Raw genomic sequence first — 57,671 nt, 5'->3', positions numbered from 1 at the left:
AGCGCACCGGTAATTTCAAAATTGCCGTAATCCCGATTATCGTCACGAAGCGTGGCCACAACACGGCAATTCTCATATTCCTTAGCCGTATCATTCAGCAGCCAAGCTTCTATCTCCATCGTTTCCCCAACATATACCTTCCACCTGTCACCTCTTAAATGAATGCGAACCGGCTCCAAACAATGCTTATAGGTGAAGTAAGCTGGCTTCGGTATTCGGTCGGCTCCTACGAGAGCCTTCATCCAGCCGGAGGGCCATGCATCAATCAGGAGATGAATAGCTGTGGAAACTACGCGATCCGCCCTTCTGCGCCAAGCATCGGTCATCAGCTTGGTCGCCAAGCATTGATGCTTCTGACTGGCTTCAATCCAGCTGTGAATCGTTTGCTGCTCGGTGTACCAATCCCCATGGTGAGCATAGGTTTGCGCTCCGTTAATGCGGTTTGGCATCCATGCAGCCGATTCATTGTCCGGAAGCCACTCTTCAGGATAGCGGCTTATCATCAGCTCGTAGTTGTCCAAGCCTTCCGTTCCGTATTCACCGCAGCCGGCCTTCCACTCCTCTCTGATCGGAGGAAGAAAGCCTTTGTACATTTTTCCAACAGATATGCCATTGTTCGTATACCACATGTTATAGCAATGAAAATCAGGCAGCCCTTCACGTGTCGGCGGATTGTAATCCCCATCTGCATTTTTGACTACCCGATCTGGATTTTCGACAAAAATCGCCTGTCTCGCTGCGACAAAAAAAGCTTCCAGCTCGTTACGGTGTAAATGTCTGTGTCCCTTGCGCCGTTTCTCCGTTCGCGACGGTTCATTAATCAGAGAAACAATTACCGAGGATGGATGACTGCGAATCAGTCGCTCCATGTCCCCAGCCTGCTTGATTCCTTCAACGAATTGATTGCGACGGATGAATCCGAATGTGGGCAGATCACATTGATGCATCATGCCCAGCATATCGAAATAATCATATATTTCCTCTTGAACAGGTCGTTGAGTAATCCGGTAAAAATTCATGTGAGCCAGCTTCGCTATCAAAATATCATCGATCAGTTGGTCAAAGTCATTCCTCATCACACATTGCTGCAGATGCCCCATCTCATTGGCGCCCCGTAAAATAATCGGTTCATTATTGAGATAAAGCGTACCTTTTGGCGTATTCTCCTCATCCATATGAAACTTTCTCATACCGAAATTGCGATCCAGAATATCCAGGCATTCTGACAAATTATTTACGCCAACACGTGCCACATATAAGAAAGGTTCTTCCGGCTTCCACAGCTTGAACTTCGGAAAATCAACCTTATAGCGATAATAATTGACTCCCGGTCCGGCATAGGACACATGAAACGACATGGGCCCAATTCCTGGCCCGCGGAAATTCCTCGGTATGACTTCGAGATTGAGCTCGAAATTCTCCAGCAGCCGGTTTGTTGTATTGACCACATCGACCCATACTTCTACAAAGTCTTCATCAATGTTCGGCCGAACGAACACATCCTGAATAAATAAGGGCTGCCGCTCTTCCAAATAGACACTGTTGTAGATCCCGGCTCCCGGTGGGCAATGATTCCAGCCGCTGTAGGGATCATCCCATCCAGGACCTGTAGCCGCATACATTTTATCCCCATCCAGCTTGGTGCCGCCTACCCCCATCATTGAGTAATCATTGCTGACTTCAATAACAAGCGTGTTATTCTCCTGTAAAAAATCAGTAACATCGAATTCAAACGGAGCAAAGAACCCTTCATGACTGCCGATACACTTGCGGTTTAAATATACGCTAGCTTTGTAATCGACCCCTTTAAATACGAGGTATACTCTCTTTCCATCTGGAATGGAGGCATAAGTGAATTCGTTCCTGTAAAATCCGGTCCATTTCCCATTCTCACCTGTTGGTCCCCGAAAATCAGGTACGGTTACCGATTCCCAATCCCCTTCCCCTTCCAATACACGTGTAAAATTGGCATCCTCTTGGGAATGATAGCGGAATTGAAATTGCTTGCAATGCTGCCGCTTGCGGCTCAAAGCAGGAGCAGGTGTTAAATTGGCCATGAACGGGCGGTATGTCTCACGCAGCAGCGCCAGATCTTCGTGAAAAAGGGCCATTTGTGCCTCGTATGGAAGCAGTGCGGCATTACCTGCCTTTTCCGATCCCGGAGTAAAATATTGTTTATCGTAAGCTGCAGGAGGAATCTCTCGCAGTTCGTCTTTATTTCCCGGATGCTCACGAAACGCGATTTCCGCGAACGGATCTTGATGCCTAGTTTGCTCCAATTAAATGCCCTCCTGTACCATAAAGTTCAAACTCAAGGGTGAAGCCTCGACTGTCCTTGGGTGACATTCTTACTTCTGTTGTGCCGAAACGCTGCATCCAGCAGCTGTCTTTTCCCAAGAATGGCTCCACAGCCTCCCTGACCCGACCCTCCAAAAAGTCATGAGTCACGATCCACAGGCCACGGCCCCTTTTTCCACTCGATAGCCATTCCTTCGGAAGGCTTGCAGGCAGCAGCCAATCAGCGATTACAACTACACTTCCATCATTTGCTCTTTGGATGACCGCCGCTAATGTATCTGATGAAAGAGAAGAGCCCCCCGCCACTATTAATTTGGGCTGGCCCAATCGTTCCGCGCTGACTTGCTCGTCATATACGAGAACATTATTAACGGGATAAAACAAAGGATGTATTCGATTCTCATCCTTACAAGGATAGCCGTTTGCCAGAGGAAATTGTTCAAGCGGTACTTCCCGCTTCAATTCATGTCTTGGGAAGCTATAACCCGGTATATGCATGCAACTGCCGTGGGCAGGTATCGTTCCTCGACTGAGAAGATGCCAAATTTGAAAAACGCTTTGTGAAGCCGCTGAACCGACCAGCTCCGAGCTGCCGAATAGTCTTTCATTCTGCCCGTAGTTGCTATCGTCCGAATGAATGATCACAATGTCTGGATCAGCCTGTGAATGATCCCAAGTTAATGGATGTTCGGGTACAAATTGGCCCGTAAACTGTTTCCATACCTCTCCAAATTCCGTCTTTTCGAATCCGCTGCCCGTATGCTTCAGAAGAACATCGATATTTTCGGTAAACAAATGGGTCGGCCCCATCAAATAACCGAGCTTCAAGGCTGATTCAAATTCTTGCGGAGAGTGACCTGGAAACCCGTGGAACCTTGTAAACCATTCTCCGGTATCGGGTCCCCACAAATCAGCGCATACCCACATCGCTCTTCCATACTGCTTAGCTGCGCCCAATGCGGTAGATAGCTGCAGCGACTGGAATGATTCCTTCATAATTTTGGGACACAGGTCCATACCTGCTTTGGCCAAAGTATGGAACTGGGTCGGAAACACTTGCTCCGAAATCAACGGTATGGACACATTGTTTAATTCAGCATTCATTAAGACGCTTCGAACATGTTCAACGCGTGAATGAACCGCATGCTCCACCTTATTGCGCGCTGCTTCCAATCGAAGCCCTTCTGTGCTCCCCCAATGGGGAAACCATCCGTCTTTGCGATATTGCCCGGCATTAATTTGCAAATGCTCGGGCTCGTCATACAGCAAACCGATACAGCGTCCAATGTGTCCAGCCTCCACGATCATTTCATCAGGCACGTCATAACGGTTCGTTCCTTCCACCCAAGGCCCGTTTATATTGCCATATTCATTGCCCAGACAAATATCCAATCCTGCACGCGCAACGTCTTCCAATACCGATGAATCCCCTTCGAACCCCGGAATCACATGGTGCACGTAAAAGTCTGCGTGTAGCTCCTTCAATATGTTTAGGAAAGCAGCCGGTTCAGGCTTCGGGTCCTGGGAAGGACAAACACTTCCTGTTCCCGTCCGCATCACGAGGTCTGAAGCATCCCCTGCCCATGAATCCTGCCAGGCAACGACTGGCCCTTGAATGCCTAATCTAGGTTTATGCGCCATAACTGTCCTTCACTTCCCTGCCTGTCTTTGCGTTCTCAAACGCTTGCTGAATCAGCGCTACACAATCCGTTATTTCCTCCGGCTTGGCATGCTCCAGAATTAACGGCACCTCCGGCATACAGCTGTCCAGATAGGCTGCGTATACATCCCAATTGGCTTGGCCTGCTCCCACCCGAGGGGTTGTAAAGCCCTCCTCGTTGTATAGAGAATCCTTCGCATGGGCAATCGGACTATATGGACCTATATGCTTAAAAACATGAGCCATGGCTTCTTCCTGCTTACTTAGATCCTCCTGCGTGAAGTAATTGAATGGGTCCATAATGATTCCCAAGCCTTCGCTGCCAAGCTGCTCGATGAGACAAGCCGCTTGATCCACAGTTGCAAGTACATTGAGGGCGAAGCCTTCCACCAGAAGAACGGCTCCGTTCTTTACCGCACGGTTGCGCAAGCGATCAACGATGGAGAGCAGCTGCTCCCATGCTTCAGGAGAGCGGTTTCCTTCGTAATCACGCCAAGCATTAGTCGGGTGAAGGCTGCCAGTCTCCGTAGCGATATACCTTGTTCCGTAAGCCGAACATAGGTCTATCATCTTCTCAAGCTGCGCAAGCTTATCCTCCCGTTTAGCGAGATTGGGATTCAGCAGGTTCGTATACCCGGATAAACCTATTATAGAAATGCCCTTATTTTCGAAAATAGTACGAAGCTTCTCAATACGAATCGGTGAAAAGGGTTCATCATCCATGATCTGAAACTTTTGCTTCGGATCCAACTGCATGTACTTCAGACCGTGCTTGCAAGCGTTTTCGGCTATATCCTCAGCAGACCAGCCCATATATACGTAGCTCATAAATCCAAGCTTATTCATTACTTATCGCATCCTTTCAGCACATCTGCTCTCTCCACCACACAGCCTTCTTCACTTGATGAGACCATGGCTGCAGTCATTGCTATGGTTTGCAGGTTATCTTCAGGCGTAACCGGCGGGAGTAAGCCTTGGTCAATAGAAGTAATAAACGCCAGCATCGATCCCGCGAATGCATCGGGAAACCAGCTTCCCTTGAGCTGAATCTCATGTACGACATTTTTATGCTTGTTTAGCGCCATATACAGTGTATCCTGCGTGCACCACACGCTTCCTTCTGTGCCATCCACCCACCAGGTGTTGCTGTGAGAGCGGTTTGCTTTGGCAATATTATTGAAATGCAGGCTTGCCATCAATGGATTACGCCCGCCCTTAGGGCCAAACTCTACGTTCGCTGAGTAGATCAGCGGATCTATCGCATTTTGCTGAGGCAGCTGGGCAGTTGTGCAATGTACCCTGGACCATTCCTGCTGCGGATTAGGGTTAAAATAACGGCATAAGTCCACATAATGAATACCGTGATCCACGATGTTAAAGTTTTTCATATTCGTCCACCATCGGCCCGCTTGATCCTGAAATGAACGCATATCATGGTGAATGCTGTAGATGTCGCCGATCAGATCCTGCTCCAGCACCAGCTTTAGCGCTTTATGTGCAGGAGCCCAACGGGCCTGCTGGTTTACTCCAAGCGTAATGCCAAGCCGATTCGCCTCAGATCCGAGCAGCTTGGCGTGATCCAGGCTAAGCGCAAGCGGCTTCTGGCATAGAACCGGCCGTGGTGCTATGCCGATCAGTTTGAGCACTTCCAGCCTTGGCTCGGGATGGATAGCCAAATCGATAACCGCGACATCCTCTCTTTCGAGCAATTCATTAACATTCGTTGTCCAAAACGGAATATTGAATCTTTCCGCTGTAGCACGCGCCGCCTCCTCGCTAACATCGCAGCAAGCAGCAATTTTTAATCCGTATTTCGTATAAGCAGGTAGATGTGCAGTATTGGCTATGCTTCCGCAGCCAATCATACCGATTCCATATTTGTTCACATCACTGATGTGCTGTTTTCTCGGCAAATAATGTTCAGGTCTAATAAATTCCATATTCTCACCTCTCTGATTTCTAGATTACACCAGCACAAAAAATCATGTATAGGTTGTTCATGCTTTTTTAAGGGATTATTGAACCACATTGCAGAAGCAGCGAACAGGCCATCGTTTCCGATGGCCTGTTCGCTGCTTCCAGTGTATTATTTAGATCGTTTCAACCATTTTTGTATCTGCGCTTTGTGACACCTTGTTGGCCTGAAGCACGTAGGTATGGCCTTCGATAACCTCAAACTCGGTCAAATAACCGGCAGCTGAAGTTTCGACTTGTTTCCCGTCCGACTCCACATAGAGAGGTAGCTGAGGCTGCCTGCAGGACACACGGCATAGCTGGGTTTTGGTAGCTCGGATGACACAACGGAGCAGCTGTCCTTCCTCCCACTCCATATCAACCTCATACCCTCCACGGGCGCGAAACCCGCTGAATTTGCCGGTTTTCCATTCCCTTGGCAAAGCTGGAAGCAAGGTGAGCTCTCCACGGTGCGACTGGAGCAGCATCTCTGCAATACCTGCTGTTCCTCCGAAGTTTCCATCAATCTGAAACGGGGGATGATTGTCAAATAAATTGGGCAGTGTTGAGATCGTCAGCAGCAATCGAAGATGCTCGTAAGCATGCTCTCCTTCCTCCAGGCGCGCGAAGAAATTAATAATCCAGGCACGGCTCCAGCCCGTATGCCCGCCTCCATTCTCCAGCCTGCGCTCTAACGTCCGCTTGGCCGCCTCTGCCCATTCCGGAGTGTGGCGCACATGAATTATTTCCCCCGGATGGAGGGCGAACAAGTGGGAAATGTGGCGATGACCCGGATGAACCTCATCCCAATCCTCCACCCACTCCTGCAGCTGCCCGTGCTTCCCGATTTGTGGTTTAGGCAGCTTCTTCAGAACATGCTCCCATTTCTCACGCAAAGGCTCATCCTTATACAGAATCTCGGATGCATCCATGCAGGCCCGCATAAGCGTGTATACGATTTGTGTATCCATTGAAGCACCAATGCTCAGACAACCCACGCTGCCATCAGGGCCGATAAATTTATTTTCCGGAGAAGGGGATGGACCTGTAATAAGACGCCCCTGCTTATCCTCGAATAAGTAGTCCAAGAAAAATTCCGCCGCTTCCTTCATCACAGGATAAGCTTTATCTCGTAGAAATTTTTCATCCAATCCAAACCGGTAATGCTCCCATAAGTGCAAAGACAACCAGGCAGCCCCCATCGGCCATATCGATCCCGGCATAAAGTTTCCTTCAATCTGGGTCGCTCCCCACATGTCAGTATTATGATGGGCTACAAATCCTCCACACCCATACACCCTTTGTGCCGTTTTTCTGCCATTCGGCCTCATACGCTCTATCAAATCAAATAGCGGTTCGTGGCATTCGGGCAAGTTGCATACTTCTGCATGCCAATAATTCATCTCGGTATTAATGTTGATCGTATATTTGGATTCCCACGGAGGGGTGAAGCTCTCATTCCAGATCCCCTGCAAATTGGCGGGATTCGAACCTGGACGGGAGCTTGCCATTAGCAGGTAACGTCCATACTGGAAATATAAAGCGACCAGCTTTGGATCCGCCTCACCATCCTTGAAGCGCTGAAGCCGAACGTCTGTGGCCGGGTAAGCGGTTTCACCATCATCTTTAGCCAATTCCAGCTTCACTCGTTGAAACTTGCTCCGATGATCCGACACATGATCCTGCTTAACCCGCTCATACCCTTTGCTTGCAGCATAATTCAACTGCCTGATACATTCCGCTTGCGGATCCGAATGCCGGAAGGTTGTCGCCGCAGAGAGATAGAGAGTGATCGCTTCCGCTTGACGAATGGTCAGAAAATCACCGATAACACTGACCGAACCGCCCTCTGAAACGGCCTTTACCGCCGTGCAGAACGTAACGCCATTTTTTCCGCATTCCCCGCTCATTGCCACTGTATCTGATGAAATCTTCTTCGTCCCTTCGTCAAATGGCCTCCGGCTCAAATTTAACCGAATATTTAATTTCGCCGGACGATCGCATGTAAGGCGAACTACAATAACCTGATCAACCGCACTGCTGAATACTTCCCTTTCATGCAAAATATCGTTAAGGCAGTAGCTGACATGGGCAATGCCATCTTGAATATCCAAATCTCTGTAATAGTTGGAAATCATCTTTTTCTCGCCATCATGGTATAAATGCATTTCACCGAGTGTCTGGTACGGATGCAAAGATTTAGGTATCGACATTAAACCCATTTGTGCCAGCTCTTCGGCTTCAATCTGCTTGCCCTTCATTAGCAAATGACGTACTTCCTGAAAATATTTGGCGCCATCCGGATTGTCCCCATCAACAGGTCCGCCATACCATACGGAATCTTCGTTCAGCTGTATTCTCTCCGTGTTTACTTTCCCGAAAACCATCGCGCCCAACCGTCCATTACCGATTGGCATAGCTTCCGTCCACGATCTCGCAGGCTTCTCGTACCATAACTTTGAGCTTCCAATTGATTTACGCACTTGCTCCATGAAAGATCTCTCCCTTGATTCAGCTATTTTTTATGAGCAGCCTGACACCTTTCGAATTCTTAACGCATGATAAAGCTTTCCTGGAAGATTGATTCGAAACCGTCCCTCCAACAATTGTGTTAAAGGGGCAATCGTCATGTTCCAGGTGTCAATCACATCTGCTTGATATTTTCCTTCCGGTAACGCAAATTCGCGGAATGCAAACCGATGGGGGCCAAAGTACTGCAAATAGTATTCCCCTCTAACTTCCAAGGTAGCGGCATCAAGCCTGTCGCTGCTGTAGGTCATATGATGCGGAGCATCTTCCAGAATACCCTGCATAAATTCAATCCGCTGGACGCTTTGTCCTCGAAGCTCGCCGCCATGCAATTGCCATAACAGCTCATCATCCCCCAAATAGGTTTCTCCATGGGTCACATGGCCGCCCCGCAGATGCCCCTCCCATATTCGGCACACAAGCTCCTCCGGAGTCAAGCTGCCTAAGCGGGTATCCAGGTTTCCTTCGCAGCCGCATTCTTCGATAATAACGGGCTTGGCATATTGCTTAGTATAATCCGAGGCAACTCTTACATCCGTATGTTTAATGCTTACATGAGTTATCCACGGGGCTCCGAAGTCATAACCCCTATGCGGGCTAAGAATAGTAAGTAAATGAGAGCCATAATCGTATTCTTTAATTATTCGGGCTAATCGGTTCCAGTCCTTTTTTGACCCATTATGCCGATTGTCGTCGGGCTCATTAACGAACGACCACCAAATATTGCGGTAAGCCCCAAGCCGTGCAATAACATAACGCAGGTATCGCTCCTCCTCTTCAGGAGAAAGCCTATTGATACCTCCCATTCCTCCATCCTCGGATTGAAACAGCATAAGTTCAGCTTGAATACCTAAGACTGCCAGCTCCTGTATTCTCTCTTCCAGATGTGAGAAGTAAGTCCTATTAAGTAAATCCGCAGTTGGACTAACGTTCATACGGACTTTATTGAACGGGGACTTGCCAAGTGAACGAAGCGTTAGCTCCTGTACCTGTTCGCTTTGCTGATGCCAGTTATAACAGTTCGTACCGATCGGAGTGTAAGGTGTCCCATCCGCATATTGAAAATGCGTATGATCTTTTACCTCAATAGGCCCATGATTATCAGAAGAAGCCTCTGTACATGTAAATTCTCCTATGAGTCCATCCAGTTTCGAATGATTGCTTGATGTTCTATATTTCCAAACGCCTTCCTGCCTTGGCATATACCTGATGCAGTACTGCCCATTACCATCGTAAAAGCCTTCCGCTTCAGCTGTGTGCAGCTGATGTTCAAATTGGGCGGAAAGCCGAATATCGGAAAAAAAATTTTCCGCACAGGATTCATCCGCATTCAGCATTAATTCATAGATGCCCCAACGTTCAACCTTGTTGGTTAAGTTCAGCTCCATCTCCTCCTTCTAGAGCAAATGTTGATGTTCATGCCTTCACAATACGTAATGCCATATAAGGTTTTCCCGGAAGCTGCACCTTGATTAATCCCCCAAATACATTTTCCATAGGTGTAATTGCCATGTTCCAGGTATCTATAAGCTCAATCCGATATGAACTATTTTCAGGCAGCTCCAAATATTTATAGGCATGCTGATGACGGCCGAAATAGTAAAGCCAATAGCTTCCATCCTGACTAGCCCTTATCCAGTCCGCAGGACCTTCTTCCATGATTTTACGCAAAAAAGCAATTCTATCGATACATTCTCCATACAATCTGCCTCCGGTAGATATCCAGGCCCGCGTCTCCCGGTCAATAAAGGATTCACCGTGTCCGACGCTTCCGCCTCGGGACATAGCTTCCCAGAAACGGTGCGTCATCTCCTCGCCGGAAATATTGCCCCATCGTCTGGAGCTATTGCCTTCATAGGAAATTTCATCTATCACAACCGGCTTCCGGCATGCTTCCCGCCAGCTTGTTGTCAGCTCAGCGTCCCAATGCTGGATGCTCTGATGAGTGATCCATGGCTTCGTGAAATCGTACAGCGACGAAGATTTGTACATTTTGGTTCCGTTATGTATGGAGCGAAGATGCTGGTAAGGGTCAATACGTTGTACAAATTGAAGCAGCCTATCCCAATCTTCAACTGTTTTATATTTATTAAAATCGAATTCATTGGAAAGCGACCACCATACATGTCTATAGGCGCCAAGCCTCGCGATGACGTATTGCAGATAATAACAATCCGTCTCGAAATCCATGCTGTCAAAACCCCAATAGCCTTTGTCATATGGATGAAACAGCACGATGTCCGCTTCAATGCCCAGCTGCATCAAATCATCCAGCCTTCTCTCCAAATGCCTGAAGAAGGAAGGATTAAATCTCGATTTGTCCACATCCTCCGGGCAGGTTCCCGCAAATACTAATGCCGGTGGATTCATATCATGAGTGGGCAGCATACACATTCTGATTTTATTGAAGGGAGCCTGCTTGAGCGTCTTCAGGGTCAGATCCTCAAGACGCTCATCTTCATTGTGAGTCCAATGATAGCAGGTCGTTCCGAATGGGATATACGGCTTGCCGTCTTCGTAGGCGAATCCATAATCATCCTTGACCCGCACAGGACCGTGATTATCCGCAGACGGCTCTATACAGACGAATTCGCCTGTATGACCATCCAGCTCCTGGCAGCTGCTCTCAGTTGTATAGCTCCAGACTCCCAACTGGTCAGGCATAAATCTCAACCGATAGATGCCCTCCTCATCGTAAAAACCATTCACTTGAACCATTCTGTTCTTATATTGAAAATGGGCGGTGAGCCGCGTGTCTTGGAAGGGATTCCCCTCAGAGGGTCCCTTCAAAACAAGCTCAAACCTACCCCATCTTTCTACCTTGCGCCCGTTGTATTCCATAGTCACGGCTACGCTTCTCACTCCTTTACAACGAAGCTGTCGTTATTTGATTCCCGAATGCGCCATCGTAGCTATAACTTTGCTCTGAAACATGAGGAACATGATCATATTCGGCAGAAACAAGAGCATTGCCGCAGCTGCTGCTGCCCCCTGACGCGCTACGTTATTGGCCATACCGGATGTTAAGGTATGAATATAGAACGGGAACGTCTTCATTTCCTCATCCTGCATGAACAAGGTGGAGGTTTCCGTATTCGTCCATGCACCCTGGAAAGCAATAATAGCGATGGTTGCAATAGCCGGCATAATCATCGGAATTACGATTCTTAGAAACAGCGTATGCTCCCTGGCACCGTCCATTTTGGCCGAATCCAGCAATTCATCAGGAAGCTGATCGATAAATTGCTTCATAAGGAACACACCGGTCGGTACGGCGACAAGGGGTAAAACATGCCCGAAGTAAGTGTTCATAATGCCCAGCTTACTGACGACTAAATAACGCGGTATGTCTACGGTTTCCGGCACAAAAACCAGTGTCAAAAGAATCGTTGCGAACAAAAGCTTATGCCCCGGAAATTTATGCTTCGAAATCGGGTAAGCACACATCGCGCTAACAATCGTGATAAGGAACACACCCAGCCCGGTCACAACTATACTGTTGAACATATAACGTGTAACCGGAATCGCCGTACCTTTTGTAATAGCGAGCAGTTCCAGAAAGTTTTGAATGGAAGGATGCCTTACGAAAATATTCGGCGGATACACGAACAGCTCCTGATACGGCTTGAATGCATGGTTTAAAATATAAACGATCGGCAGAAGCATAAAAATACTAAGCGCAATAAGAAGCACCGCCGAAACCTTCTCAAAGGTACTTAAACGTCTTAACCTTGAGCGTTTCCGCCACAGAGTGACCTTTCGAAGCGTCCCTGCCATAGTCATTTATTCGCCCTCCTTAGTGCCAAACAGCTTATTGGCAAACTTGTTGGCAAAGAAAACAATCAACAGGAGGATGACGGATAACGCGGTTGCATACCCTAGCTCAAACCGCTTAAAACCATAGTCGTCAATCTGGCTTACAATCATATGACCCGCATACTGCGGAGTTGGATTCATTCCGGATAACGCCGCCCCTATCCCACTGGATTGGATCGCTCCGACAATTGCCATAACAGCGCCAAACAGCATTTGCGGCTTGGTTGAAGGGATAGTAATATACCAGATTTCCTCCAGCCGGCTCCGAATACCATCCAGCCTTCCTGCTTCATACAGCTCAGGATTGACATTCAGAATACCTGCCAGCATAGCAAGAAAACCAATCCCCATGCTTTTCCACAGCGTGACAACAATCATCGAATTCATCAAATGCTCTTTGCTCGTAGCCCATAATACCGGTTCGCTGATCAATCCAAGGTTTAGCAAAAAGCTGTTTAAATAACCAAGCCTGTCACTGGAGAGCAGCGGTGTCCAAATAATACTCATGGCAACGAGCCCAGCCAGCGATGGGGTGTATAAAGCAAGTGTAAACCACTTACGATAAATGCCAGGCAGGATCGAGATGAGCCAAGCCAGCATAAACGCGCAAATGTAGCCACCAGGACCGATAATTAACGCGAAGGAAATCGTATTCGGCAGCGCGTATTTAATTAGAATCAAATCCTGGGACAACATATACCGGAAATTGTCCCAGCCAATAAAACGAGGAGCTTCAAGCGCATTATAATACATAAAGCTAAGAACAATAGCGCAAAGAACAGGAATCAATATAAATACAATGAAACAGATCATAAAAGGCGCTATAAACAAATAGGAAGCGCGAAAAGCCCAAAGCTTCAGAAAAAAATCGCTTACTTTACTTCTTGACTTGCTCGTGGAAGTATGTGCTCTGCGAAGCGCGTGCACCTCATTGTTTAACATACTTATCCACCCCTTCCCAAGGCTTCGTTATAGTCGGCAGATTCAGCGACCGGACAACATTGCCATCACCATCGACAAATCGGAATTCTTGCATTTTCCTTTTAACTTCCCGGTCAATTTCCGTTATTGCCATCTCAAGCGAGGTTCGGTAATTCATACCATCGACTACAGTCCGATTCCAGGCATTGAGTATTTCGCGTTCCATATAGTAGCTTCCCGGTACATTCGGAATTTCTCTGAACCATCTCCATTGCTCCAGGATGGCTTTTAAATCATCGTTTTTCCATGGAAGCTTTACAAATGCTTCGATATTGGCCGTGTTCCAACGGAACGTCAAACCATTGAGCGTTTCCAAATCGGTGCCGTAGCGCTCCTGTGTTTCAGCGGAAGTCCACCATTTCAGAAACTCCCAGCTCTCATTGGCTTTCTTCGTTTGTTTAAAAATAGCTGAAGATTGCATGCCTCCGCCAATCCAACGCGCAACCGTTCCATCCTCCTGCTTAACGCCTGGAACAGGAGCCACACCCCACCAGCCGTTCAATTCAGGAGCTGCTACTGTCAGCTGGAGATACGTGTTCAAATCAGCTACGCCAATCGGAATAGTGCCGTCACGGAAATGCTGGAAGAAGTTTTCTACCCGCTGGTCAATGGCGTATTTATTTTGCAAATCGGTCCATTTTTTGAATGCGTCAAATCCCTTTTCAGAGCCTAGCCCTGATTTTGAGCCGTCCTTCACTATATAGTCCGCACCATTTTGCTGGAAGAATGCATTATGCTCAATAGTAGAAAAGTTCATCCCATTTTGCTGAAGTACAGGCAGCATCCGGTATAGATCATCCCAGGTATCAGGAACCTGCAAACCCAGGCTTTGCAAAATATCTTTACGGTAATAGAGGACTTGATACGATTGCGTTTCCGGTACCCCGTAATAACCTCCGTTATAATAGAAAGGGGTCCATGAGCCCGGAGCGAAGCGTTTAAAAAAGGTGTCAAAGTCGGAAAATTGCTTCAAATCATAAATGCCGTTACGGATCGCGTAATCAAACGGCAGATCCTGCGGTAAGCCCAAGGCAACGTCCGGGGCAATTCCTGCAGCATTCATCAATAAGAGCAGCTTATCATCCGGCAAAAGATTAATTTTCACCTTAATTCCAGTTTGGGAGGTGAAGCTCTCATCCGCCAAGCTCTGCAGCAAATTGACATAATCCCTCCCTCTGTACATCCAAACATTAAGCACCTTGTCGTCCATTTGGCTCAGCCTTTCTTTGGACTTGAAGGAATTGAAAAAGGTTACAACGGAGCCTTTGAATTTCTCGAACAACGTTGCTTCCATCTTGGGAAAAGCTTTATCAATTGGCGCTACATAAATTTGATCCAATTGAAGAGGCTGAAAGCTGAGCTGCTTGTTCAAATCGGCCACCTTGCCTTGAAGTGTAAACAACCGGCTAGCCTGATATGGAATTTCATCGGGATCCTTTAATAAGCTTTCGATATCCTTTCCAATCGTTACCATACCTTGGGAAACTGCATCCGGACGCCCGTTTACTTCTTCAAGGCTTACCCGGGTTGAATCCAGCTTATCCCTTACAGCCTTCAACTTATCGGTAAAACCGGGGAGGTCCTTATTAAGATTCCAGGTCCTATTCTTATCATCCACACCGCCGGTCATCGTCTTCAATTCCCCTGACAGCTTGAACAGTCCATCCACTATGTTTTCCAATTTCAACGAAATCGGTTTCATAGGTGCCTGCGTGACTCGCATCGACAGGGTATTCGTACCCTTTTGCAAATAAAACTCGTACGGCTTATTCTGATCGTCAACCAGTGTAATTCCTTTCCAGCCTGTCGCATATAAAAAACGGTACTGCTTCAGCTCGGCAAAGGGGACCTTTCCATTGATCATAATGGTCCGAAAGGAGGAGCGATTAGACGTGAACGCCTGCTGCGACCGCATCGCAATTTTATAGTAGCCGCTCTCCGGCGCCTCGAAGCTCCAGCTGACCTCCTGGTTGCCCGATGACCAGCGCTCGCCTTCCAACGTGTTATAAGTAATTTTGCCAAGCTCATACGGCTTCGTAGCAATATCATTATCATAAGCCAGCTGTATGGATGAATCGCTTTTCCACTGCACCTGCTCGGCTTCGATTGTGATAGGTTCTGCCTGAATAGGGGCGGCTCCTGAAGGCTGACGGCTTCTTACCGTCTTATAATCCTCCGTTACAGCAGGTGCTTTGAACGTGATCGATTCGATAGCCATCGGATCGCTTCCTGCCAAACGGAGCTTATGCCTTCCCGGGGTCAAATACCATAGCAGCGGATCTATGTAGGCACCTGATAAATCCCGAAGCTCCCATGACAGCCATCCCGATATATCCTCAGACATCGGGCGAATTTCATCGCCTCTGTCATCCTTGCGAATGGGGAATATGTCCTTCCAATGCCTGTACAGCTCTATAGACTTGGACTCCAAGAAAGCATTTGTGCCATCGATAGAAAGATTAAGTGCGATTGGCTTCCTGCTTTTCGTACCCGTAAAGGGATGATACGACATTTCAATGCTGTATAAGCCGCCTTGTGCGACATCTACCTCGTATTCAATCCATTCATCTCTTACAGCTCCCCAGATCAGTACATTGTCTTTCCCTTTGTACGACCCTGTGGAAATATTCGCATCCGCCGACCTTCCAGCAGTCTTCGAGCCCGGAATTGTAATCCTGCCTGTATGTGCAGACGCAACCCCCTGCTGCTTCCATTGTTCCATTACATCAACATAATAGGGATCCGAAGATTTGGACACATTCACCTCGTTACCTGTACCCGCTGACTTGGTGTTTGCATCCGACGAACTGCTTTTGTCTGCCGCTAAACCAGGAAAAGCGGGGCTAAGTACGAAGACGAGTGCCAGTATGGAAGCCATCCATACCCTAGTTCGCAATAACGCCTTCAACTCCATCCCTCCGCTGTACAATTAATACAAAAGATTCTCTGTTGTGTCTTTATCGAAAAAGAGCGCTTTGTTCATATCGATGGTAAGCGTCAGCTTCTCATCATCAACAAACTGATGATCCGAGCGGGCCCGAACAATAAATAAATTAGGTGCCCCGATATCCATATACAAATACATGTCCGCGCCCATCAATTCGCCTATCCTCTGAGTTCCTTCTATTTGCGTATGACGATTCTCCTGATAAACGGTTGGGTCCAGATGAATGTTCTCACTGCGTATGCCTAACACGATAGTTCGATTGATCTTTTTCTTCTCCGTCAAAATCTTCGACTGGTTCGCTGGAATGGTTAAGTAATAACGATTAGTATGGAATTCCAGCAGCCCGCCTGAGCCTTCCAGCAGCTTTCCTTCCAATAAATTAATTGGAGGAGCGCCAATAAACCCTGCGACAAACATATTTCTGGGATTGTTATAGATCATCCGGGGCGTATCCACCTGTTGAATGATGCCGTCCTTCATAACAACGATGCGATGCCCCATTGTCATGGCTTCAACCTGATCATGCGTCACATAAACCATAGTTACTCCAAGCTGCTTGTGCAGCTTAATAATCTCCGTCCTCATCTGCACTCTCAGCTTCGCATCCAGATTGGATAAGGGCTCATCCATCAGGAAGACGGAAGGGTTCCGGACAATAGCACGCCCGAGGGCAACACGCTGCCTTTGACCGCCGGAGAGCTGCTTCGGCTTTCTTTCGAGATACGGCTCAATTTCCAATGTGCGGGAAGTCTTTTTGACAGCCTGATCGATTTCATGTTTAGGGATTTTACGCAGCCTCAAGCCGAACGCAATATTCTCATAGACACTCATGTTCGGGTACAACGCATAGTTCTGAAACACCATAGCGATATCCCGATCCTTAGGCGGCAAATGATTGACCAGCCTATCTCCAATATAAAGCTCTCCCGAAGTAATATCCTCCAACCCTGCTATCATTCGAAGTGTAGTCGATTTTCCACAGCCGGATGGACCTACCATGACGAGGAACTCTCCATCAAAAATCTCAAGATGAAAATCCTTTACAACGTACCCCTTTTCTTTACCGTAACGCTTTTCTACGTGATTCAAAAGAATGCGCCCCATTATGGCACCTCCATATTTAAATACATATTGATCCATCATGAGAACGGTTTCATTTAAAAGCCGCTAATGATGCAAAATGCCTTCGGAACTAGCTATTTATCCGAATCCGCTTGGCTTTGTCTCATTATACATCCCCGCACATAATAGATTATAGGTGATGTTTACTTACTCTATAGGGTAATCATACTTTCAGCTTATTCGCTAACCAATCGTATGACTTTCGTCCTGAAACCTCATGCTTTCCCGGAAAAAGATCCACTTCAAACCGCTCAATAGCATTCTCAGCTTCATATATTTCATTAAGCACGCGGACAGCTTCCCTTACGGATTGAATGGGGAATAGAGGGTCATGGATACCCGACTCTACAAACAGCCCTCTTGGAGCTATAAGCCCGATTAGCTCCGGAAGATCAGCTTCCGGTAGAATGGACGGCAAATAATTATCAATGCAATGATTCATCGAAAGCAAGCTTCCTCTAAAAGTGCTTGTATACGCACAAATAACAGCAGCCTGGATACGCTCATCCAACGCCGAGCCCAGAGAAGCCAGTAATCCGCCTCCCGAAAAGCCCATGCTGCCTATACGATCCGTGTCTACATCCTCCCGAGTCGCCAAATAGTCCAGCGCCCTTCCAGCTTCGAAAAGTCGCAGCCCAGCCACTGTTCTGCCATATAGCAGCAGTCTGGAGGATAATGAAGAGCATGAGCTCGATTTTCTCGGATCCTTGGCGCTGTCCGCCAACATTCTTCTGTCGCCAAAGCCAAGGATTTCCGGAGCGACAGCTATCATGCCTCTTTGGACAAGCTGTACGGCAAAATGCTGATGGATCCCCGGCTGTGCGTCATCGATCGTTCCATCCGGCTGCAAGCCTGCGATTTCTCTGCTTCCGTATCCATGTCCATGCCAGGCAAGTACAGCCGGAGCCCTTCCCTTAAGCTGCTTGGGAATAAGCACATAGGCCGGAACCCGGAGCTTGCCAACTGTTGAATATTCAACGCGCTCCTCGATGTACGTATCCCTTTCTATCCTGTGGAGCAGAGTTGGCCTCAAATCGGCTGCTTGCTCCGGGAACGGCCCCAAGCTTTCCAGCAGCTTGGATCGCACTCCGATTTTCCTTTCATTCCAGGGAATCGAAGGCGTTTGAGCGTAATATTTATCTAAACTATCATATAAATGGTCTAAGTAATCATCCGGACACCACATCCTATCAACCTCCTTAATGTACAACCAAACAAAAAAGAGCTGTCCGATACAGATGATCAGCTCCTTGAGATCAGAATGAAGTGGCTTTATCTTCAAACTCCTGAAAATTTTGCCGATATTGCCGAGGCGTTATTCCCGTCTTTTTACGAAACAGCGCATGAAAAAATTTCATATCCAAATACCCTACTTGATTAGCAATTTGATAAATAGGAATATCGGTCGATTTTAATAGCTCGCAGCATTTTTGAATCCGTACGTTCTGTAAGTACTGGGTGAAGGTCAGGCCGGTTGTCTTCTTAAACAGACGTTGGAAGTGACTCGCGCTTAAGTAAAAATAATCAGCTACATGCTGGACGGTAATATTCTGCGTGTAATTATATTTGATATAATGAACAACCTCATCGAGCTTGCTAAAAACAGCAGGCTCCGCCTCATTCTTCAATTCAAAACGCTGCAGCAGCACCATAGTTTGGACAACCATAGCGATCAACAAGGTTTCGAATCCGACATTTCGCTTCAAGTATTCACTGTACATATTCAGTATCATAGCGGAAAACGTATCGTGTTTATCTTGAAAATGGAGCCATCGCTCCGAGCATTGGGCCGGATTATAAATGATATTATAGGTGTGAGAATCTTTCTGCAGCAGATGCTTCCAATCATCCAGAAGCTCCATACGAAAGATACAGTTGTATATAACGAGTGTTTTATCCTGCTTGGGAGATGACGGCCGGTAAACATGTGATGTTCCTATCGGAATCACAAACAGATCGCCCTGTTTAATCGGAATCACTTGATCTTCAATGTAGTGATATCCGCAGCCCTCACCCACATAATTAATTTCAATGAAATCATGAGTATGCTGAGCTGTTGTAAACGATTCCAATTCGCGATTTAAGAATATATCCATATTCTCATCAAAGAATAATTCACCACTTAAATGTTTAATTCTGTCACGCAAGACCATCACCTCACTTATAATTCTAGAGCTTCGCCAAAAAAGGGAGCCAGGGTCCAAGAACCTTGCAGCCTGAAAGCCCCCTTAGACGAATTGCTTTTTAATACTCGCTAACCCAGCCTTCTTCCGTAATGCAAACATATTTAATTGCTTTGCGCAGATACGAAAAGGCGATATGCAGCTTACCATCACTTGTCGAAATAATGGAAGGGTATGAATAGCCGATCTCGCTATCCTTATATTCCAAATCTGCCATCTGAACGTTTCTGTAATAAGGCCAAGTACGTCCTTCATCTTCAGAAATAGCTAGCGTGAGCGGCGTACGCAGCGTTTTCTTGCGAAATTCGCCCTTCCGCTGAACCCAGCGGAACTGGTCTCTTTCTAGAGAGGAATTGTTATATACCAAGGCCAAATGGCCATTGTGAAGCTTGGTCATCTGAATCGAGGAATTGTTATTCGGCAATTCGCTTCTCACAGGTGCGGTCCAGGTTTTACCGTTATCATCGGAAACGCTTGTATAGACCCGATCGGCCTGCCGGCTGCGAAATACCGCAAATAATGTACCATCGCTCCGTTCCACAACGCTCATCTGAACCCTGTGAATACTATCCTGTACTTCGTATTGCTTCCACGATTTCCCTTCGTCCTCGCTGATTTGCACAACGCTGTAATGTCCATCCAGTTTGCAATAGTACGCCGGAAGCACCCAATGACCGTTTCTCAGCACTAGCAGAGGCTGTCTGAGAAAGATTCCCGTTCCGTCGAACAGCACCTCGGATGGCCCCCAAGTCAACCCGCGATCTTCAGAAATACGGACAACAACCCGCGAGGTTTTCTGATTATGAGGCTCATTGGATGTGTGAAACAGCCATAGTTTGCCGTCTGGCGCTTGGAATAACAACGGATTTTGTTCCGATCGTTCCTGATCATTAGACAGCTGTACTGGAATACTCCATTGCTCCGAGCCGGCAGCCAATCGGGACATTACTACATTCGTGTCGGGATTCCCCTCACCGCTGCCCGTAAACCAGACGCACAGCAAATCTCCATTGTCGAGCTCCAATAAATTAGCCGCATGACTGTCATTCGGATGAAGTATAGGGAGAAATGCTTCCCTTATATTCGGATTCATCTCTGATTGCGAGACGATTCCATTAAAACGACTCATTAGGTCCCCTCCTGATCTTCTTTACCCAGCAAAATTATTGTCAGTTGGAACGCAATTGCGCCCAAGAAATTTCAGTTCTACATAACTTATCATTCTGATAAACAAGCTTACCCTGCACATATAAGCAGTAGCCTGCTTCCAAATCAATGTTATCAGCTGACTGGGTGGGATTTCTGTAAGTGATTCGAAGCTCTGCACCTTGCACGTTTATGCGATCCAAGCAAAAATAATCTAGCCCTAAATCGATCGGATCCAAAACAATGTAATCCTTCTCAAGGGACAAACCAGCCACATGGGAAATTATCAGATCGATATAATAAGAGTGGTTGTATTCCTGTTCATCACTTAAGGGCTCTCCCGTTTCACTGTTATAATGTTCTACGAGACCAGGCTGCGACAAATCCCTGTTAAAAAAATGAAGGAAGGAATATTCCCGTAAAAAATGAGCGAATTGGCTGTCGAATTGGTGATCTCTCCGTTTACTTTCCCTTGCAAGCGAATCAAGAGCAATCGAATTCGTATAAGGCCAAGTCGGTCCGTCCCATACGCAGCCATTACGGCCTTTAACAAAGTGGCCCATCCAGCCTCCATCCTTGGAATAAGCCGGACAATCTATAGAAACCGATGGGAATGGGCTCTTCGTATTGAATTCCTGTTCATTCAACAAATGCTCAATCATTCCATTAAAACGATCATCTATAATCTCTGCCCAACCTGGATAGATCCCAACTATGTTTTTAACGAATGCTTTTTCATCGGTTTGATAGTGCAGATCATAGAAATACTGTGAGGATTCATCCCACATTTTTTCAAGAATATTCTGCTTTATTTGATCAGCCTGCTGATAGTATGCATCCGCTTCCGGATCTCCCACAGCTTCACCTAATTTGGCAATGGCCAATGTGTTCAAGTAATGATAAACAGCACGATCGACCCTTTTTAGATGGGTATAGGTTTGCTTATCCTTCGGATTTCTCGGGAAATCATGGAAGTACCAGTAGCTAGGCTGATATTCCTTTCCCGTCCGAGTGTGCTTATGCTCGATCATTAAGTGATCGGATTCATTACCGTGAACCTGAGTCCATGCGGCAACATTCTGTTTCATAAAGGGAAGTAATTGTGCTGCGAATTGAACGTTGCGATGCACCAAATATAACTGATAGGCTGCCCAGCAGGAGAAGTTGGCGAAGGAATGCATAATGGTATCCACGGTCAAGCAGCGGAACATACCATCCTCACCAAGGGCTTCCTTCATATTGTGCAGAGCGCCTTCGCAAAATTTCGGATCATGATGCCACCTGGCATCCATAATATGCAGCGGAACGGAAAGATTAATCAGCTTGCTGAATTCCCAGCCTCCCTTGCTGAAGGGTTTCTTGCTTTTTTTATGAGATCTTCCTTCATAGAATAGGGGCTGAGACAAATAGCCATACTGTGGATCTGCAGCATTATGCCTTAATAAAAACCAGCGGTAGAGCCATGTTTTATTCAATACAGGATCACTGCTATCAAATTTAGGCGTTTTATCAAACCAGCTTTGATACTCATTTTGCTGGACTTCCAGCACTTGATCTACAGTTAAACCGCTTTCAACATAGGAGCAAGCCCGTTCCGATAACAGCTCCCGGCTATCCAGTCCGTTAATTCCATACGCAGCAGATACAATAATCTGTTTGGATTCACCAGGCTGCAACCGCATCCCCGTAAATAAAGCAGGATCACTAGCAGCGACTACACCCGCAACATCAAAGCTGTAATGCTCAATTTCAAAGCAGCCGTGCAGTTGATTTCCGTTACGCTCCGAGAATAAATCCTCATACGTTTCCAATGTCAGCACTAACTCTTTATCGCTATGGTTCACCCAGGTTTGACAAGAAACCGCGCAATCATTCCATGCGATGAACTTCTTTTCAACTAAAGATACCCGCCTGTCCTTATATTCCATGAGCAGGTGACTTGGACACCATTCAGTCCTGCACGGTTCATAGCCTCGCACCAGATCGGCCGTTATTTTAAACAAGAGCGGAATATTAACTTTATGTATAAAATCAAACCGACCGGAAAAACCGGGCTCAGGGTCCAGATAATCGGCCCATAATCGAGCACCTGTAGAACCGAGCAAAAACGCTCCAGGCTTGGTGCGCAGCATCTTTCTTCCCGCTCGTAATTCATCATCTAATCGACTATCAACTAGCATGATTTACCCTCCATCTCGGCTTCGTATGGTGGTGTATATAACCTTCAGACGTATTATACAACACTGCATTGTAAAATTGTGGGTGTTTATTAACTCATTGTATAGGGCGATCATACCCAAACCATTTGGTTAGTTTATGGAAGGCTATCCGTTCCCTTTTCCAAGTATACGTAATATACAAATCATCCCCATCCGCTATTATGGCCGGATACGAATATTGCTTTTCGCCTTGATCCAGCAGCATTTCATTTTCCCAGGTAAAGCCGTTGTCATTAGAAAATCGGATCACAAGAGGAGTTCTCGGCCCCTTATGCTTCCCTTCCTCCAATTGTGTAGGGTTATAAACCAGAGCAAGCACCCCGTCACCCAGCTTCACGAGGTCAATACCGCTATTATTATTAGGCAATTCAGTGGGATAGGCTGAACGCCATTTCCTCCCCCCATCTACAGAATCACTGCGGTAAATGACCCCTTCTGTACTCCGGAGGAGCATATGCAATATGCCTGGCTCCGATTCCCATAGGGTCGGCTGAATAATCCCCTGGCCCTTTAAGCCCTTCAAGCTGCTGCGGTCTATGGGAACTGTTTCACTGCGGGTCCAGGTTGCTCCTCCATCCGATGAAAGGTCAACAAACGCATCCCACGCAGGTTCCAGCGAGGCCGGAGCAACGATGGTTCCGTTATGCAGAACTATCGGTTTATTTTTCACGGGACCTCTGCCGCCTCGATCCCCATCCACTAACGGTGCCGGGACTGTCCATGAACGCCCGTTGTCCGCGGATTGAATGACCAGCGTTTCCCAATGCTCAATATCATTTCCAACCTTGTAATATAAGAATAGGATGCCATCAGGTCTCCTGAATAGAACCGGATTCCAATGAGGTACATTCTCTTGATCGGCTACCTTAATGGGCTTAGACCATCCATCATTGCCTCTGTGCGAAATCCAGATGGCAACATCTCCAGCCTTCTCCTTCGTCCCGCCGAACCACGCTGCAATAATTTCTCCCCCTGGAAGCAGCTCCAATGTGGAGGCATGACAGCTGAGAAACGGCCTCTCATCCTCGAAAATGAATTCACTTACAGCATGAATATAGTTCATTCTTAATACTCTCCCTGCGTTTGTGATGAAGCCTGCAATCCTAATCTCTCTTCAGCTTCATAGCAATCTTTGAACTCCGGTAAAGAGATGATTTCGAAACATTGTCCGGCACGGGTTTCAAATGTAATAAACCTCCGTCCCTCCGCAGCCGGACGAATAATATGCCCATCCAGCAGCACTTGTATAGGCTGTTCTGACCATAGACTGCATATCTTGCCCGCATTCGACCTAATGAAAGCTCGTGACAGCATCCCATTGTCCCAAGCCATATCTATCTCGAAGCCTCCTCGGGCTCTAAGTCCTTTAACAGCTCCACCGCTCCACTCGGAAGGCAGCGCCGGCAAGAGTCGAATTATGCCTGCATGGCTTTGCAGAAGCATCTCAACCATGCCCGACATCCCGCCAAAATTTCCATCTATTTGGAAAATATTCTGCTTTACCTTCGGATGCCGGTGAGCATTCATCATGTTCGGATGAAGCCCTGCCAGCAAAGCATGCAGGAAGCGGCTTGCTTCCTCGGGCTCGCCCAGCCTTGCCCAGAAGTTCACGGTCCAGGCGCAGCTCCAGCCTGTATGCGCACCCCCATGGGCTAAACGCCGTTCAAGCGTTGACCTGCATGCTTGCGCCAGCCCGGGCTCTCCGTGCAATGTTACGTGATCCAACGGATGAAGTGCGATCAAATGCCCGATGTGACGATGACCCGGTTCCTGCTCTTCAAAATCCTCATCCCATTCCTGCAGCTGTCCGAAGGAACCTATACGCAAAGGGGGAAGTCGCAGCAGGGCATTCTGGAGCTGCTCTCTTAATGCAGAGTCCAGCTGTAAAAGCTGACCTGCTTCTATGCAGTGCGTAAATAAATCCCTGATCAGCAGCAAATCCATTGTCGAAGCTTTCGTCACACTGCTAGACTGTCCATCCGGTGTGATAAAGAAATTTTCCGGCGAGGTGGACGGGCATGTAACTAGATGGCCATCCGGGCCCTCGACGAGCCAGTCGAGGCAGAAAAGGGCAGCTTCCTTAATGGCCGGAAACGCTCGCCTAAGAAACGCTTCATCCTGGCTGAAAGCATAATGCTCCCACAAATGTTGGCACAGCCACGCTCCCGCCATCGGCCAGAATGCCCAGCTAGGCGAGCCACCAACGGGCGTTGCCGTGCGCCATAAGTCGATATTGTGATGCGCGGTCCAGCCCCGGCAGCGATAATGGACTGCCGCCACCTTCCGCCCAGTGATTCTTAATCCCTCGATCAGCTCAAACAGCGGCTCATGGCATTCAGCAAGATTGCCCGCCTCCGCAGGCCAATAGTTCATCTCAATATTAATGTTGGTCGTCCAACTGCTGCACCATGGAGGCTGCATCTTGTCGTTCCATATTCCCTGTAAATTCGCCGGCTGCGAACCGGGGCGGGAGCTGGAAATGAGCAAATATCTCGCATACTGGAAAAATAATACATATAATCCAGGATCACCATTCCCGTTTCGGACATCTTTGATTCGCTCATCCGTAGGTAGACTGCTCTTATCCTCACCGCACAGCTCAAGCTCGACTCTACCGAATAGAGCTGAATAATCGTCCCTGTGGCGCTCCTTCAACCGTTCATATCCTTGCTGATTTGCTGCCCTAAGCCATGTGCTGCACAGCTCGGATGGATTTTTACCCGATGTGGCCGGATTTTTATCGAACCCGTTGTAGCTCGTTGCTGCGCTTAAGATTAGGGTGATCTCACCCTTGCCGCTGACCGTTATACGTCCTCCGTTGACCTCTACCTTGCCATGATTAGCCGATGCCTGTAATTGAATTTCAAAGCTCATTCCTTTTCCATCCTCATATTGCACAGGCTCCGAGGATTTCACTGTATTGGGAAGAACATGAGCAGGCGCTCGGCCACCAAGTGTGATAGAGTTTCCTGACAAACGGCGAACCGAATATTGCAGCGGACTATGCAGTATAGCGGTAAAGCTGGTCTTGTTCTCGCTATTCAAACGTATGACCATCACTTGATCTACCGCAGAGACGAATATTTCTCTCGTACATAAGCCGCCATCCATACGGTAGCTCACCCGCACCATACCTTCATCCAAATCCAGTTCCCTTCGGTATTCAGAAATCTCGCCAGCCGTATCGAAAATAAGCTCTACATCACCTAACGGCATGTAGGATTCAATATCAGGCCCTTCCATGTATTGTTCAATTATGGCTTCCGCTTCCGTGTACTTTCTCGAAAATATGAATTCACGCGCAGAGTCTAAATGACGTTCCGCATCGAAACGAATGGTTTCCCTTGGTTCTCCCGACCAGAGTGTATCTTCGTTCAAAACGATACGTTCACGGTCTGCTCCCCCATACACCATACCCCCTAACCGGCCGTTGCCGACAGGAAGAGCTTCAAACCAGCTGCGAGCAGGCTGTTTGTACCAAAGTGTCAGTTTCTTGCCGGGCATAAACTCCCCCTCCTCGTTTACCTTTGCTGCTGATTATTGCGCTATTCGTACAACCAATCCAAAGTGTCGACGCCATCGTTCTTATGCTCCACATCACGCGGCCGCATAACTTGATCTATAGGGACTATGCCGAGAATCAAGTAGGCTCCTCTGCCAAAGTCTAACGTATGGCGTCCCGCTTCATAGTTAAAAGCGTGTACATTTACAGAAGGATAAGCATACAAGCGGAGTCCCTTACGCAGAACCGGAGCGTATCCGCCCATATCGTCCGCATGTGTATTTTCTTCCAGGCTTGGTGCTTGAAGCCACTGCTGATCCTTATTATTGAAATACCCGATCAGCACTTGTGAAGGCTGCTCCAGCTCAATATCAAGTGTGATCCCTTTCAACCCTGCTTCCATTTGTCCAAAGCGGATCCCCGTCAATCCATTCAATTCCTCCGCACAGCTGACGATATGAATATCTCCATCCGTAAATACATGAGTCCCTTTCTCCACACGGAACAGCTCTGCATCGTCAGACAGCAGCTTAAAATGTACTTCCCGGTAAGGAACAATAGGTTCCTTCAAGTTTTGTAGTGCCTCCGGCAGTGTACCTGCTTTCAATTCCTCCAGATGCAGCTTGAATTGGTTTAGCTCTGTTTCATAGATCGGCAAGCATTGCTTCCAATGTCCGAATTCAAGACCGTTGCGAACAGGAACCTTTCGTTGAGGGGTCTGCATGCTGTTAGCAAACAGATACGTCTGCTCGGTTATACGGGTCAGCTCCCGATAGCTTTCCAAGCCAGTTTCCAAATGCATGGCTGCTTGCTCCAGCAAGTCAAGCCCATTAAAAAACTCCCCATGGACCGTATGTTTATAGGTCAATATGAGCATAGCGGCCTGAACCTTCTGCACATACACCTCGACCATATGCTGAAGTGCATACATATCGCTCGCCAAACGCTGAAATTCGTCCAGATTGCTTGTTACCGAACATTGCGCACGTTCAATTGCCCGTACAGCATCCGACGCATGACGCTTTGCATCCGCTATAATTTCCGGCGGTGTTTCTCCGATATGTGCTTCGCCCGCCAGCTCTCTTGTTATATAGTCCTCCAAACGTTCGCCCTGAGGCGCCTGCGATTCCCATAAATCCGCCCATGGCATATGACGGTCAGGGTTCGTCAGCTGACTCATCGTCATTCCCAGGCTCATCGTCTGGCGGTTGCCCTCCGTAATGCCAAATCTGCGCAGCAGCTTAGGCGCACATTCCCCTGAGGCATCATACGCATCAAGTATAGCTTCGCCCGCCTCAAAACTGCCGTATCTTTGCCCCAGCACTCCAATCCAGTATTGTCGTTCTGCTTGCGGTTCACGATCGGGATTCCATGCATATCGAAACCAGGAAGCGAACCAAATCCAGTCACGGTCCAATTGTCTCAGTCTTGGCTCAACTTTATCGGGTGCAAAGGGCCAATCCCAGAAAAAGAGTGGGTACAGGTGCAGCCCATTCGCTTTGAGCCGGTATTTGGCAGCCTGCATGCTTTTCTGGATAAAGGATGGTGATCCGTAACGAAAGGGCTCCAGGTTAGCAAGGATGTGCACATTGACGATATGTACAGTTTTCATGGAGCCAAGGCGATTATGAATGTCCTTCCATTTGCCCCGCGGCGTGTAGGTCGTCAAAGATTCACCGTTATATTTGGCTTCCGTAAATAAGTTCGGATAAAGCGGCAGCGCCGCTTCGATAACCTTTTGCGGTTCAATGGCGTGTGAGCGTAAAATAATCGGCGGCTTCTCTTTAACGTTCAGATCCTTCAGCCCTTCGAGCACACCGGCTATAATCGTTTCGTTAAACCATTCCACGCCGTAAATTTGCCCTTGCAGCGCTTCCCCAAGGCACACCATGAGCCCTACGTTCGGAAACGATTGGACAAATGCGGAAATGGACTTCTTATAATAATCGCTGGTTAATGGCAGCGGCTTGGGTTGATGCAGCTTCAAGCCATGCTTCTCCGCAAACGGCAGAGGAATATGAATGTTATAAAATTTGAGCACAACCCATATGCCCCGTTTATCCGCCTCTTCCGTCAACCAGCGGAAGGTCTCCACATTCAGAGCAAACTCCTCTTCCGTAACCTCGAGCGCTTCGGGATAATCCTCCAATCGAACCAAAGAAGAGAACGGATGACCGGTCCATAAATAAAAAATGTTGCAGCGCTGTTCCAGCATCATATCGAGGAAATCCAGCCATAAGCCACGATCATAAAACCATGGAAATCGGCCAGGCGTCAACGGGTACTCATAGGTTTGGCGCGGCGGCTCAACTGTTGTTTTCTGCAGGCCGATAGCCGGCCCCCTCAGGGCAAACCGTGGCGCATCCCCATAAGCGATATCTTCCGGCAGCAGCCCCGCAGTGCGAATACGCTCAGCAAGCTCCAAACAGCCGTATAATACCCCCGAGTCGTTACCTCCGGAAACAGCAACCATGTTTCCTGGACACGAGACTGCATAGAAGCCTTCTCCCTCCGGGGGTTCCGTGTGGTACAGCAGAACATCACGTTCTTCCAATTGTTGAAGAAACTGAGATTCGCTGCGGTTCCCGACAAACAGCTTTCTTCCAGCTATCGACCGATAGCTATCCCATGTCCAGGATACCGCTTCTTCGAATACATCGTATCCAGAATCCTGCAGTGCTTGTTTGAGCAGTTGGATTCCCATATTCACCCGCGGGGCGGGATTGTGATCATAAGCAAGTGTAATGCCTTTCATAATTGCATAATCCTCCCTGGCCAGACTTAGGAGTCTATTCAGATGAAAGCAAGCTCGTGAATATCTATCCACCATATTGGTTATTACAGAAAAGGGATGCTACTCCACCGCTACTCTACCCCACAAAGTGAAGATTATGCGTTGGAGAGGATTCCGAATACTTTGCGGGGACCCCGGGAAATTTAAGTTGTCTTTAATATAGCTTGCGGTAACAACTTAATTTCAAAGGCGGCCGTAAACTTTCCGTACCATTCCCTTATCCCTCCATAACCATATGAATAAATATTCACGAAAGTCTATCGTCCCATAGACTCTTAAGTTCATTTATTTTAAAAACAATTCAATTACCGGAACGGTCACATTCGGCTTCTTAACAGGCAGAGACAATACGAGTGTATTCTCGTCCCTGCCTTCCTTGAAGGCTCCGTTATCTATACCGCTTGCCACAAAGCCTTGCTTGAACCTAATTTCGGAAGCATCGTTCAGCAACTGGGCATATTCGACCTTGCCCGCCAAGCCGTGAAGCTGAATATTTTTGAATGGCCAGCTGTACACATGCACGTACATACGATTTGTTTGCGGGTTATACGTCAAGCGGCAATCTTGAGGGCACTCCAAGGTATCAGGTGCCTGCGTGCATCCATAAATCGAGCGGCTATGCCGTTTCATCCATTCGCCAATTCCTTTTAACCTGTCTATGGCCCGTTCATCAAACTCACCACGCCCGGTAGGACCAACGTTCAACAGCAGATTCCCCCCGCGGCTCACTGCATCTATCAGCATTTTGACTAAGACGTCCACGCTTTTCCATGTTTCCTCTTCTCGATGGTAGCCCCATGAACCGCTGAAGGTATGGCAGGTTTCCCATACGACGCGCTTGCCGTTCACCTGAACCCACTTGGTAGGCATATACTGCTCCGGCGTTGTTATATCTCCTCCAACCTGGAGGCGATCATTCAGTAAAATGCCCGGCTGCCTGGACCGGATCAAACGAATTAATTCTTCACTGCCCCAATCCTCCTTGCCTTTACCGGGCAATCCATTCTCCGAAGGAAATGAAAAATCATAAAACATCAGGTCTATTTTGCCGAACTCCGTCATTAGCTCTTTCGTTTGACCGTATAAATAATCGCGATAAATTGAGAAATCCAGTTCTTTGCTTCCAGCTATAAATTCCGGATCAAGACGGAGCGGATGCTTGGTATCAACGGTATAGTGCTTATGATGCCAGTCAATCAAGGAATAGTACAATCCGACCTTCATATCCCTGCTTCTAAATGCATCAATCATCGGTCTCAGAACGTCGCGCCCGGCAGGCGACTTGGTCGCTTTGTAATCGGTAAGCTTACTGTCCCACAAGCAAAAGCCTTCATGATGTTTGGTCGTTACCACGAAATATTTCATGCCTGCATCAGCTGCTAGCTGCGCCCACAGCTCAGGGTCATATAAATCCGGATCAAACCGGTTAAAATATTTGCTGCTATACTTCTCCCCGCTTAATTTCTCCCGTGACTGCAGCCATTCATGTCTGGCAGCCAATGAATATAGTCCCCAATGGATAAACAAACCGAAACGGTCATTAGTAAACCATTCACTATTTCCTTCCGTCGGCTCAACCTCAAATGTCATTCGAATATGCTCCTTTATTAATCCATTTCACTACTCATGGGTACAAGTTTAAAGGAAGTTTGCATATCGTTTATAGGTCGAATTTATCCTTTCTATAGGCGACACTTGCATTTTTAGTGAAATAACGAATGGTAATATCGAGCCCTTACTCAATTGTTGAAGCCTTCCCTGCGATATGTACAGGATCCAGAAAAGTACCCCTTGTCGAAGCGGATAAGCGCAACCCAAGATGACCCGATCATAGATGTTCATTACTTGGTCATGTAAAATGCAGGAGCTAAGACTCTTTTGGTTCCACCAGGGTATTGCCCATAATTAAGAGGGCTGAGGGGTTCTCTAATCTGGATCGAATTTTGTTAAATACTTGAAGAGGAGTTGTCTTATGGGTGCTAAGTTAATAAAAATTGCTTCTGTTTATTTTGTTGTAGGTGTGTTTTTTGGAATGTTTATGTCCATCACGCACCAATTTCAATTCGCTTCTGTACATGCCCATATCAATTTGGTTGGCTGGGTTTCACTTGCATTAGCGGGTTTTGTGTACCATGTATTTCCGAAGGCTGCCTCTTCCATACTGGGAAAAATCCATTTCTGGCTGCACAATATCGGATTGCCGATAATGATGATCGGGCTTGTGTTCCTTCTTAATGGAGTGGAAGCCGCGGAGCCTGTAGTTGCGATGGGCGGGACTTTGACCGCTATTGCTGTAGTCCTGTTTACCATTAACGTGTTAAAGAATGTCAGTGAAGCCAAAGATCAAAACATGACCCCTAACAAAACAGCATCCTTGTAAAACCCAGACCTATTTAGCCAAAAAAGAACCTTAATCCCCGTTTTACAATGGTGATTAAGGTTCTTTTTTTACAATTTGTGGAACTTTTAGTTTGTCTGAATCTATTCTTTTGGGACAGCTATCAACTTATGAAATCTGTTTATTTCTTTATTGCTTTTAAAATGACGGTTACAGCTTCAGCGCGCGTTGCATTTGCTTTTGGTTTGAATGTTCCATTTGCATACCCATTCACTGTACCATTGGCTGCTGCAGCGTCCACTTCCAGTTTGGCCCACTCTGAAATGTCCGAGCTGTCTGTAAATTTGGTTCCACTCGTCATCATTGGCAGCTTAGCCGCGCGGACAACCATTGCAGCCATCTGTTCACGGGTAATCAAATCATCTGGTCCAAAGGAATTATCGCTAAAGCCCGAGATGATTTCATAGGCCGCGGCGGTTTCAATTGACTTTTTAGCCCAGTGGTTAGCGGTATCCGCGAATATTTTCCCACTCTTTTCCTTAAGGCCTAAAGCCTTTACCATTGCTGCTGCAAATTCGGCACGGGTGATATTTCTTTCGGGTCCGAACGTTCCGTTTGGATATCCATCAATTGCGCCTGCCTTAATTAATTCACGAATACTATTCTCTGCCCAGTGGCCTTTAATATCCGTTAGATCCAAAGAAGCAGGTTTAGTTGGTGTTGATGTTGATGCGTCTTGAATGTTGGTTGAGAAAACAGCGAATTTTGTTAAGTGATTTACAGAACCGGTTACTACACCATTAACGATATCCACTTGCGGACTATCTAATGAAGTCCATTTCCGTTCTGTTTCATCGAGCCAATAAATCGACAATTTTGACTTTTCAGTGTCAACCTTCGTCTTATCGAAAGGCAAGCTGATCGAAATAGCTTTGGTAAATGGATTCTCTTTGTCCTTCTTAATTTCAAAGATATCACTTACCAGCTTGAGGGTTGCATCTGTAGCTAGGTCGGCCGTGTTAGTTACTTTCTCTACGGTCACTTTAATGTCGGAATTGATTGCATCTGCCGGAATGGCAATCTTGACTCCATTATTAATAATGGTTCCGCCAACAGCTGCAGAAATCATATCCGTGTTAACAGCCGATGCTCCTCCCCCACGATGTGAGCCGCTGCTTGAAGTAGGCTGGGACTCGGTATAGCTAACAAATTTGGTGAAATGCTTCGTCCAAATTACTAGGTCGTTGCCTACATCGATTTTCGCCTCTCCACCAGCCGAAAGTTTACTGTCAGCCTCTTCTTGAGTATCCGCTGTTAGCGTGTTAGTAATTGGTGCGATGACTCCGTCTCTAACAAATCCGGCTGATTTTCCTGCTTGGTTAGGTATTAACAGCCTTACAGCTTTGTCAAAAGTTAATGTTAGCTCCGGTACACCGACCTCGATTACTGCACTTACAATTCCGTTGGTTGCAGCAACACTATTGTTTGACAGAACCTCTGGCAGCTTAATCGTTCCATCCCAAGCGGCGGGAGCGGAAATAGTTACTCCGGAAGGCAGGGAGAGGCTAACCTCGCCTATTGAAGTTGTTTCCTTCGCTTCCACCAAAGGCATAGTAGCTTGTTTAGTATCTCCTACTGTAGTAGGTGTGACTTGTACTTTGGCATTAGTCACCCCTGATGGAATGATTAAACTTACTGGCTCTGTTGTTACTTGCACTGGCGTATTGGTTACTGTTATAGAAACCGCTCTTGTAATCAGCAAGGTGTATATTTTTCGTGCTGTTCCGTCTTTTGCTGTTACTTTTACCGTAATTGTGTTTAAACCTTCAGACAGATTGAATTCTTTACTGCTCGCCGTATCCCCGTTAATTTCCAGGATGGCGGTTGAATCGTCTGCGGCTGCCGTAACGCTTACGCTGCTTACGTTATTTCCCACACTCAGCGTATATTCCGATTTGTCCTTTGAGAAATTAATCGTTGCACCACTTAATTGCAGCGACTTTAAGTTAACGTTTGTAGTCGCCGGTACGATGACTGCAAGACTGGCTGTGTCCGCTGTCGTGTTGTCCGAGGTTCTCGTGATTGTAAACACGAGGTTTACAATCGTCTCCGTCCCTTGCGGCACAATAGTTCCATTCGTTGCTATCACTTCCGGATGGCTCGATGTTTTGATCGCAATTGTATAGCCCGCCGGTACGCTTGGCAGCGTTATGCTTGTCGCGTCTTTCGCCGGTGCCGCTACGGCTGTGATCTCTGCCGCTACTTCTGCTGCTGTTCGGCCAGAGAGCGATAATGCTTTTAGCTCCCTCGTATCTCTCACCCGAACACGTTTGCCATCGGCATATTTACCAGTAAGACCAACCGCTTCAAGCGTATCTCCCTTTTGGAGCTTCGGAATAGGTCCGGTTTGATTGATAATATATCCATCCGCAAAAACCAGGACAGCTCCTGAACCATCGTTAATAATATAAGAGTTACCATCCGGTATCTCTGTGACCTTACCAGTGACTTTAACTAATTGGCCCTGATTAGCTTCAGCATATGCCTCCAGTGTGCTGACGGCTTTAGGAACAACCGGAGCTCCAGGAGATGTGTTGAGTTTAACAATACTGTTTGAAAACTTATCAAACTCCAGCTCTGTATTATTCTCGAATATTTTAATGTGCCCGTATATCCGAACGGTGTCCCCAACTGCAAGGCTTCCGGCCGGCACTTCGTTAAATGCCATGATACCGCCAGTTTCATCCTGAACATAAACGGCGTCATAGAACGCTGTGGTCGTTACTTTACCTTGAATTATTGCTTCCGTACCCTCAGGCTTTGTACGAGCCTCACCAATAGGGAGCACCTTGGATTCAAGATGAGATAACCAATTGATTGCGTTAAGCGCGAAAGGATCGTTCCCCTTCGGATTGTACGTCTCATCCATTTGTTTATCATTGAAAATATTCATCCCAGTAACGATTATCCGACTATTCCCAATTGTTTCTGAAGCGATTAATGGTATTGCCGTTCCACCGGTTATTGAATCCAGGGGCGGACCGTTTTTCCCATTAGCCGTGAATACATTGTAAGGAACCGCATCAGACTTAACACTTGGCGTATCCTGGAATGTAGATTCGTTCCCTCTTACGAGAACCGTTACGGAGCTGCTGTCCTTAAGTGCAACTTTATTTCCTGCCCCGCCAATTCCGGCCAAGCTTGCTCCACTATAATATTCAATCGTTGGAACAAAATCCGTTAAATTGTTATTTACCGGTGTCGGATGCAGCCGCACAGAGAAATTGGATGTCAAAGGAGTGCTCCAGAAGTTTCCCTCCTTTGTTTCATCAAATACGCCATCATTATTTACTTGAATACTAGAGCCTATTCCAGACAATAAGCTGTTTGCATTTTGATTGGAGCCGCCAAAATTACTTTTTTCAGTCAGCAATAGCGACCCACCGTTAGATATAAACTTATTAATTGTTGAAACTTCATTCGTCGTGTAGGCAGAAGCAGGATGCGTAACCATCAATACGTTCACGTTGCTTAACACTTGATCCGTGATCTGTGCCGTATTTTCAAGCACTGTATACCCTTGCTTTCTCATCATAACCGTAAATAATTTCAAATTATCTTTATACGAACCGGCATCTAATGTAGTATTCTCATTTTGATGGGTAGCGTCGATCAGTATGATTTTACCTAGTGGCGCTTTAATCGTAAATTGCTGTTCAAATTTATTGTTCCCAAGATCATGCCCGTCTTTGGCCTCAAGCACAATAATAACCTTATGCTCTCCAACGACCGGATTTGACCACTTCACACTCGCTGAGCCAGAAGTGTTGGCCGGAAGCGAATCAATCGTTGCATCTCCTATGAAATGCTGGGAATCGATGCTGTCGTAATAAAAATGAGCAACTAAATTACTTACATTAATGCTTCCTTGATTGCTGATTCCTGCTTTTAAGTCGGCAGGAAGTCCACCAATAATGGCTCCTTCGGTTGCATCAACATTGCTTACTTGTACAGCTAGATCTTGGTTTGGAGACCAGATTGGTGAAGAATAGATGCGATCTCCGTCTTTTTGTGTAACTCTAACAACAAACCATTGCTGACCGCCCAAAACGGTAAAGCTCGGTTTCCAATTAAACGATGTAGAATCGGAAGTTGGAATATAGCTGTCTACGACTCTTCCACCATTCGTGATCAACTCAACCTTCGAGATATTATCATTGGAGGTTGTTTTCAGATAGCTGTATTTGGGATCTGAGGAAGCTTCCAATACAGGGTCACTGCCGGTTATATTAAATTCCAATGTTTTGGTATCCACTGTTGAACCCATATAATAGCCGCTTGCCAAAACATCCAGCTTGAAGTTAGGATCTTCGGACATGTATACGCGCATTTTTCTCATTGCATCAAGAAGGGATTCCTGACTAAGGTCGTTAGCTACAATTACAGTACGGTTTTTGGTTTGTCCCCAGGTTGCGTCATGGTTGTCCTCTCCGTATGTAGGAGCAACGTGCCAGCCTAAATCAAGCGCATTAAAAAACTTATCCTGAGCATTCGCATACGAGTATTTGCCCGAACCATTACCTACTTCAAGCATTGTGAACAGCTTGTCCACTTTTTTATCGTAGGGAATAAAGTTTGCAAATGCATTTGCAGACATCGCAGGATGATTGAATTGAGCTACGATGTTGTCATATGTCAAAACCCAGCTGTAATAATTTTTGAGATCCTGGTAGGTTCCGCCTTCTTCTACGCGATCAATAAAATTACTTGTTCCAAACACATTGGAATGGCCCCATGTTGTTGAAGTCATTTCAAATGCCGGAAAGACTACAAAGCTTCCGTTTTTCGTATAGCGATTGGCCAAATCTTTAGTTAGCTGCCAATTCGCTCCGCCTGAACGCTCTTTCATTCCGTTATGATCTACGGAATCTTTACCTACAAGACTTGAATCAATGTCATGGGAATGATCGGAAAAGGCAAACCAGTCATATTGATATTTCTCCGCTGCCTTTAAGGCGTCTTCAGGCGCACCATCCGCATCATGCGAAATATTGGTATGATTATGGGTCGTTCCCCTGTAATGATTGCCTCCGATAAATCTTTGCAGTACTTCAAAGCTCCAGGAATAAGCGGATAAATTACCAAGCTTATCTTTAGCTGAGACAGCAACTGTATGAACGCCTACAGATAGATCATTGTCTGAGGTCAAAGCTAACTTGATATCTTTTTCAGATATGGCCGCTTTTGAAGTGAAATCATTGCCATCGATTTTTATGCTGACTGATGACGTGTTTACCCCGTTAGGATCATCTAAAGCTACAGAAATAACAGGGTGGCCTGTATCAACGCTTTCACCATTTGCAGGTGATGCATTCGTATATGCAGGACCGTCTTTGTCTTCTACAACATCAATGCTGATCGGATTGTTAAAGTCCCCGGAAGATAGTGTCTTTCCGTTCCCTTTTGCTTCGATGTAATATAACAATTTACCAGCTGGCATACTTGCTTGCGGTATTTTTCCATTGTAGCTCTTACCGTCTGCCGAGCTCATAATAATCGGGTTAAAAGTCGAGTCTGCCGTCCCTTTATAATACAATGTAACGGAATCCGCATTTTTAGCAGCGGCAGTAAAGGAAACATCTATTCCGATATAAGCTTTGACTAGCGGAGTATGTGTGAACTGCAGCTCCCCTTTTACATCGGAAGCCGACCTTGGAAGCACATAATATCCACTTTTAAAAGGAGAACTGTTTTTGGATTGACCCACGATACCTGTAAAGGCATAGGTTCCTCCTTGTTCAATTGCTCCATTACTTACATCAATGCCGGAAGTCCCTAATATACGTACAATGGATAAATTTCCTGCATCATCGGTGATGGAAATGTCATAATCCGGACCGGATGAAGGTATATTCGTTACTGTTCCTGAGATCGTGACCAGCTTACCTTCCAATGGTTCTGCTGTTGCATAGCTATTCATCGAATTCAAGCTGATTAATTGAGGAGCAGGAGTTTGATCCGGGCCTACATGAGTAATTGTTGTCGGAACAAATCGGGTTGTCCCGGCAGTAAATACAACATGCCCGTCAATTTTGAATTTGTTGCCAGCCTGAATAGCGGTCACTGGAGCTTTACCGTCAATAATGTTGATACCGCCGGTTGCGTCTTGAATATAGAAATGGGTCTTCTCGGCTCCAAGTGCGTTATTGTTCGAAGTCGCAACTCCTTCAATGGTCGCAGCATAGCCCAGATTTAATGGAAAGCCGTTCACATCATTGATGCGTAATTGATCAATAGGTGTAACCGCGTTTGGATATCCCGTTACATTGACTCGGGAATATTTGCTTTCAACAGGGGTCGGCTCAGTCGAATCCGTATGAGTTACATAAATCGACTGATTGTTGCCGGGATTAGAGAAACTCAATGAGAACGATCCGTTGGCAGCTGCCGTAGCTTGTTGAACGGATGAAACGGTTTCCCCATTATACAAATACACTTTTACTGTAGCAGATGCCGGAACGGCATTCGCTGCGCCTGAGACGGACGCGGTCCCACTAGCTTGTGTAAAGGTAATTAAGGTTGAATCCGGTGAAGTCATGAATTTAGAGTTATGAATAATAACTTCATCCGGCTGGGATGGGCTGGAAGGAGCATTTATTACGAAATCCTTGGATGGGTCTTTCGTAAACCATCCGTTGCCTAAACCAAACGCAATCCTCGGATCGGAGCCTGTATTGGTTCTACGCAGCAGGGTCCCGCCTCCGATGCCCGTGTTATAGATTGGAGAGCCCCAGTGATCTGTTTTCGTTGCGAAGCTGGTGGTAGTCCCATTACCAAAAGCCACAATATCAATCGCTTTGGAATCATCTTGGCTGCTTAAACCGGTAATAGAATTAGCAAGGGCAAAAATGCCTCCCGTAGAACCACTGGGATTAATAGTGGTCGTTAGATCCGCTGTTACGGGAAGATTTGCACCTGTTCCCCCCGTACTTCCCGCTACAAGAAAATATCCATGAGCCTTGATCGTACCATTCAGCTTACTACCTGCTCCAAAGCTCGTTCCAGTTGCTGAGGTATAAATAAGGGCCCATTCATTGTTAAAATTAATATCCTGATTTGTTGTATTGTACAGCTCAAAAAACTTCGTTTTGTAGAATGCGCCGCCATTGCCACCATTAACATAAAGCTGGCTTAATACAACGTCTCCCGGGGAATAAGATGCGCCGGGAACGGATACGTTAACCGTTGTTTTATCGCTTTCTATTTTACCGGTTTCTTTGGAGGTTACGTATACGGCATTTTTGCCTCCAGGGTTCGTAATGGTTAGATTAAACGAGCCGTTCGCAGTCGCAGCCGTTGTGCCGGCCACTGTATTGTCATCGAAATAAACGCTAATCTGGGCATTATTCGCAGCAGCTCCGGCGGACCCAGTCACCGATGTTGATTTTGTAAATGCGATTTTGCTTGCATCCGGCTTTAATGTTTTTTGAATGGATACAGTCACTTTATCGCTTTCGTCATTGCCGCTTGCCATCGCTGATACTAATACGGATGTGCTGTGAGCCGTATTGCCGATCGTCAAATTGAATGAACCGTCACTCAGTGCATTCGTTGTCCCTGCAAGCGTATTGTCCGGTAAATAAACTTTAACAGCAGCAAGCCCATATACGGCTCCCGGAGCACCTTTTAGCGTCGTGTAGTCATCAAATAAAGTAATTTTGCTTGCATCCGGATTATTCGTTTTTGGAATCGCTCCAAAATCAACAGATACTTTACTGCTTTCGGTTTTTCCGCTCTCCAGAGAAGTTATGTAAACTTTGCGCTCTGAATTGGGATTATTAATTGTGATATTAAAAGCACCGTTTGTGTCCGCTGCTCCGGTACCTGCTACGGAATTATCGGCAAGATAAACCTTCACATTAGCTCCGCCATAAACAGCTCCGCTAACGCTCGAAACGTTCGTCAACGTATTAAAAGAGATTTTATTCGCATTAGGGGCAGCACTTTGGCTTTGACCCATTTTCACGCCATTAATAACGATGCCGGCGATTCTACTGTTGCCTCCACTCCCGGTCGCGGTACCGCTGCTAATAGGATTAGTTGTATAATTAAGCCAGCGAATATAGACAGTGGGCTTATCATTCACTTCACTAGGCAATGCAAGATTGTCCGGACCCGCTGTAATCGTAGCTGTATTTACATACGACCCGTTAGGAACATCATTGAACGTAGTACCATCTGTACTGTATTGAATTTTAAAATCCTTCGGACCTGTTCCAGTGCCGAAATGCTTAGAGGTAAGGGTTAGCTGGGAGTAACCCTTAGTACTGAGCTGCGCTTGCCAATAGCCTCCGACTGTTTGCCAGCCGCTAGTGTAAACTGTTGCGTCCGAAGCCGTGTAACTAACTCCCCGCTCCCCGCTTACCGTAAACAATGCATTCGTTAAGTTAGCATTGGTTCCGCTGGTCGCAGCGATTGCCACAGGGCTCGTAGCTGCTGTGGAAAAGGTCCACCCCGCAACAATCTCTGGAGCAGCAAATACCTTTTGAACTCCGGCATTTGGTAAAATCATCGTTACCAACATCATTACAATCAACGCAAGACTATACCATCTTTTATTTTTATTAATAAGACCAAACATTCTGCGCACACCTCCAGTTAGCATAAAAAAAAAGGATGCAATCATTCCATCCATTTATATCCAAACCCTAATTAACAACGTCCAACAACTTGTTTGTATACTTCATTCGTTTTATTGAATATAAGTCACTATTTCCCCCCTAGACTACTAAGCCTGTCCTGATGTCAATTCTGCTGCTGTTCCCTTTCTATGAAGTAATGGCAATGACTGCTTGACAACTATAACAGCCTTTTGTAAATAGAATGTTTTCACAAAGTTAAGTTTTCTTTAATAAACCACTTTTCAATTACTTCTTTTTTGTAACGGTAAAGCTTCCTTTGAAATCTCCTGTACCCAGCATAAATTCATATTTTCCAGGCTGAGGATTATCCAGAAGAAATGAATTTTTTCCTTCCTTTAATGGCGCATCAATTTTTAAATCCTTAGAAACCAGCTTAAAGCCGTTACCTGCGTTTGAGCTTACATTAAAAATGACCTTGATCATTGTATTTGCTTTAAAATCAATATTTTTAGGATTAAAACCAGAAGCTGTCACATCGATTGTCGCTACTTGAAGATCGTTTTCCTCATCCATTGAGGTAACTTGGCTTTGTATTTGGCCTATTTGCCCCATTGCGATTTTGCTTTTATTCAATATGACGCCCCCAACCATCACGAAAACTACTGAAGCAAGAAGAATGGTTTGAATAAAGGGATATCCTTTGGCAGCAGGCGTAAGAGGAGCATTCTTAAGCTGCCCCTTATTTATTTGGTAATCAAATACTCTTAACAGCAAGTAAATACAAACGATATATCCCAGATCAGTAATAATAATGACGTTGCCTGATATGAATATCATACTGCCAAGAACAATGCCGATGAGTGTACCCAAAAATCCTGACAATATCCCGTTGATCACATCAAGCATATGAAACGGTTTACCTGCAAGAAATCCAATCGTAAGGGCAAACAAACCACTAATAACAATACTTAGGGTGATCTGATATTCTAGAGTTTGAACGGTCAGTATGCCGAGAAAAGCACTGGAGACGGCAACCATCGCCATTGAACTCAGCTTTCCGGCTGAGCCTGCAATCAATCCCTTGTAACGATGTATACGAGCAATAAAATATCCGGTGATAAGAAGAACGATGAATAAGCTTCCGATGCTAAGCAGCATGGCAAACACCTCTTTATTCGTTACGCGAACGTTATAGTTTTGAAGCAAAATTCCAGTCGGGGTAAACGTAAGGAACGCTCGGCTCAGCTGCGGGTTGGACTTTCTCGACTATAAGTTTTATTACAGGCTGTCCATTGTATACGGTTTTTCCTATTTTTCCGGTAATAGTGACCCATGAATCATTAGCTAGAGCATTCGAGTCGGACGCCTCCGCTATAATTCCATATGGGGATATATCGGCTATACAATGAGTCATGCCCATTCTGCCTACAATAAATTGATTGCCAGGTAATCCAGCTTCCCGATATACAAAACCTTTTATTAGAATCTCTTTATTCCGAAAATTGTCAGCAAAGGAATTTAATGCATGGAGCTTTTCAATAAACCACTCATCCTTCATTTCAATCGATTGCTGCTTGTACAGCATCATGCCTAATCTGGCATAATCCCGATCATATACATTAGCTTTAAATAACTGCTTTAATGCAGGATCTTCATTACCGCCCAGCTCAACGAGTTCTCCTGATGTTTGGATGGACCGAACGGCATAACCGCCTAAATTCATTCCCTTTTTATCGACCAAGGAGCTGGCAGTCGCTTTATTGGGCAAGCATGACCCAAGCACAAGCGGGATGATAAATAACCCGTAGATAACAATATTTTTCCATAAGGATCCATCCATTCCATGAGCATGATGATGCCCGAAAGCAAGCTCCTGAGAATCATTTGACTCCTGATGATCGTGACCGCATGAACAGGGGATAGCTTGCTGTTTCAGAGAAAGGAAGGCAATATAAAATTGAAAACCAGCAGTAATAAAAAGTGCCGCATCGGCTAATTTCACGTAAATGACAAGCTGCGGAACGATAAACTGAAGAATTTCACCCGAAATTAATACATAGGCGATATAAACTGCAAAACCTGTCAAAATCGCCGCTCTTAAAAAATAATGAACATTGACAGAGCTGATTTTTACGTTCACAAATTCACCTTCCCTTGCATGGCTTATAAGCCTTTAATTCAACATCCAATGAAGCGCTATTGTGCTTGCAAAAACCAATACAAATACAAGAGCGAAGAGTATGACCACGAATTTTGTTCTAAAAACCGCCAGCATCATAAGAAGGCTTTTCAAATTAAGCATGGGGCCGAACACCATAAATCCGACCAGAGAGCTGTTGGAAAATGTCGTCTGGAATGATTGAGCAACGAAAGCGTCCGCTGTTGAACAAAGCGATAAAATAAACCCGAGTCCCATCATTATTAAATTGGAGCTTGCCACGTTATTTCCCATTGATGCCAGTCCATTTTGTGAAATGAATATCTGCAGCAGCCCAACCAATATGGAACCGAATACTAAATATTTGCCCATCTGAAAAAATTCGCTTATGGAATGGCTCATAACCTCTAAAAGCTTATTGCCTGAAGAGTGGCTGTGTAGCTCATGGGAATGTGGATGCGCGGAATGCTCGCTGCTGTTACTTCCCCCGTCTTGTCCAGGATTCTTATGCAGCGTTTCCTTCAATTGATTCGGATTTACAAACCGATAAATAATAAGGCCAACGACTAATGCTACAACAATCGCTACCCCCATACGGCTGTAAGCAACTACCGGTTGATTGCGAAAGGCTGTTAAGGTCGACAAAAAAACGATGGGGTTTAAAATCGGCCCCACCAATATAAAGGTGGACGCAACGTATAGCGGCATCCCTTTTTTAATTAGATTACGAATCGCAGGAACCATGCCGCATTCACAAATAGGAAAAATAATCCCCAGCATACCTGCAGTTACAATCCCTAGAAACGGATTTCTGGGAATCAATCTCCTGATGGTTAGTTCCGATACAAAGACCTGAAGCAGAGCCGATACAAACACTCCGATTAAAATAAAAGGCATGGCCTCGATAATAATACTGATCAGCATCATTTTAAACACTTGCAGCTTGGGATTACCTAGCACAAACCCTAAATCTTTGGCTGAAAACAGGTACAACATCAACACAATAATTAAACATATAACTACCAACAGATTGCTGTTCGATCTTACAGGTATATTCTTTGCTGTTGTACTTCGCAAGGTGTTCGCCTTCTTCTATTTTATTATTCTTTCAGCCAACCAAATTCCGCCTAAAATAAAGGCAACTGAGGATAATGCGATAACAACTCCCCGGGAATGCCTCCAATGTTGGATACGGGCAAGTATAGGTAAGCATACTACGACTATCAAAAGCTGCACGGCTTCGATCCCGATGTTGAAGCTGAATAAATCGACTGCCAGCTGGCTGGTAGGGATATCCATCTCCTTGAGTATGTCGGCAAAGCCCATCCCATGAATCAAACCGAACAGGAATGTCAGCACCCAACGATTATTAATGTTTTTGCGGAAAATGTTTTCGATAGCGACGTAGCATATGCTGAACGCAATCGCAGGCTCCACAAACTGGGGAGACACATTAAGCCAGCCTATAACGGATAATGTCAACGTCAAACTATGAGCTACAGTAAAGGCGGTTATAATTCCTGCAAATTTCTTGAAGCTTTGTCTGGCGATAAGCAGCGCTAACAAAAATAATAAATGGTCATAGCCTGTCAGAATGTGATTGATGCCAAGCTCAAAAAACGATAGCCAGCCTGCGGTCATATTGGTTGTATTCGCTGCCGCATCCTGCTGATCAGTGTCAGCATTAGTATTTACCTGTGTCTTCAGGTTATCTTGAGATAACCCGGCATACGCGCTTTCTGACATCATCATGGACCAGGCTCGGTTTTTACCGGATAAGGCCGAAGTACTTTTCTGCGCTCCATAATTAATAGTTAGCAGATTTACGTAATTGGTTTTTATGTCGTTTGCATATAATTGATCAGTAAGAGATATCCCCTGTGAAGCCGATACAGCTGGATAGACGACACTTAGTGTAACTTGTGTTCCTTCCCCTTGACGATTAAGCGTTATATCATTCACTCTCAACCATGTCTGCGGCTCACCATTTATTTTTAAAGTAACGTTCTCTTTAATTACCGATTCAATCTGGTTCTTTACCGCGTTAAATTCTTCAGCTTCCAGCATTCCGTTTCTATTAGCATCGCCGTCAGTTAACTCGATAACCGACAGTTCATCGATTACATAAGTCATTTCCGTTTGAGATTTTGCAAAATTTAAAGTCGTGTAGCTCGCGCTGTATGCGTGGGCCTGCACCGTCCGGGTGCTTGAAAAGAGCATTATTACGCAGCAAATTAACAAAAAGTAAAAAATGACATTCAATCTACCCAATAATGATGAAGCCTTACTTGGTCCTGCTTTTAGTCTGTACATAGATGTCCCTCCCGTTTACTCTTCCAATAATACTAGTTTAGTATAACGACCAATTGTAAAAACAAAGATGCTGCATGATTAAGATAATGTAAACGTCCCTATATATTTCTGACATGTCGACAGCCGAAAATAATTTGCATACAAAAAAAAGCCCGACTCCTCCATAAATGGAAAAGTCAGACATCGTCTATCCAAGCACTAATATCATTCAAACATGGAGTACGGGTTTGTGGACAGGCGGGAGAAGTTCAAATCCGAAGATACATCCGCATGATCAAGCAGTTCCAGCGCTAGCTCGTGAACTCATTTTCTGTCCCGCATCATGGCAGTTGTACCCGTCCGGCTCAACTCCAATATTTCGTATGGGTGCAAAAGCTCGATCATCGCTTGTATTTTACCAAACTCTCCAACCATCTGAATGATCAGGCTATTGGGTCCAATATCAACCACAGAAGCTCGGAAGGTGTCAACCACTCCTAGAATTTCCGGACGTTCGGATGGCTCCGCCTTCACTTTGATCAAGGCCAGTTCTCTTGACACCATCGGCCTGGAACTTAAGTGAAGTACTTGATTCACATCGATGAGCTTGTTAAGCTGCTTTTCTATCTGCTCAATAGTTCGTTCATCACCCGTAGTAACAATAATCATCCGTGATAATCCAGCCTCTTCACTACCCCCAACCGTGATGCTATCGATATTGAAGCCACGACGACCGAATAATCCGGACACTCTTTGCAGCACCCCAGGTTGATCATTAACCAGGATAGCCATTGTATGCTTCTTAATCATCATTCGAATTCCCCCATTATCATTTGGTCTAACGTCGTTCCACTGAGAACCATGGGATATACATTTTCTTCTGCAGGCACTATAAACTCAACAAGTACAGGCCCCGTTGTCTCCAAAGCCTCTTGCCATATACGGGAAGCTTCTTCTTTAGTGCTTGCTCTCAATCCCTTAATTCCGTAAGCTTCAGCCAGTTTTACGAAATCAGGACTACCGGCAAGATCGATGTGGCTGTATCGCTTTTCGTGAATAATTTCCTGCTGTTGCTTAACCATACCCAACACTTGATTGTTGATTACGACAATTTTGACAGGAATACGATTAATGGCACAAATAGCCATCTCTTGTGCGCACATCTGCATGCCTCCGTCCCCATTCACAGAAATGACAAGCCGGTTTGGATTTCCTGTCTGAGCACCTATAGCCGACGGGAATCCGAATCCCATCGTTCCAAGACCTCCTGATGTTATGAGGGAGCGTGGATGTTTAAATTTATAAAATTGGGCGACCCACATTTGGTGCTGGCCTACGTCAGTGGTAATAATCGCATCCCCCTCAGTTGTTTCATTAATCATTTCCAGAACAAACTGTGGTTTGAGCTCCGTATCGGAATCTTTGTAACGCAGCGGATACTTTGCTTTATTTTCGTGAACCTCATGGATCCAACTGCTCGATTTGGAGGGGACAGCTTTAGTATTGGCATATTTTAATACAGCCTTAATATCGCCGACACAAGCGATATCCGTTTTGATGTTTTTGCCAATTTCAGCGGGATCAATATCGATATGGGCAATCTGTTTGGCATAAGGAGCAAAACCATCCACCTTCATCGTGACCCTGTCGTCAAACCTTGAACCAATAGAAATAACCAAATCGGCATTTTGTAATGCGTTATTCGCCGTATAGGTACCATGATGACCCGGCATTCCCAACCATAGGTCGTGAGCACTTGGGAAACCGCCCAAGCCAAGCAAGGTGGTTGTCACAGGAATTTTCGTTCTATTCACGAACTCCAGCAGCTCATTTGATGCATTGGAATACACCACCCCTCCCCCAGCAATAATGATCGGCCTTTCGGATTCTGCAATAGCTTGAATTAATTTATCTATCTCCGTTTGAACAGGACTTACAATCTCATTGTAACCACGTAAATTTATAGGCCCGGGTGGGTGAAAAAGCATTGCCTGATTGGATACATCTTTTGGGATGTCGATCAATACAGGACCTTTCCTTCCAGTGTTTGCAATATGAAAGGCTTCCTGAATGATGCGCGGCAGGTCATTTACGTCACGTACCAGGTAGCTATGCTTCGTAATTGGCATTGTAATACTAACGATATCCGCTTCCTGAAATGCATCCGTACCCATAACCGTTGTTGGGACATTGCCAGTAATGACTACTAGAGGTACCGAATCTATATAGGCTGTTGCAATTCCAGTCACCAAGTTGGTCGCCCCCGGACCCGAGGTGGCGATGCACACGCCTACTTTTCCTGTCGAGCGTGCATAGCCGTCCGCCGCGTGAATAGCTCCTTGCTCGTGTCGGGTCAAAATGTGTTTAAAGTTTGGATTACCGACCATTGCATCATAGATGTAAAGAACATTTCCTCCCGGATACCCGAACACACATTCAACACCTTCCATTAGCAAGCCGCGTAAAAGGACCTCCGATCCAGTTATCAAATCCTGAGAATGTGACTGAGAGTCGTTTGTGGACATACATACTTTTTCCATTTGAATGCCTCCTCAAATATAAAATAACCCCTGTCATCCCAAGGCGACAGAAAACAGCTGTCAAGCCTATAGGGACGAAAGGGGTAAATTTTCGTGGTACCACCCTGATTTACTGAAATCTTGCGATTCCAGCCTTATGAGGTAAGGTTTCCCTTACCTGCAGCACGATAACGTGTGCCATTCCGTTTGAGTCTACTCATCTAGCCCCTGCTGGGTTCGGCTTTCGATCAAAAGCTCAGAGACGACATCATACACAAGGATTATGGCAAAGGTTTCAGCGTTTCCTCTGCTCTCTGGACATAAGAGCCTTCGTATTTTATTCTCTTCATCGCTTTTACATTTAAAAAAAACAAAACCCCTTCCATCCCAAGGCGACAGAAAAACTGCCTTGCCTTAGGGACGAAAGGGGTAAATTTTCGTGGTACCACCCTGATTTACTGAAATCTTGCGATTCCAGCCTCATGAGGTAAAGTTTCCCTTACCTGCAGCACGATAACGTGTGCCATTCCGTTTGAGTCTACTCATCTAGCCCCTGCTGGGCTCGGCTTTCGATCAAAAGCTCAGAGACGACATCATACACAAGGATTATGGCAAAGGTTTCAGCGTTTCCTCTGCTCTCTGGACATAAGAGCCTTCGTATTTTATTCTCTTCATCGCTTTTACATTTAAAAAAACAACAAACCCCTTCCATCCCAAGGCGACAGAAAAACTGCCTAGCCTTAGGGACGAAAGGGGTAAATTTTCGCGGTACCACCCTGATTTACCGAAATCTTGCGATTCCAGCCTCATGAGGTAAGGTTTCCCTTACCTGCAGCACGATAACGTGTGCCATTCCGTTTGAGTCTACTCATCTAGCCCCTGCTGGGCTCGGCTTTCGATCAAAAGCTCAGAGACGACATCATACAAAGGGATTATGGCAAAGGTTTCAGCGTTTCCTCTGCTCTCTGGACATAAGAGCCTTCATACTTTTTTTCTCTTCATCGCAATATATGGTTTATGATAGCATAAAGTCCTTGCTTTTTTCAAACCCAAATTAAAGCCGGAATTGACAAATCTTCTTCCGCTGCTCGCTTAACCCTGTTTTTTCAAGTAGAATGGTATCTTAGCTATACTAAATGATTATGGGGTGTGTTGAATGTCCATTAATTTCACCAAGGCAATTGTCAATCGATTACAACGAGAAATTGCTGAAATAGAAAGCAAAAGCATAAACGAGAAGAACAAGAAAGATAAGGCTCAATCGAAAATTAATCAGCTGCAAAGAGATATGAAATTAAGTCAATCTCACAGCGATTTAAGCAGCAAAATGACGCGAATAAATAAGTTGAACGAAGAAATCAAAACCATTAACCGTGTACAAGCTGATCTCGCCAAACAGTTATTGACGAAGAAAGCTTCGCTTCAACAGCATCTAATCTAGCCAATAAGCGGCGGGAGCCTTTAAGTAAGACGCTCAAGCTCTAGGCCGCAAACGTTAACATCTACTGCTGGTTAACATGGCTTAGCGCTTTAATCCAAGCCGCCGCCATCAGGGAATCCCCCAAGGTTGTCATATGCACGCCGTCGGTTGTTAGATCCTTCCCTGTTTCACACTCAATGAACTCGATAAATGCTTGATGTGTCGGTACTAGAACAGCATTGAATTCATCAGCCAACCGGTTAACAATAGTTACATACGGCTTTAACAAGCTGTTTCCCGTTGAATCCGTGTACTCTTTAATGACCGTCGGCTGCATAAGAATCAATCGGCAATCAGGCAATTGCTTCGTTTGCTCCAGCAGCTTTCGATAAACCGCCTCGAATCGCTCAGGGTAGACCTGATCTGCGTCAGGCGAATCCAATTGACGCCATACATCATTGATGCCTATAGATATTGAGATCCATTGGGGATGATGGTCCAGCACATCCATCCGCCATCTTTTCTCCAGATCAATGACACGGTTCCCCGAGACGCCTTCATTGATTATTTTCAGCGAATGCTTCGGCAATTCCACCGCCAAATAATCGTGCAGCATTCTAACGTAGCCATTGCCCAGCTTCAGGGGATCCTTCTTTCTCCCTTTGTCTGTAATGCTGTCCCCGATAAATACGATTCTATCCTTAGGCTTGAATGGCATCATTTCACCACTCCCTCCTCCTTGTAGCGCTCTACCATGCTTCGAACTTCAGCTTTCGCTGACGCTGCCAGCGGCTGAACGGGCAATCTCGATTCCCCTGCCGGGAGCCCCATCTCGTTCATGACCTCCTTCAACACGCTTGGCAATGTGCCTAGTGCGAATGAGTTGCGCAATGCTCTTAATTTACGCTGGGACAGCTCCGCTTGTTCAAGCTCGCCTTGCTTCCACAGATCATAGATGGATCCGACAATCTCCGGGAACACGTTGGCAGTCGATGCAATAGCACCATGACCTCCGGCCATTAGCGTAGCCAAAATAAGCGAATCAGCCCCTGCCAATACAGCAAAATCGGGACCACCCAGCTCAATAAATTGCAAAATGGTATCGAAGCTGCCGCTGCTATCTTTTATGCCGACAATGTTTGGAACTTTGCTAAGCTCTTCCACCGTTTTTGGATGAAGGGAATTCCCCGTGCGCGCTGGAATATTGTACAAAATAATCGGCAGTCTTGTTGCTTCTGCAACCGTACGATAATGGGCAATAAGCTCCTGCTGGGTGAATGTTAAAAAGTAGGGCGTGATAACCGATAAAGCATCCGCTCCCATCTGCTCCAAGCGCACAGCAAGCGACACAGTCTCTTGAGTTGTGATGCAGCCTGCCCCAACATATACAGGAAGCTTGCCTCTCGCTTCTTCAATTACGATCTCCGCTACACGAAGCTTCTCATCCTCAGTTAATGAAAAAAATTCTCCGTTAGTCCCCAAACAAAATAATCCGTGAACCTTGGCCTCAATCTGCCTGCGAACCAATTGCCTCAAGGCGGGTTCGTCTATATTTTGCTTGGCGTCAAAAGGGGTAATAAGTGCTGGAATAATACCGGCTGGTTTAAACATGTGATCTCTCCTTATATAATTTAATGGTCTTAAGAACAGACTTTTTAAACACATAGCTTATAAAATCATCGAGCGGCATTTTGGTGAAAACGCCACCATGCTGCATCATAATAATCCAGCCCGCAAGGGGAGTCAATCCACTCATTCCCTCATGAATTAGGTGTATCCGACTTATTTAATCCTGCTTGGTTCCGTTATAAAAGCCAGAGTACAATCAGCCCATAATTCAGATGCAATCGCCCCCACAACCTGCGCATATATTGTAGTAATCTATTTAAAATCGAAATTGTAAGGGGCTGTTCTCATGAATATTGAACCCTATTTAACTCCATATAAATTAGGTAAACCGGTTCTGGTTGGATCAGGTATACCGGGCCATTTTGATGAACGCGCTGTTGATTGTCCGTTTGTATTCCAGCATAACGACCAATTTTACATGATGTATGTAGGCTTTGACGATACGGGTTACCAAACGGCGTTAGCTACAAGCAACGATTTGCTGGAATGGGAGCACCTCGGCGTCATTTTACGTCGGAATGAAGGCTCCGGATGGGATTCCAAAAATATAGCCGGCACATGGATTTTGAAGGAAAATCGGTTGGATGCTCCCCCTGTCCTCAAGAAATGGAACAACAAATACTGGCTGGTCTACCACGCCTATCCTGAATTCGGCTACGAAGAGGGCTCTGCAAAGATAGGTATTGCCTGGACAGAGGATGAAAGCCTGCTCGAATGGAACCGGTTGCCTGAACCGATTCTAACTCCAGAGGAAGGCGCCGATTGGGAGAAGGGCGGATTGTACAAGGAATGCCTCATTGAATCAGATGGCAGCTTTTATTTGTTTTATAACGCCAAAAACAAAAATAAAGGCAGATGGATTGAGCAAACGGGAGTAGCGTTCTCCACCGATTTGATGCAATGGCAGCGATATGAGCATAACCCGGTACTGAAAGTTTCACCTGAACGATGGGACAGCGGCTTTGTTAGCGATCCTTGTATTTTGCGGCATAATGACGAATGGATCATGTATTTCTTCGGTTATAATTACAAGCAGGCCCAAGAAGGGATTGCGCTGTCCAAGGATCTTTTGAATTGGGAAAAATACCCTGATCCAATCATCTATGTTGGGGAAGAAGGCAGCATCGATTCTATTTTTGCCCACAAGCCATCCGTCATCACTCATAAAGGGGTGCTCTACCACTTCTATTGCTCATGCAGACTTTATAGAGATGGGGACCGAACTATTAATTACGGCAAAGAATTCCGAACGATCAGTGTGGCTGCTTCACAAAACATTTTTACAGCCCTATCGGTTACAAAGGAGATCTGAGGAAGATGTGGGTTGATGAACTGTTTGTGGAAAGTAAGCAATGCCCTATCGGTATTGATGTCGCACGACCTGCGCTTGGCTGGAGCTACAAAGCTTCATCCGCTCGCTCGGAAAGCCAGTCTGCCTACAGGATTAGGGTGTCGGATAAGGAGGAAGCCCTCCAGCACGGATTGGGCGATGTATGGGACAGCGGCAAGGTCGTCAGCAGAAGGAATGTGCATATTATATATGATGGCCCTGCATTAAGCTCTCGAAAACGATATTATTGGCAGGTGCAGGTATGGGATTCAGCCGGCCAAATGACCGAAAGCTCTGCAGCTTTTTGGGAGATGGGATTGCTAACTGAAAAGGATTGGTCGGCTCAATGGATCGGCGCAGCAGATGAAGAACCATCTACTAGGGCACTTCCGATATTCAGATATGAATTTGAGCTGGATAAGCCTGTCGTCAAAGCCAGAGCTTACATCTGCGGCTTGGGACAATATGAGCTCCGCCTGAATGGGGGCAAAGTTGGAGACTATGTGCTGGATCCCGGCTGGACGAATTATAATAAAACCTGCCTGTATTCCACCTATGATGTGACCAATGAAATTAGGGAAGGCGCTAATACCATTGGGGTGATGCTTGGAAATGGATTTTTCAATGTTACGGGCGGACGGTATAAGAAATTCAAAGGCTCCTTCGGCTCTCTGAGATGTCTTGTTCAATTGGAGGTTACTTATTCCGACGGTTCGACTGTCACAATAGCCAGCAGCCAGGATTGGCGTACCGCAGCTGGGCCAATCACCTTTGCATGTATTTACGGCGGTGAGGATTATGATGCCTGCCGCGAGCCAATAGGCTGGGATCAGCCCGATTTCTTGGAGTGCAGCGCTTGGAAGCAAGCCGCTATCGTCGAGCCTCCTGCCGGCCAATTAAAATCGCAATCGCTGCATCCTTTAAAGATTATGCAAACCTTCAAGCCAATAAGCATAACTCAGCCGGCTCCCGGGATATATATCGCCGATTTCGGCCAAAATTTCTCCGGTTGGGTTGAAATTTCCGTCATCGGCCCCAAAGGCGCGCAAATCACCTTGTCTCCTGGGGAATTATTGAAGGAAAACGGCTGTGTGAATCAAAAATGGACAGGTTCCCCTTACCGTTTTAATTATATAACAAGCGGCAGCGGTCTGGAGGTCTGGTCTCCGCGCTTCAGCTATTCCGGCTTTCGTTATGTGCAAATAGAAGGAGCCATTCCTGCAAAAGCAAATGAGAATGCTGTAGAGGACAGTCCTGTTCTCGTTAGAATTGAGGGTCAAATGATTTACCCGGACACAAAAAACACCGGAAGCTTCGTAAGCTCGGATATGACATTGAACCGCACTCATGAAATCATTAACTGGGCTGTGTTAAGCAATATGAAAAGCATCTTCACGGACTGCCCTCATCGTGAAAAGCTCGGTTGGCTGGAGCAAATCCATCTGATGGGCCCTTCGGTTGCTTACAATAATCAGATTGAAGCGCTGCTAACCAAGACTATGGAGGATATGCGGGATGCTCAGCTGCCTAATGGCATGGTGCCGACTACAGCACCGGAATATGTCGTATTTTCCGAGCCGTGGCACTGCTTCCGCGACTCGGTTTCGTGGGGGGCCGCCTATGTGCTTACGGGCTGGAATTTGCTGCGCTTATATGGCAACACCCGCATTTTAACCGAGCATTATGATGGGATGAGAGCCTATGTTGATTACGTAACCTCAACCTCCGCGCAGCTTATTGTTACTAACGGGCTTGGCGACTGGTACGATGTGAACGATGATGGACCGGGATTTGCTAAAAACACGCCTGTCTCCCATACTGAAACCGCGATGTACTATCACATGGTTGATGTGTTTACGCAAATTTCAAGCTTCTTGAGTAAAACGGAAGAAACGCGGCAATATGCCAAGCTTCGCGATGAGATTAAGCTAGCGTTTAACGAAGCATTTTTCAACCCGGAAACAAGCCAATATGCTACCGGCAGCCAGACCTCGAATGCGATGCCATTAGTATTAGGACTGGTGGATGAGCCTCATAGGGAAAAGGTACTCTCCCACTTGATAAACAATATCCGGCTACACGGGTATCATACAACGGCCGGAGATGTCGGGCATCGCTACGTGCTTCTCGCTCTCGCTCAGAGCGGGCATTCTGATATCATTTATAAAATGGCGCGGCAAACGGATTATCCAAGCTACGGATATCAAATTGCTCACGGAGCCACCACTTTGACAGAAGCCTGGGATGGTCCGACTGTCGGCAAATCGCAGAACCATTTTATGCTGGGGCATTTGGAGGAATGGCTTTACCGGTATTTGGCCGGGATAGATTATGTGTATGAGCCTTCACTCGACACTTATAAAATAACGATTCAACCGGCATTGCCAGGCGACTTGGAAGCCGTAACTGCCGAGCATAGCCTCCCTGTTGGAAAGGTACGAGTGTCCTGGAAACGCGGCAGTGATAATCAATTTACTCTCGATGTGGAGCTTCCTGCCAACTGTGTAGGTGACATCTATATACCCGCCCAAGCATTAAACCATATTACGGTCAATGGGAAGCCCTTAGAGGTGACTCAGGCTCAGGCTCAAGGAATTGAAGCTGCAAGCTTCGAAGACGGCAGTGCACGCTTCAGCATTTCCTCGGGACAGTATCATTTGGTGAGCTCCATCTCAGCCGGCAGGGATTCACTGTCTACCCGCTTGTAAGAGTACTTGCGAAGCAACCAGGTGACTCATGTCCAATTCCAGATGAGCAAAATAAATAGCTATCTTATTCACGGTCGCATTGACCCGCATATAAGATAGCTATTTTTATTGAAATCACAATTTAATGAAATAACGACCTTCTCCTCACAGCTTCGGTTCACCCAATACCTCGGTTCGATACCTCTTGGGGGTTACCCCCAAGGCTCCTTTAAACACTCTGCAGAAATAAGATGCATTCTGGAATCCAGCCTCGCTTGCAATCACGCTTACACTTTTGGACGTAGTCTCCAGCAGAAGGCATGCCTCCCTCAATCTGCGGGAGCTTATAAACTTCGTCAAGCTGCTGCCGGTCTTTTCGCTGAATGTATGAGACAAATAAAAGGTAGACAAGTGAAGCTCCTCCGACAGCTTTTCCAGCATAAATTTATCTCTAAAATTCGCGTCCACCCACTCTATAATAAGCTTGATCGTCAAGGAGGATTTCGGCTCGAGAGCAGATTTCTTCATGGGGGCCAGCTTTTTCTCGTAATGGCGAAGATGCTGCAGAATGGAAATAACGAACAAAAGAAACTCCTCATTCCATTTGGCAGTGGAGACATTTTTCAGCCTTTGATTCAACATTTCATACAGAATTAGGAACTCATTGTGGGCGGGTGACAAATACAAAACCGGGTGAGACAGCGTGGATTTCCATAGGATGGTAAAAAACTTGTGAAGGGATGGAAAGGCTACGAGTACCGAATCCACCGGAAAAGGATCGAACATAAACACGGTCCGAATAAAAAGCTGACTAACCTCCAGTCGATGCAGCTGGAAGGGCTGGAATAGCAGAAGCGTCCCCGGCACGATCGGAAACTTGTAACCATGGATGTAGGCTGTGCCTTCGCCTTCATACACGTACAGAAACTCCATGCTTTGGTGGGCATGAAAAACCTCCCAGCTGTGTTGATTGCTAGTTTTGAGATAGTTAAGGTGAAAAGGCTCCTTAATTAAGTTCACGTTCGTGCTAAGCTTCATGCGATCCCTCCAAAAAGGTGAAATCCAGAATGAAAGCGTTTTTATATATTATAGCAAAAAAACAGCAATAAAATATCATTTTCAAGCAATGAATTGAAATATGCAGCGCTTACATTTTGTTATGCTTGATGTATGGTGATTCCTCTATTTCCATATTATGTTATTCAATAGAAAGGTGGTGAAGCCCACCTGCATCCTGCTTCAGCCATGCTGAACCCGAAAGAAACCAGTATTTAAAGGAGGACTTAGAATGTTTGATGTTAGTAAATGGCTGGAAGCCCCACGAGCAAGGCGATTTTATGCAGCTATGCTTTCCTCTTTCCTTGTTTTCTCGTCTTTGGGGATTTCTTCAGCTGAAGCAGCCGTTGACCCCTCTTTGCCCAATTGGACTACAGCCGGCTACAAAGGTGGACAATCGCTGCCGACAAGCGGTACGATCATTGATCTTAGCACCAAAGGTATTACAGCTAACGACGGTATTGACGATTCAAATGCACTCCAGCAAGTAATTGACGATATTCGAAGCGGTACGCTGAAAGCGAACGGACAGATGGTAAGTGAAACCAATCGGGCCATTCTTAAATTCCCGGCCGGTCAAATTGATCTGAATAAGCAAATTCGCGTGGACGCGAGTTATATCACGCTTCGTGGTGCGGGTAATAATCCTGCGACCGGAACAAAGATTGTGTTTAAACCGGCGGCCACTTACACGGAGGATTCTGCCAACCCCGGAGCCCCGTTAATTGACGGGAAGCTGTGGCCCGGCTATGCCGCTTTCCGAGTCGAAGACCGGGCCAAGCATTCCGGTGACACGACTTATGAAGGCAGTATCAATTTCCACTGGCTGAGCGGTGAGCGAGTTGCTTCCGCCGGGGGCGGGACCAAGGGCAGCACGCAGGTAAAGGTCGCTTCCGGCAAAGGAAGCTCATTCCAGGCAGGCAACACGGTCTATGTGGGGGCTGCGAACACGGTCGCCTTTTATGATCAAATGCAAGGCCCGCAGCAATACCGCTACAACGGCCATATGCAGACGCAAATGTTTACGGTCCTCAGTGTCAGCGGGGACACGCTTACACTCGATAAGCCGTTGGAATTCGATGTTCCCTTCAGTAACGGCGGGCAGCTCCCTGCCGATCCGGGCGGCTCCAACTCGACCTATTACAGTAAAGTAATGAAAGTAACTGCTGTAAAAGGTGTCGGCTTCGAGGACTTCTACTTCACACAGGACATCTCCTACACCCCCTATGCTTCGACGATCAATGCCAACGACTACGATGCGACAACCAACCCCGGCGGTGTTGGCCTCAAGTATAAAAACGGAGCACTGGAGTATGCGCTGCATGGCATTTTATTCAAATGGGCTCAAGATGGCTGGGTCAAGGGTATCCGCACATACATGACCGGCTCCCATCCAATCGTAACGGAGTTCGCCAAAAATATGGAGATTCGCAATAACATCATTTACGGCGCTTGGAACAAGGGTAAGGGTGGCCACGGCTATGTTCGGGGATCCAAGCTGTATGACAGCAAAATCATTGGCAACACGATTGACCGCGTACGCCATCTGACTCTTCAATGGTCGGCCACGGGCAACGTTATTCAGAGCAATACGCTCACAGCAGATATGAACTTGCATGGAGGCTGGGAACGCAGAAATCTGATCGAGCAGAATACGATCAATATCCCCTTTGAACACAGCTCATGGGGTGAAGGAGAAGGCGGTCAGGATATATTGGAGGGCACCTGGTTCCCGATCTGGTACGGCGCTGGACCTCATGCTACGAAGTGGTCTGGAGCAACGGGTGAGCAGAACGTCTTTTTCAACAATACGATGGCGAAGCAAGAGACGAAGGGCGGACCTTATGTGAGCTTTGCCCCTTACAATAATGCAAATAAAATTTACCAGTTTGGATGGGACGGCACGACCTGGACTCATTTGCAAAAACCTGCAGGCACCTTCATCAGCACTTGGGGCGGCAATGAAAAAGTAGACTTCTCCGCAGCTCCCAATAAAGGAGTATACGCGTGCCTAACCTTTGCGGGCGCTTCCTTACTTGGCACAGGTGCTGCGACCAATACTTGCACAATTCCAGATACGCAAGCGCCGACTGCTCCCGCAGGCTTGACTGCGACAGCGGTGTCCAGCTCCCAGATTAACCTCAGCTGGACCGCATCTACGGACAACATCGGCGTGACCGGCTACGATGTGTACCGTGGCGGTGCGCTAGTTGGCAGCTCGACCGGCACATCGTACAGCAACACGGGCCTGGCTGCGAGCACCGCTTACAGCTACACCGTGAAAGCGAAGGATGCTGCGGGCAACGTCTCGGCTGCGAGCAATACCGCTAGCGCTACAACACCGGCTGGCGCAGATACGCAAGCGCCGACTGCTCCCACAGGCTTGACTGCGACAGCGGTGTCCAGCTCTCAGATTAACCTCAGCTGGACCGCATCTACGGACAACATCG

At 46.3% G+C, this 57,671-nt stretch carries 34 protein-coding genes and 2 other annotated features (2 of these 36 cut by a window edge); of the genes, 5 read left to right on the top strand and 29 right to left on the bottom strand.

Annotated elements, in window-relative coordinates:
- From NV381_RS08575 to NV381_RS08485, 19 genes are all read right to left on the bottom strand, one after another.
- On the bottom strand, nucleotides 1–2,279 hold the 5' portion of the coding sequence (locus tag NV381_RS08575; protein ID WP_258212857.1) for a glycoside hydrolase family 2 protein. 805 nt of this gene lie to the left of the window's left edge; 2,279 of the gene's 3,084 nt are visible here — the first part of the coding sequence; its start codon is at nucleotides 2,277–2,279; its stop codon lies beyond the left edge, outside the window.
- Nucleotides 2,266–3,939, bottom strand: coding sequence for a hypothetical protein (locus tag NV381_RS08570; RefSeq protein WP_258212856.1), 1,674 nt, complete (start codon nucleotides 3,937–3,939; stop codon nucleotides 2,266–2,268). Before NV381_RS08570 ends, NV381_RS08575 begins: the two co-directional genes overlap by 14 nt.
- Nucleotides 3,929–4,804: a sugar phosphate isomerase/epimerase family protein gene (locus tag NV381_RS08565; RefSeq protein WP_258212855.1), complete on the bottom strand. Its 876-nt coding sequence runs from the start codon at nucleotides 4,802–4,804 to the stop codon at nucleotides 3,929–3,931. The genes NV381_RS08570 and NV381_RS08565 overlap by 11 nt, the downstream gene beginning before the upstream one ends.
- Nucleotides 4,804–5,898, bottom strand: coding sequence for a Gfo/Idh/MocA family protein (locus NV381_RS08560; protein WP_258212854.1), 1,095 nt, complete (start codon nucleotides 5,896–5,898; stop codon nucleotides 4,804–4,806). Before NV381_RS08560 ends, NV381_RS08565 begins: the two co-directional genes overlap by 1 nt.
- 150 nt (nucleotides 5,899–6,048) lie before the next feature.
- Nucleotides 6,049–8,403 carry a glycosyl hydrolase family 95 catalytic domain-containing protein gene (locus NV381_RS08555; RefSeq protein ID WP_258212853.1) on the bottom strand — a complete coding sequence of 785 codons (2,355 nt, stop codon included), beginning with the start codon at nucleotides 8,401–8,403 and terminating at the stop codon, nucleotides 6,049–6,051.
- A 30-nt stretch (nucleotides 8,404–8,433) separates the two neighbouring features.
- Nucleotides 8,434–9,828, bottom strand: coding sequence for a DUF5605 domain-containing protein (locus NV381_RS08550; RefSeq protein ID WP_258212852.1), 1,395 nt, complete (start codon nucleotides 9,826–9,828; stop codon nucleotides 8,434–8,436).
- A 28-nt stretch (nucleotides 9,829–9,856) separates the two neighbouring features.
- Nucleotides 9,857–11,281 (bottom strand): DUF5060 domain-containing protein, encoded by a 1,425-nt coding sequence (locus NV381_RS08545; protein WP_258213009.1) that lies wholly within the window; start codon nucleotides 11,279–11,281, stop codon nucleotides 9,857–9,859.
- Between the two features lie 42 nt (nucleotides 11,282–11,323).
- Entirely contained in the window at nucleotides 11,324–12,217 is an 894-nt protein-coding gene (locus tag NV381_RS08540; protein WP_419182254.1) for a carbohydrate ABC transporter permease, read from the bottom strand.
- 6 nt (nucleotides 12,218–12,223) lie between these two features.
- Nucleotides 12,224–13,198 carry a carbohydrate ABC transporter permease gene (locus NV381_RS08535; RefSeq protein ID WP_258212850.1) on the bottom strand — a complete coding sequence of 325 codons (975 nt, stop codon included), beginning with the start codon at nucleotides 13,196–13,198 and terminating at the stop codon, nucleotides 12,224–12,226.
- Nucleotides 13,185–16,151 carry an extracellular solute-binding protein gene (locus tag NV381_RS08530; protein WP_258212849.1) on the bottom strand — a complete coding sequence of 989 codons (2,967 nt, stop codon included), beginning with the start codon at nucleotides 16,149–16,151 and terminating at the stop codon, nucleotides 13,185–13,187. The genes NV381_RS08535 and NV381_RS08530 overlap by 14 nt, the downstream gene beginning before the upstream one ends.
- Before the next feature lie 15 nt (nucleotides 16,152–16,166).
- Entirely contained in the window at nucleotides 16,167–17,288 is a 1,122-nt protein-coding gene (locus NV381_RS08525) for an ABC transporter ATP-binding protein (RefSeq protein ID WP_258212848.1), read from the bottom strand.
- Between the two features lie 181 nt (nucleotides 17,289–17,469).
- Nucleotides 17,470–18,492, bottom strand: coding sequence for a dienelactone hydrolase family protein (locus NV381_RS08520; protein ID WP_258212847.1), 1,023 nt, complete (start codon nucleotides 18,490–18,492; stop codon nucleotides 17,470–17,472).
- A 70-nt stretch (nucleotides 18,493–18,562) separates the two neighbouring features.
- A complete protein-coding gene (locus NV381_RS08515) occupies nucleotides 18,563–19,459 on the bottom strand; it encodes an AraC family transcriptional regulator (protein WP_419182253.1) in 897 nt (298 codons plus the stop codon).
- Nucleotides 19,460–19,550: 91 nt separating this feature from the next.
- Nucleotides 19,551–20,618 (bottom strand): sialidase family protein, encoded by a 1,068-nt coding sequence (locus NV381_RS08510; protein ID WP_258212845.1) that lies wholly within the window; start codon nucleotides 20,616–20,618, stop codon nucleotides 19,551–19,553.
- A 40-nt stretch (nucleotides 20,619–20,658) separates the two neighbouring features.
- Nucleotides 20,659–22,815, bottom strand: a complete 2,157-nt coding sequence (locus NV381_RS08505) for an MGH1-like glycoside hydrolase domain-containing protein (RefSeq protein ID WP_258212844.1) — start codon at nucleotides 22,813–22,815, stop codon at nucleotides 20,659–20,661.
- A 94-nt stretch (nucleotides 22,816–22,909) separates the two neighbouring features.
- Nucleotides 22,910–23,917: a sialidase family protein gene (locus NV381_RS08500; RefSeq protein ID WP_258212843.1), complete on the bottom strand. Its 1,008-nt coding sequence runs from the start codon at nucleotides 23,915–23,917 to the stop codon at nucleotides 22,910–22,912.
- 2 nt (nucleotides 23,918–23,919) lie between these two features.
- Complete coding sequence (locus tag NV381_RS08495; RefSeq protein WP_258212842.1) at nucleotides 23,920–26,358, bottom strand: glycoside hydrolase family 95 protein; 2,439 nt, start codon at nucleotides 26,356–26,358, stop codon at nucleotides 23,920–23,922.
- Nucleotides 26,359–26,399: 41 nt separating this feature from the next.
- Nucleotides 26,400–29,111 carry a hypothetical protein gene (locus tag NV381_RS08490; protein WP_258212841.1) on the bottom strand — a complete coding sequence of 904 codons (2,712 nt, stop codon included), beginning with the start codon at nucleotides 29,109–29,111 and terminating at the stop codon, nucleotides 26,400–26,402.
- A 324-nt stretch (nucleotides 29,112–29,435) separates the two neighbouring features.
- Nucleotides 29,436–30,740, bottom strand: a complete 1,305-nt coding sequence (locus NV381_RS08485) for an alpha-L-fucosidase (RefSeq protein ID WP_258212840.1) — start codon at nucleotides 30,738–30,740, stop codon at nucleotides 29,436–29,438.
- A gap of 382 nt (nucleotides 30,741–31,122) precedes the next feature.
- Between NV381_RS08485 and NV381_RS08480 the strand changes: the two genes are divergently transcribed.
- On the top strand, nucleotides 31,123–31,530 hold the full coding sequence (locus NV381_RS08480) for a cbb3-type cytochrome c oxidase subunit I (RefSeq protein WP_258212839.1): 408 nt from the start codon (nucleotides 31,123–31,125) through the stop codon (nucleotides 31,528–31,530).
- Nucleotides 31,531–31,669: 139 nt separating this feature from the next.
- Here the strand turns inward: NV381_RS08480 and NV381_RS08475 are convergent, their stop codons facing one another.
- From NV381_RS08475 to ilvB, 7 genes are all read right to left on the bottom strand, one after another.
- Entirely contained in the window at nucleotides 31,670–40,129 is an 8,460-nt protein-coding gene (locus NV381_RS08475) for an S-layer homology domain-containing protein (RefSeq protein ID WP_258212838.1), read from the bottom strand.
- Nucleotides 40,130–40,415: 286 nt separating this feature from the next.
- Entirely contained in the window at nucleotides 40,416–41,288 is an 873-nt protein-coding gene (locus NV381_RS08470) for a cupredoxin domain-containing protein (protein ID WP_258212837.1), read from the bottom strand.
- A 31-nt stretch (nucleotides 41,289–41,319) separates the two neighbouring features.
- Nucleotides 41,320–42,270, bottom strand: coding sequence for a TIGR03943 family putative permease subunit (locus NV381_RS08465; RefSeq protein WP_258212836.1), 951 nt, complete (start codon nucleotides 42,268–42,270; stop codon nucleotides 41,320–41,322).
- A 33-nt stretch (nucleotides 42,271–42,303) separates the two neighbouring features.
- The gene (locus NV381_RS08460) at nucleotides 42,304–43,365 is read right to left on the bottom strand and encodes a permease (RefSeq protein ID WP_258212835.1); all 1,062 of its coding nucleotides are present in this window, start codon (nucleotides 43,363–43,365) and stop codon (nucleotides 42,304–42,306) included.
- Between the two features lie 15 nt (nucleotides 43,366–43,380).
- Nucleotides 43,381–44,601 carry a HupE/UreJ family protein gene (locus NV381_RS08455; RefSeq protein WP_258212834.1) on the bottom strand — a complete coding sequence of 407 codons (1,221 nt, stop codon included), beginning with the start codon at nucleotides 44,599–44,601 and terminating at the stop codon, nucleotides 43,381–43,383.
- 303 nt (nucleotides 44,602–44,904) lie between these two features.
- Nucleotides 44,905–45,390, bottom strand: a complete 486-nt coding sequence (ilvN, locus tag NV381_RS08450; protein ID WP_258213008.1) for an acetolactate synthase small subunit — start codon at nucleotides 45,388–45,390, stop codon at nucleotides 44,905–44,907.
- Entirely contained in the window at nucleotides 45,390–47,120 is a 1,731-nt protein-coding gene (ilvB, locus tag NV381_RS08445; RefSeq protein ID WP_258212833.1) for a biosynthetic-type acetolactate synthase large subunit, read from the bottom strand. Before ilvB ends, ilvN begins: the two co-directional genes overlap by 1 nt.
- A 67-nt stretch (nucleotides 47,121–47,187) precedes the next feature.
- Nucleotides 47,188–47,458 (bottom strand) — a binding site (T-box leader).
- A gap of 54 nt (nucleotides 47,459–47,512) precedes the next feature.
- Nucleotides 47,513–47,783 (bottom strand) — a binding site (T-box leader).
- Nucleotides 47,784–48,255: 472 nt separating this feature from the next.
- Between ilvB and NV381_RS08440 the strand changes: the two genes are divergently transcribed.
- Nucleotides 48,256–48,540, top strand: coding sequence for a hypothetical protein (locus tag NV381_RS08440; protein WP_258212832.1), 285 nt, complete (start codon nucleotides 48,256–48,258; stop codon nucleotides 48,538–48,540).
- Between the two features lie 61 nt (nucleotides 48,541–48,601).
- Here the strand turns inward: NV381_RS08440 and NV381_RS08435 are convergent, their stop codons facing one another.
- Nucleotides 48,602–49,237 carry an SGNH/GDSL hydrolase family protein gene (locus NV381_RS08435; RefSeq protein ID WP_258213007.1) on the bottom strand — a complete coding sequence of 212 codons (636 nt, stop codon included), beginning with the start codon at nucleotides 49,235–49,237 and terminating at the stop codon, nucleotides 48,602–48,604.
- Nucleotides 49,237–50,130 (bottom strand): 4-hydroxy-tetrahydrodipicolinate synthase, encoded by an 894-nt coding sequence (gene dapA / locus NV381_RS08430; RefSeq protein ID WP_258212831.1) that lies wholly within the window; start codon nucleotides 50,128–50,130, stop codon nucleotides 49,237–49,239. The genes NV381_RS08435 and dapA overlap by 1 nt, the downstream gene beginning before the upstream one ends.
- Before the next feature lie 304 nt (nucleotides 50,131–50,434).
- Between dapA and NV381_RS08425 the strand changes: the two genes are divergently transcribed.
- Together NV381_RS08425 and NV381_RS08420 are read left to right on the top strand one after the other, a co-directional pair.
- A complete protein-coding gene (locus NV381_RS08425) occupies nucleotides 50,435–51,460 on the top strand; it encodes a hypothetical protein (RefSeq protein WP_258212830.1) in 1,026 nt (341 codons plus the stop codon).
- Nucleotides 51,461–51,465: 5 nt separating this feature from the next.
- Nucleotides 51,466–54,186 (top strand): alpha-L-rhamnosidase, encoded by a 2,721-nt coding sequence (locus NV381_RS08420; protein ID WP_258212829.1) that lies wholly within the window; start codon nucleotides 51,466–51,468, stop codon nucleotides 54,184–54,186.
- A 144-nt stretch (nucleotides 54,187–54,330) separates the two neighbouring features.
- On the opposite strand, the gene NV381_RS08415 is transcribed toward NV381_RS08420, so the two are convergent.
- The gene (locus NV381_RS08415; protein WP_258212828.1) at nucleotides 54,331–55,203 is read right to left on the bottom strand and encodes a helix-turn-helix transcriptional regulator; all 873 of its coding nucleotides are present in this window, start codon (nucleotides 55,201–55,203) and stop codon (nucleotides 54,331–54,333) included.
- 250 nt (nucleotides 55,204–55,453) lie between these two features.
- Here NV381_RS08415 and NV381_RS08410 point away from each other — a divergent pair, with 250 nt between their 5' ends.
- Nucleotides 55,454–57,671: the 5' portion of a DUF7594 domain-containing protein gene (locus tag NV381_RS08410; protein WP_258212827.1), read on the top strand. It continues 662 nt past the right edge of the window; the window shows 2,218 of its 2,880 coding nt (coding positions 1–2,218); its start codon is at nucleotides 55,454–55,456; its stop codon lies beyond the right edge, outside the window.

This window comes from Paenibacillus radicis (ex Xue et al. 2023) (assembly GCF_024722015.1).
GTDB lineage: Bacteria > Bacillota > Bacilli > Paenibacillales > NBRC-103111 > Paenibacillus_S.
Note: the sequence above shows the minus strand (reverse complement) of the source record. Positions and strands in the feature narration are given on the sequence as shown.

Bases quoted from the DNA above. Each gene is read 5' to 3' on its own strand.
- NV381_RS08570 (WP_258212856.1), bottom strand. From the start codon at position 3,939: ATGGCGCATAAACCTAGATTAGGCATTCAAGGGCCAGTCGTTGCCTGG.
- NV381_RS08565 (WP_258212855.1), bottom strand. From the start codon at position 4,804: ATGAATAAGCTTGGATTTATGAGCTACGTATATATGGGCTGGTCTGCT.
- NV381_RS08560 (WP_258212854.1), bottom strand. From the start codon at position 5,898: ATGGAATTTATTAGACCTGAACATTATTTGCCGAGAAAACAGCACATC.
- NV381_RS08555 (WP_258212853.1), bottom strand. From the start codon at position 8,403: ATGGAGCAAGTGCGTAAATCAATTGGAAGCTCAAAGTTATGGTACGAG.
- NV381_RS08550 (WP_258212852.1), bottom strand. From the start codon at position 9,828: ATGGAGCTGAACTTAACCAACAAGGTTGAACGTTGGGGCATCTATGAA.
- NV381_RS08545 (WP_258213009.1), bottom strand. From the start codon at position 11,281: ATGGAATACAACGGGCGCAAGGTAGAAAGATGGGGTAGGTTTGAGCTT.
- NV381_RS08540 (WP_419182254.1), bottom strand. From the start codon at position 12,217: ATGGCAGGGACGCTTCGAAAGGTCACTCTGTGGCGGAAACGCTCAAGG.
- NV381_RS08535 (WP_258212850.1), bottom strand. From the start codon at position 13,198: ATGTTAAACAATGAGGTGCACGCGCTTCGCAGAGCACATACTTCCACG.
- NV381_RS08530 (WP_258212849.1), bottom strand. From the start codon at position 16,151: ATGGAGTTGAAGGCGTTATTGCGAACTAGGGTATGGATGGCTTCCATA.
- NV381_RS08525 (WP_258212848.1), bottom strand. From the start codon at position 17,288: ATGGGGCGCATTCTTTTGAATCACGTAGAAAAGCGTTACGGTAAAGAA.
- NV381_RS08520 (WP_258212847.1), bottom strand. From the start codon at position 18,492: ATGTGGTGTCCGGATGATTACTTAGACCATTTATATGATAGTTTAGAT.
- NV381_RS08515 (WP_419182253.1), bottom strand. From the start codon at position 19,459: ATGGTCTTGCGTGACAGAATTAAACATTTAAGTGGTGAATTATTCTTT.
- NV381_RS08510 (WP_258212845.1), bottom strand. From the start codon at position 20,618: ATGAGTCGTTTTAATGGAATCGTCTCGCAATCAGAGATGAATCCGAAT.
- NV381_RS08505 (WP_258212844.1), bottom strand. From the start codon at position 22,815: ATGCTAGTTGATAGTCGATTAGATGATGAATTACGAGCGGGAAGAAAG.
- NV381_RS08500 (WP_258212843.1), bottom strand. From the start codon at position 23,917: ATGAACTATATTCATGCTGTAAGTGAATTCATTTTCGAGGATGAGAGG.
- NV381_RS08495 (WP_258212842.1), bottom strand. From the start codon at position 26,358: ATGCCCGGCAAGAAACTGACACTTTGGTACAAACAGCCTGCTCGCAGC.
- NV381_RS08490 (WP_258212841.1), bottom strand. From the start codon at position 29,111: ATGAAAGGCATTACACTTGCTTATGATCACAATCCCGCCCCGCGGGTG.
- NV381_RS08485 (WP_258212840.1), bottom strand. From the start codon at position 30,740: ATGACATTTGAGGTTGAGCCGACGGAAGGAAATAGTGAATGGTTTACT.
- NV381_RS08480 (WP_258212839.1), top strand. From the start codon at position 31,123: ATGGGTGCTAAGTTAATAAAAATTGCTTCTGTTTATTTTGTTGTAGGT.
- NV381_RS08475 (WP_258212838.1), bottom strand. From the start codon at position 40,129: ATGTTTGGTCTTATTAATAAAAATAAAAGATGGTATAGTCTTGCGTTG.
- NV381_RS08470 (WP_258212837.1), bottom strand. From the start codon at position 41,288: ATGCTGCTTAGCATCGGAAGCTTATTCATCGTTCTTCTTATCACCGGA.
- NV381_RS08455 (WP_258212834.1), bottom strand. From the start codon at position 44,601: ATGTACAGACTAAAAGCAGGACCAAGTAAGGCTTCATCATTATTGGGT.
- ilvN (WP_258213008.1), bottom strand. From the start codon at position 45,390: ATGATTAAGAAGCATACAATGGCTATCCTGGTTAATGATCAACCTGGG.
- ilvB (WP_258212833.1), bottom strand. From the start codon at position 47,120: ATGGAAAAAGTATGTATGTCCACAAACGACTCTCAGTCACATTCTCAG.
- NV381_RS08440 (WP_258212832.1), top strand. From the start codon at position 48,256: ATGTCCATTAATTTCACCAAGGCAATTGTCAATCGATTACAACGAGAA.
- NV381_RS08435 (WP_258213007.1), bottom strand. From the start codon at position 49,237: ATGCCATTCAAGCCTAAGGATAGAATCGTATTTATCGGGGACAGCATT.
- dapA (WP_258212831.1), bottom strand. From the start codon at position 50,130: ATGTTTAAACCAGCCGGTATTATTCCAGCACTTATTACCCCTTTTGAC.
- NV381_RS08425 (WP_258212830.1), top strand. From the start codon at position 50,435: ATGAATATTGAACCCTATTTAACTCCATATAAATTAGGTAAACCGGTT.
- NV381_RS08420 (WP_258212829.1), top strand. From the start codon at position 51,466: ATGTGGGTTGATGAACTGTTTGTGGAAAGTAAGCAATGCCCTATCGGT.
- NV381_RS08415 (WP_258212828.1), bottom strand. From the start codon at position 55,203: ATGAAGCTTAGCACGAACGTGAACTTAATTAAGGAGCCTTTTCACCTT.